The organism is Nonomuraea muscovyensis (assembly GCF_014207745.1).
Classification (GTDB): Bacteria; Actinomycetota; Actinomycetes; order Streptosporangiales; family Streptosporangiaceae; genus Nonomuraea; species Nonomuraea muscovyensis.
The window spans coordinates 906,345-949,299 of the sequence record NZ_JACHJB010000004.1; the positions used below are offsets into that span (position 1 = coordinate 906,345).

Genomic DNA, 42,955 nt, shown 5'->3' on the forward strand with positions numbered 1-42,955 from the left:
GCGAGGGCTTCGCGTTCGTCTGGCAGGACAGGGTGCTGCGGCCGATCATGGTGACCACGATGGGCACCAACCTCTGCCTCAGCGCCGTGATCAGCTTATCGGTGCTGTTCCTGGCCGACGTGGTGCGGCTGCCGCCCGGGCTGATCGGGGTGCTGCTCATGTCGGGTGCGGTCGGCGGGCTGCTCGGCGGCCTGACCGGCGCGTGGCTGTTCCGCAGGTACGGCACCGCCCGGGTCACCTGGTTGTCCCTCGCCGTGACGTCGCCGTTCGGCCTGCTGCTGCCGATGACGCAGGCCGACTGGCGGGTGTCGTTCTTCGCTCTCACCTCGATCGCGCTGTCGTGGGGCGCGATCCTCTACAACGTGGGGCAGGTCACCTACCGGCAGTCGGTCGCGCCGGACGGCATGCTGGGCCGGGTCAACGCCACGGTCAGGTTCGTGGTGTGGAGCACGATGCCGCTCGGCGCGCTGCTCGGCGGGATCGTGGCGCAGCAGATCGGGGTGCGGGAGGCGCTGTGGGTGTTCCTGGGCGGCCGGGTGCTGTCGTTCGTGCCGCTGCTGTTCTCGCCGCTGGTGCGGCTGCGCGACTTCTCGCAGGCACGGACCCGCCCCTGACCCGCCGGGCGGCTCAGTCCAGCTCGTAGACGGCGCCGCTGCGGGCCAGCTCGATCGGCCCGCCGTAGCCGCCGCGGGAGGCGTCGTCCAGGATGCGCGACTGGTCGTGCCAGGGCACGAGGTGGGTGAGCACCAGCCTGCCGACGCGGGCCTTGGCGGCGTGCTCGGCGGCCTGCCGGCCCGACAGGTGCAGGTCGGCGGGCAGGTCGGGCCGGTCGACGAACGACGCCTCGCACAGCAGCAGGTCGGCGTCCTCGGCCAGCCGTACGAGCTCCGCCGACTCGCCGGTGTCGCCGGAGTAGGCGACGCTGCGCCCGCCGTAGGAGACGCGGAAGCCGTAGGCCTCGACGGGGTGGTTGACCAGCCCGGCCGTCACCGTGAACGGCCCCACCTCGAATGTCCCGGGCCGCAGCGGCGTGAAGTCGAAGGCGGTCTCCATGCCGGGCTCGTCGGGCATGCCGTAGGCGGCGGCCAGCCGGTGCGGCGCGTCGCCGGGCGCGTGGACGGGCACCCGCGGGTAGGGCGCGTCGGGCCCGTACGTGCGCGCCACGTGGTAGGCGCACATGTCGAGGCAGTGGTCGGCGTGCAGGTGGGACAGGCAGATGGCGTCGACGTCGTAGAGGCCGATGTGTCTCTGCAGCGCCCCCAGCGCGCCCGCGCCGAAGTCGAGCAGCAGCCGGAAGTTCGCCGCTTCGAGCAGGTAGCAGGACGCGGGGCTGTCGGGGCCCGGGAAGCTACCCGAGCAGCCGATGATGGTCACCTTCATGTGGGCCTCCGTTAGAGGTAGTACCCCCCACTGGTGTGACGTCGACCGCGTCGATCTCCGGACCCAGGAAGCGCCGCCCGAGCTGGGCGAACAACGTGGAGTCGCCGGTGGCGCGGAAGCGGTGCCGGGGGGTGGCGTCGCTGCCGGCCGCCAGGTCACGGTCGTGCAGGATCCGATAGACGTCCTTGGCCGTCTCTTCGGCGCTGGAGACCAGCGTGACCCCGTCCCCGGCGACGTAGGAGATGGCGCCGGTGAGCAGCGGGTAGTGGGTGCAGCCGAGGATGAGCGTGTCGCACCCGGCCTCCCTGATGGGTCTCAGGTAGTCGCGTACGACGCCGATGAGCTCGTCGCTCATCGTCTCTCCGCGTTCGACGTACTCGACCAGCAGTGGGGCGGGCACGCTGGTGAGCTGCACGTCGGGTGCGGCGGTGAAGGCGTCGTGGTAGGCCATCGACTGGATCGTGGCCCGGGTGGCGATCACACCGACCCTGCCGGTGCGGGTGGCGCGCACCGCGCGCCGGGTGGCCGGCTGGATCACCTCGACGACGGGCACGTCGTACCGTTCGCGGGCGTCGCGCAGCACGGCGGCACTGGCGCTGTTGCACGCGATCACGAGCATCTTGACGTCCTGCTCGACGAGGTGGTCCATCACCCGCAGCGCGTACGCGCGCAGCTCGGCGATGCGCTTGGGCCCGTACGGCTGGTTGGCCGTGTCGGCCACGTAGGTGATGGACTCGTGGGGCAACTGGTCGATGATCGCCCGGGCGACCGTCAGGCCACCCACCCCGCTGTCGAAGATCCCGATGCTCGCTTCCGGCACCCTTCAGAGGGTAGGCGACCTGCGGGATTCGCACTGCGTAAGAATCCTCACAGTGCGCAGGCGCGTCTTTCGGGCTATCCGCGTCCCACCCGTGCCAGCTGGCGCGACTGGGCGACGAGCCGGCCGCGTGAGTCGCGCACCTCGACCTCCTCGTCGAACCAGCCGTCGTGGACCAGCCGCCCGCTGCCGATCAGCGTGAGCAGGCCGGGAGCGGGCAGCGCGCGCAGGTGCCAGGTCAGGTCCACGGTCGGTGCCCAGCCCCGCGCCCCGGCGGAGAACACGACCGGCGGCAGGGCGTCCACCGCGAGCGCCAGCACGTACGGGTCGGGGTCCTGGGGCTCGGTCATCCGGAAGTAGGCGCGTGACTCGGGCCGGCCCGTGGGCTCCCCCGTCAGCCAGCCGATCGTGGGTGGGTCGAACAGGAGCTCCATCTGGGCGTTGAGCGTCATGCCGGACTCGGGCCTCGGGTCGGGCAGCTTCACACACCGTTCGGGCGGCGGCAGCACGGCGGACTGCTGGTCGGTGTAGGCGGGCGGCCCGTCGGTGAGGGTGGCCGTGGTGACCAGGCACTCCATCTGGGTGCCGCCGTTCTGCACCAGCCTGGCGCGCAGGAACGCCACGGTCCTGCCGACCTTGACCTGCTCGACCTCCACCCGCGCGGGGCCGGCGACGGGGACCCTGAGAAACTGCGCGGTCGTGCTGACCGGGTGCTCGAACGGCGAGGCGTCGACGACCGCCCGCAGGACCACGGCCATCAGGTAGCCGCCGTTGAGCGGGCCGCCGATCGCGTATCCGGGGTCGAGGCACACGTCGTAGGTGGTCTCGTCGACCCGGATCGCCTGTGTGGCCTCGTCGAATTTGGTCATCCGCGCCGCCCTCGAGTCCCGAATGTTGTTCTAGTACGGCCCCACCCTACGACATGGCGGTTACCGGCATGCATCCAGACTTCAGTGCATTGCAAGCGCCCGTCTAGCAACATCAGCTACCTTCTCTGTGGTCATAAGTCCACATTGTGAGTTGAGTGATGTCTGCGAATAATCCCCCTCATGGCCAGGATCCTGACCGGACCACGGCGTATCGCTGGGGCCAGGAGCAGGAGCCCGGTCATCCGGCACCGCCGTCCCACGGCCAGCCGTACCCGCCGCAGCAGCCGTACCAGGGCCAGGGCTACAGCCAGCCCGGGTACGAGCAGCAGCAGCACTCCGGCTACGGCCAGCAGGGCTACGAACAGCAGCAGGCGTTCGGCCAGCAAGGTTACGGCCAGCAGGGCTACGAACAGCAGGGCTATGGCCAGCAGGGCTACGGCCAGCAGCAGGCGTTCGGCCAGCAGGGCCACGGCGAGCAGGCCGGCTACGGCCAGCAGCAGCCCGGCTACGGTCAGCAGGGCCAGGGCTACGGCCAGGCCGCCTACGGCCAGCAGGGCTACGGCCAGGCCGGTGCCACCCAGCAGCCCGGCTACGGCCAGCAGGACCAGTACGGCCAGGGCGGGGGGTGGCAGCAGGGTCCCGACATGCTCGGCGGACCCGGCGGGCCTCCCCAGAAGGGCCGCAAGGGCTGGATCATCGCGCTGGCCTCGGCGCTGGCGGTGGTGCTGCTCGGCGGCGGGGCCGTGTGGGCGGTGGGCGCGATCGGCGGCGGCGGCACCCAGCCGCACGACGTGCTGCCCGGCAACTCGATCGCCTACTTCCGGCTCGACCTGGACCCGGCCGCCAACCAGAAGGTGGCGCTGTTCCAGCTCGCCCGAAAGTTCACCGCGACCAAGGACTCCTTCAGCGGCGAGGACCCGCGCGAGGCGCTGTTCAAGGCCATGAAGAAGGACGGCGGCGACGACCTGGCCAAGGTGGACTTCGCCAAGGACGTCGACCCGTGGCTCGGCAGCCGCATCGGTGTCGCCGTCCTGCCGCCCGAGGGCGGCAAGGAGCCCGGCTTCGCGGTGGCCGTGCAGGTCACGGACGAGGAGCAGGCCAAGGCCGGCATCGCCAAGATGATGGGCGACGACAAGTACGGCATCGCCTTCCGCGACGACTACGCGCTGCTCACCGAGGAGCAGGCGCAGGCCGACAAGTACGCCGCCGGCGAGGCCACCCTGGCCGACAGCGGTGACTTCAGCGACGACCTGGGCGCCGTGGGCGAGCAGGGCGTGCTGTCCTACTGGGCGCACCTCGGCGAGATCGCGAAGGTCGCCGGCGACGCCATCCCGGCCGAGCAGGCCGCCGCCGTGGAGCAGATCAAGAACGCCCGCTTCGCCGGCGCGCTGCGCTTCGACAGCGAGTACGTCGAGCTGGCCGGCGTCGTGCGCGGGGCCGAGAACCCGATCGAGGGCGACGCGGAGGCGGCCGACCTGACCAAGCTCCCCGCCACCACCGCGGGCGCGCTGTCCTTCTCCGGCCTCGACCAGACCATCACCAAGAAGTGGGCCGAGATCGAGAAGTCGCTCGGCTCCAACGCCGCCGCCGCCGACTTCAAGCGGGCCATCGACCAGGCCAAGCAGCAGTACGGGCTGGAGCTGCCCGGCGACCTGGCCACGATGCTCGGCAAGAACCTGACGGTCGCGGTCGACAGCGAGGGCCTCGCCACCCAGCAGATCAAGGGTGGCGTGCGCATCGTGACCGACCCGGCCAAGGCGCAGGCCGTGTTCGACAAGGTGCAGCGGGCGATGACCGCCGGCGGCGGGGCCGCCCCGCAGATCGCCAAGGTCGCGGGTGACGGCACGTTCACGCTCGCCACCACCCAGGAGTACGCGCAGAAGCTGTCGGAGGAGGGCGCGCTGGGCGACAGCGAGACCTTCCAGAAGGCCGTCGCCGACGGAGCGGACGCGAACTTCGCCCTGTTCGTCGACCTGGACAAGGTGGAGAAGCTCTACCTGGCCAACCTGCAGGGCGAGGAGAAGGCCAACCTGCAGGTGCTGCGCGCCGTGGGCCTCAGCGGCAAGCAGAGCGCCGACGAGGCGACCTTCTCGCTGCGGGTGCTGTTCAACTGACCCCGGACACGAAACGGGCGGCCGGCTTCTCGCCGGCCGCCCGTTCGCGTCTGCGCGCCTCACCGGGGACGATCAGATGGGACCCCAGGTCGGGCGCTAGGCCCAGAGCTGACCCTCCAGGCGCTCCTCGGCCTCGTCGAGGGTGCCCTCGTAGGCGCCGGTCGACAGGTATTTCCAGCCGCCGTCGGCCACCACGAACACGACGTCGGCCCGCTCCCCCGCCTTGACGGCCTTGCCGGCCACGCCCAGCGCGGCGTGCAGGGCGGCGCCGGTGGACACGCCCGCGAAGATGCCCTCGGCGGCCAGCAGCTCGCGGGTGCGGCGCAGCGCGTCGGCGGAGCCGACCGAGAAGCGCGTGGTCAGCACCGACTCGTCGTACAGCTCGGGGATGAAGCCCTCGTCCACGTTGCGCAGGCCGTAGACCAGTTCCCCGTAACGCGGCTCGGCCGCCACGATCTGCACGCCCGGCACCCGCTCCCGCAGGAACCTGCCGACCCCCATCAGCGTGCCCGTCGTGCCGAGACCGGCGACGAAGTGGGTGACGGTGGGCAGGTCGTCGAGGATCTCCGGCCCGGTCGACTCGTAGTGGGAGCGCCAGTTGGCCGGGTTGCCGTACTGGTAGAGCATCACCCACGACGGGTTGCGCTCGGCCAGTTCCTTGGCCCTGCGGACCGCCTCGTTGGAGCCGCCGGCCGCCGGGGAGGAGATGATCTCCGCGCCCCACATGCGCAGAAGCTGGCGGCGCTCCTCGGAGGTGTTCTCGGGCATCACGCAGATCAGCTTGTAGCCCTTGAGCTTGGCCGACATGGCCAGCGAGATGCCGGTGTTGCCGCTGGTGGGCTCCAGGATCGTGCACCCCGGCGTGAGGAGGCCGTCCTTCTCCGCCTGCTGGATCATCCACAGCGCCGGCCGGTCCTTGATCGACCCGGTCGGGTTGCGGTCCTCCAGCTTGGCCCAGACGCGCACGTCGGGGGACGGCGACAGCCGGGGCAGGCCGACGAGCGGGGTGCGGCCGACCGAGTCGATCAGCGAGTCGAAACGCATGTCACCCGCCGGCGACAGCCGGGAGGACGGTCACCGTGTCGCCGTCGGACACGGGAGTCCCGAGGCCGCCGAGGAAGCGCACGTCCTCGTCGTTGAGGTAGACGTTGACGAAGCGGCGCAGGCTGCCCTGGTCGACGAGGCGCTCCTTGATGCCGGGGTGAGCCGACTCAAGGTTGCTGATCAGCTCGTCGAGGGTGGCGCCCTCGGCGGTGACGGCCTTGGCGCCGCCGGTGTAGTTACGCAGGATGGTCGGAATGCGAACCTCGATGGCCATCGCGGTAGGTCTCCTCAGATCTGGTCGTCGTCCCATCGGCGGCAACACCGATGGCTGGCTGCGGAATTCCAGCTCAGCGACAGTCGTAGACGACGACGGCCGGGGTGTGCGCGAAGAGAAAGCTCTGCACAGGCCGGACCATCATGGGACAAACCTTACCTCTTCCTCGGTGATAACCCCGTCGAGGATCCGGTAGGAGCGGAACTCCACCTCGGTCTCGTCGCGGGTGGACACGAGGACGTAGTGGGCGTTCGGCTCGGAGGCGTAGGAGACGTCGGTGCGCGACGGGTAGGCCTCGGTGGCCGTGTGCGAGTGGTAGATCACGACGGGCTCCTCGTCGCGGTCGTCCATCTCGCGCCAGACGCGGAACTGCTCCATCGAGTCGAACCGGTAGAAGGTGGGCGAACGCTCGGCGTTGGCCATCGGGACGAACCGCTCGGGCACGCCGTCACGTCCCGCGACCACACCGCACGCCTCGTCGGGATGATCGGCCCGGGCGTGGGCGACTATCTTGTCCACGAGTTCCTGGGAGATCTGCAGCATGGCCCGGAAGCTACCAGAGTGCCCGGACCAGGGTGTCCTGGAGGTAGGTCAGCCAGTCGTAGGTCACGTAGGCCGGGTAGCGCGGGTCGTCCTCCGCCATGGTGGCGATCTCCTCGTGGATCTCCTCGGTCACCTCCAGCTTGGTGCCGAGCGCCAGCCGCACGTCGTTGAGCGCGCGCATCCACGCCTGCGCCTGCTCCGTCGTCAGCTCGGTGCGCCCCGGCCGGGCCGTGTCGAGCATGGTGCGCGCGTCGGCGCGCTTGCCCTCGCGCAGGGTCGCCTCGGTGTAGCGGCGGAACTCGGCCGCGTCCTGCGCGTCCTCGTACGCCGAGGGGAACAGCCGCGCCAGCACCGGATCCGACGGCACCTGGCTGTTGCCGATGCCCAGAGCGCGCTCCAGCGGGTCGTCGCCGGTCTCACCGGGCTCCACCAGGCCGAGCAGCTGCGAGACGAGCGAGCGGAGGATCGCCACCTCCGCCGCCTCGAACCGCGCCACGACGACGCCGTCACCCTTCGACGAGAACCCCGAGCTCACCAGCGCCGCCTCACTTGACCGAGTCGGGCTGGAGCGTCGCCCACAGGCCGTAGGAGTGGAGAATCTGCACGTCGCGCTCCATCTCTTCGCGGGTGCCGCTGGACACGACCGCCTTGCCCTTGTGGTGGACGTCCATCATCAGCTTCTCCGCCTTCTCGCGGGTGTAGCCGAAGACGGTCTGGAACACGTACGTCACGTATGACATGAGGTTGACCGGGTCGTTCCAGACGATCGTCACCCAAGGCAGATCGGGCCGAACGTCCGTGGACGGACGCTCGACGGCGATTGGCGCGGTGCTACCCACATCCCCCATCCTGCCCTACCTCCGCCGTAGTCTTCGAGTCGTGACAATGCCCATGAGCACTGCGTTGCTTACAGATCACTATGAGCTGACGATGTTGCAGGCGGCCCTGCAGAGTGGCGCCGCCCGCAGACGCGCCGTTTTCGAGGTGTTCGCCCGCCATCTGCCCGGAGGCAGGCGTTACGGGGTCGTCGCCGGGACGGGGCGTGTCCTTGACGAGCTCGAACACTTCCGTTTCGGTGACGAGGAGCTCACCTACCTGCGCGAGCACCAGGTGGTGGACGAGTCCACCCTCACCTTTCTCGCAGACTACCGATTTTCCGGAAATATCTGTGGTTATGCGGAAGGCGACGTCTACTTCCCGGCGTCCCCGATCATGGTCGTGGAGGGCACGTTCGCCGAGGCGGTGCTGCTGGAGACACTCATCCTGTCGATTCTGAACCACGACTGCGCCATCGCCTCGGCCGCCTCCCGCATGCGCAACGCCGCGGGCGGCCGGCCCCTCATCGAGATGGGCTCGCGCCGCACCCACGAACGGTCCGCCGTGGCCGCCGCCCGGGCCGCCTACATCGCGGGTTTCGCGTCCACCTCCAACCTGATGGCCGGGCACACCTACGGCGTGCCCACGGCGGGCACCGCCGCCCACGCCTTCACGCTGCTGCACGACTCCGAACGGGCCGCGTTCGAGGCCCAGATCGCCTCGCTCGGCCCCGAGACGACGCTCCTCGTCGACACCTACGACGTGCCGGAGGCGGTCCGCACCGCGGTCGAGCTGGCCGGCGACAAGCTCGGCGCCGTCCGCATCGACTCGGGCGACCTGGCGGCGGCCGCCCAGGAGGTGCGCGAGCAGCTCGACGCCCTCGCCGCCTTCGACACCCGCATCCTGGTCACCTCCGACCTCGACGAGTACGCCATCGCCGCGCTCGCCGCCGCCCCGGTCGACGGCTACGGCGTCGGCACCTCCCTGGTCACCGGGTCGGGCGTGCCGACGGCCGCGCTGGTCTACAAGCTAGTCGCCCGCGAGACCGCCTCGGGCGACCTGGAGCCCGTCGCCAAGCGCTCGGTCGGCAAGCCGTCGCGCGGCGGGCGCAAGCACGCCTACCGCGTGTTCGACGAGCGCGGACACGCCGAGACCGAGCTGATCACCACCTCGGGCACGGCGCCCGAGGGCGGCACCCCGCTGCTGCGCGAGCTGGTGCGCGACGGCGAGGTCGTCGGCCGCGAACCGCTCACCGAGGCCCGCGACCGGCACGCCCGCGCCGTCTCCCTCCTCCCCCAGGAGGCGCTCCACCTGGGAAGGGGGTACGCGGCCATCCCGACGGAGTTCGCCTGACGTATCGTGATCCCCATGGGGAGTGCACTGATCATCGTCGATGTGCAGAACGACTTCTGCGAGGGCGGCAGCCTGGCCGTCGCCGGCGGCTCGGAGGTCGCGGCGGCGATCACCCGCCACGTGGCCGGCCACCCCTACAACCACGTCGTGGCCACCCGCGACTACCACGTCGACCCGGGCGACCACTTCTCCGACCGGCCCGACTACGCGCGGAGCTGGCCGGCCCACTGCGTCGCGGGCACACCGGGCGCCGACTTCCACCCGGCGCTCGACGTCGGCGCGGTCGAGGAGATCTTCAGCAAGGGCGCCCACGAGGCGGCCTACAGCGGGTTCGAGGGGGCCTCCAGCGAGGGCGTCTCCCTGGCCCAGTGGCTGCACGAGCGACGGGTGCACGAGGTCGACGTGGTGGGCATCGCCACCGACTACTGCGTCCGCGCCACCGCGCTCGACGCCGTCAAGAACGGGCTGGCCGTACGGGTGCTGCTCGACCTGACGGCGGGGGTGGCCCGCCACACGACCAACGCGACGGTGGCCGAACTCGACGCCGCCGGCGCCACCCTGCGCGGCGCCCCGGTGGTCGGCTGACGCTCCCGCCGCCCTGCCCCGCCGCCCGGCCCGTCAGTCGCCGTCTGCGGGCAGCACCGTGAAGGCGTCGCCCCAGAGCGGCTTCATCGTGCGGAAGTGGCGGTGGTCGAGCGTGAGCACCCGCGTGGTGCAGTGCCGCGCCGCGACCAGCGCCACCGACGCGTCGGTAAGCCCGATCTTCATGGCAGGGTAACGAGCGACGATGTCCGCGGCCCACCGCACGTCGTGTGACGACATGCTGACCAGCTCGTAGCCGCCGTCACCGATGTCACGCAGGAACTCGAGCTCCCGGTGGATCCCGGCCCGGGTCAGGATCATGTAGTCCGCCTCGGCCAGCACGAAAGGGGACAGCAGGAGCGGTCCCCTCTCCGACTCCAGCACGCGACGCGCCTCCTTGTGTTGCGGCTGGTCGGGCGCGATGGCCGCGAGCAGGCCGCTCGTGTCGAGGACGAGCATCAGGCGAGCCCGTCCTTTCCATAGCCCTCCGCCAGGATCTCGTCGATGCGCTCGGCCGTGAGCGGCTCGCCGCCCAGGTCGAAGAGGGGGAGTGTCGGGCGCGGGCGGTCGCCGATGAGCTCCTCACTCACCGCGCGGGTGATCGCCTCGCGCATGTAGTCGTCCTCGGTCATCCCGTGCCACCGGGCCGCCTCGGCGACCCGGTGCTTGATGTCCTCAGGAAGGTACAGGCTCACTTCAGGCACCTCTCCACGGTAACGCGGCGCCCCTCGGGCACCGCGCATCACTGTAAGTGAAGGCCATGCAACACTCTGTCCATGTGATCGTCAACGGGACCCCCAGCGCTCCGGGACAGAAGTAACACGGAGAGTCACTTCTCTCCACCCGTATGCGAGGTCTTCTCATGCTCACCGTCTGCCTCGGCCTGGCCTGGATGGTTCTCGGGCCGCTCACGCTCTGGCTCCTCGTACGCGGCCCCGTTCTGGCGCGTACGGGCGTGGTCGTGACGCTGGCGCTGCTGGAGGCCGCGACGGTGGCCCTGTCCCCCGAGCCGGCGCCGGTGGACGTCGTGGCGCACGAGACGGCGCGGGAGACCGCGCAGGAGGCGGCGGCACCGGACAGGGCGCGCGAGCCGGTGGCGGAGGCGGGGTGTGCGGCGCGGGAGCCGTCGCCCGAACGGGCCGTATTGAGCGAGCGCGGAGCCGCCCTGACCCTGTCCTGGCACGCCGTGCCCGGCGAGTGCGCGACGGCCGAGGTGACGGTGCGCCACGACGGCAGGAGGCTGCGGGTCTGGCTGCACGAGGGCCCGCCGAGCGCCGAGCGGGCGGGGACGCGGGTCCTGCCCGTGCGCGTGGACGGGGCCGAGGCGTCGCTCCGGCTCCCCCTCGGCTCGCGGCCCGGTCGTGGCGGCCATGTCGCGGTGGACGGGCGCACCGGTCACCGCATCCCCGGGCGGCCCGCCCCGCACGCCTGAGGACCGAGACGTCGCGCACCCGCCGGGAAGGCGGGCAGGCGACCGCGACGCGGGCCGTCAGGCGGTCATGGCGTAGCGGACCGCGTCGTCGAAGTCGTCGTACACGTCGAACGCGTTGCGCAGGCCCGTGATCGACAGCACCCGGGAGACGACCCCCTGCACGCCGCCCAGCAGCAGCCGGGTGCCCCGCTGCTCGCACCGCTGGAGCACGCTGACCAGCTCGCTCATGCCCACCGAGTCGCAGAACGCGACCTCGCTCAGATCAATGATCATGAACGGGGTCGCGGGCAGCTCCCACGCCCGGCGCAGGTGCTCACGCAGGAGCGGGACCGCATCGACGTCGAGCTCGCCCTCCAGCCGCAGGACCAGGCAATGGTGGAAGACACCGGAGGTCACGACGAGCGCCGACTTGCCGGTGGCCCCGTAGGACATGGGTGCAGCCCCTCCGCGAAGCGAGATCCAGCCAAGGAGATTGTTGCCGGTCTGGCCGCCCGGCTAACGAAAGGTCACAGCCTTGTGACCAAATGCGCCCCGACCGGGACAGTCACCGCCGCTGGGTGGCCCAGTGGCGGATCTTGTCGATGCGTTCCTGGATCTGCTCGGCGGTGGCCTGCGCGATCGGCGGGCCGCCGCACGCGCGCCGCAGCTCCGAGTGGATGACGCCGTGCGGCTGCCCGGTGCGGTGGTTCCAGGCGCCGACGAGGCCGTTGAGCTCGCGCCGCAACTCGGCGATCTGCTCGTGCGGGGCCAGCCGCTCGGCGACGGGCTCCTCGACCTTCTTGCGCCTGGCCGCCTGCTGATCGGACTGCCGCTTGCGCAGCAGGGTGGCCACCTGGTCGGGCTCCAGCAGGCCGGGCAGGCCGAGGAAGTCTTCTTCCTCGGCCGACCCCACCTCGGCGCCGGTGCCGAACTCGCCGCCGTCGAACAGCACCCGGTCGAAGGTGGCCGTCGTCTCCATGGTCTCGAACGGCAGCTCGTCGCCGAGGACGTCGGGGTTGTCCTGCTTGCGGTTGGCCTGCTCCAGGAGGCTGTCGTCGAGGCCGTCCTCGGGCGGCCTGCGGTTGAGCACGTGGTCGCGCTCGACCTCCATCTCGTTGGCCAGGCCCATCAGGGTCGGCACCGAGGGCAGGAAGACCGAGGCGGTCTCGCCGCGCTTGCGCGCCCGCACGAACCGGCCGACGGCCTGGGCGAAGAACAGCGGCGTGGAGGTCGAGGTGGCGTAGACGCCGACGCACAGGCGTGGGATGTCGACGCCCTCCGACACCATGCGGACCGCGACCAGCCAACGGTCCTCGGAGGCGGCGAACGCCTTGATCTTCTTGGACGCGCCCGGGTCGTCGGACAGCACGACCGTGGCGCCCTCGCCGGTGATGTTGCGCAGGTGGCGGGCGTAGGCGCGGGCCGCCTCGTGGTCGGTCGCGATGACCAGGCCGCCGGCGTCGGGCACGCCGCGCCGCACCTCGGTGAGGCGGCGGTCGGCGGCCTGCATGACCTGGCGGATCCAGTCGCCCTTGGGGTCGAGCGCGGCGCGCCATGCCTGGGAGAGCTGGTCCTTGGTGAGCGGGGTGCCGAGGGTGGCGGCGATCTCGTCGCCGGCGCGGGTGCGCCACTTCATCTCGCCGGAGTAGGCGAGGAAGATCACTGGCCGGACCACGCCGTCGTCGAGCGCAGGTCCGTAGCCGTAGGAGTAGTCGGCGACGCTGCGCTTGAAGCCCTCGGCGTCCTCCTGGTAGCCGACGAACGGGATCGGGTTGTCGTCGGACCGGAACGGCGTGCCGGTGAGCTGGAGCCTGCGGCTGGCCGGCTCGAACGCCTCACGGATGCCGTCGCCCCACGACTTGGCGTCGCCCGCGTGGTGGACCTCGTCGAAGATGACCAGCGTCTTGCGGGCCTCGGTGCGCGCCCGGTGCAGGGCCGGGTGCATGGCGACCTGGGCGTAGGTCACCGCGACGCCGGTGTAGTCGCGGGAGGTGGCGCCCTGGCTGTTCTTGAACTCGGGGTCGATGCCGATGCCGACCCGGCCGGCTGCGTCGGCCCACTGGCGCTTGAGGTGCTCGGTCGGGGTGACGATGGTGATCGCCCGGATCACCCCGCGGGCGAGCAGGTCGCTGGCGATGCGCAGGGCGTAGGTCGTCTTGCCCGCGCCCGGGGTCGCCACGGTGAGGAAGTCACGGGGCTCGTGCCTGGAATAGAGGTCGAACGCCTCCTGCTGCCACGCCCGCAACTTGGGGGCGGTGCCCCACGCGGCGCGGTCGGGATAGGAGGGCGACAGGTGGGATGCGGCGAACGTGCTCACCGCATCACCTCTGGGGTTCGTGTGCTTCGCTCTCTCACAGTGACCCTAGGGTAATCGGGGGCACCGACAAGACGTGCCGTGCAGCGGGGATCCTGGCCAAGGTCGTCCTTGCGTGCTATGGGCGGCTGGTGGCTTATCGCACGCTCGACATCAGGGCGTCGAGCGCCTGTCTGCGTGCGGGTTCGTCGGGTTGGAGCAGGCCGACGACGAGTACGGCGCCGCCGCCGCGGGTGAGCAGGATCACTCGAAGATAGGCGGGCCGGTTGACCACGTCCTGATATTCGGCGCGCAGGACGCGGGTGTGCCCGCCGGGCACCTGCCGGTCCTCCACGACGGTGACGCGGTCGCCCTTGAGCAGCAGCCGGGAGTACAGTTCGGCCGCCTCCACCACGGCCTCGCGGGTCGCGCCGTCGAACGGCCTGGCCATGACGAGCCCTCCGGCGCCGTCCACGGCGGCCGTGGTGAAGCCCGTGACCGGCGGCACCACCTCGGCCCGCCACCCGGCCGGCAGCGGGATCGTCACCCGGGCCCGTGGGTCGTGCAGCCGCCCGGCCTCCGCGGGCGTGGCGGTGAACCGCTGCACGGCCACGACGATGCTCGCCACCGCGGCCACGGCCAGGAGCACGGCCAGCACGGCCCCGGCGGCGCGCCGCGGCCCGCGTCCCCGCGCCTTCCTGGTCAGGCCGGGGTCGGCGGGCGCCCCGTACAGGCGGGCGGAGGGGGGCAGCGACTGCCACGGCGCCCTCGGGCCCTCGTCCCGGTCGAGCCCACGACCGAGGCCACTGTGGAAGCCCTCGTCGGCGTCGCGGCCGAAGCCGCGCTCAGGCCCGCCATCGGCGTCACGACCGAAGCCGCGATCGGGGCCGCCGCCGATGTCCTGGCCGAAGCCGCGATCGGGGCCGCTGCCGAGACCGCCGTCGGTGTCGCCGTCGACGCCGCGACCGAAGACCCGGTGGAGGGCGCGGACGAAGCCGCGGTCGGTGTCGCGTGGCGCGGTGCGGCGGACGCGCGGGTTCCACGGCTCCTCCTCCGCGTCGTCGTCGTCCCACACGCCCTCGGGGTCCTCGTCCCGCCACGTGCTGGGCCACCGGGCGTCGAGCTCGTCCTCCCCGCCCGAAGCGGGCCAGGCCGCGCCGAACCGACCGGCACCGGCGGCGCCGCCGGGCCCTTCGCCGCCGCCGAGGCTCGTGTCGGCACCACCGGCCCCCGCGGCCTCGGAGGAACGATCACGGCCAGGGCGACCGTCGCCGTCGAGGGGGTTGTCGCCGTCGGGATGACCGCCGTCCCGGCCGGTCCCCCCGGAGTCGGGACGGCCGCCGGGGGCGGGCCCGCCGGTCCGGGTGTCGTCGGGGCGGGCGGGACCGTACGGCCGGCCGCGGCGCGCGCCCGGCTCGCGGCCCGTGCCGTAGGGAGGAGTACGGCGGTGCCTGGGGCCAGGGTGCGGGGGCCAGACACGGTGATCGTCCTCCATGGCACCTCCTTGCCCGTTGTCCTATCACTCCTCGCGGCGCTCAACCGGAGATCCGTGACGGCTGTGACGGGAGATGCGCAATCGCTCTCGCGGCCCTCCCGAGCGGGCCCGAAGTGCTAGCGGACGCGCTGGGCGAGCAGCGCGGTGGCGAGCGCCACGGCGGCCATGAGGCAGCAGATGACGACGAAGCCGGTGGCGATCTGCGCGGGGCTGTGGCCGACGAGGTTGATCAGCGCCCCGCCGACGCCGACCGCGAGCCCGGAGCCGAGCATGTCCGTCACGGCCAGGGCCGCGCTGTTGGCGCCCTGCTCGTTGGCCGGCGACTGCTTGAGCGCGGTGACGCTGACCGTGGTCATGCCCAGGCCCATGCCGAACCCGGCCACGATCCACCCCGGCACCGCGACCCAGCCGGTGACGCCGGGCAGCGCGGACAGCAGCGCCACCAGGATGCCGATCGTGAGGCAGGCGGCGCCCAGCCTCATCCGCCGGTACGGCTCCGCGGTGCGCCTGCTCTGCAGGTAGGAGCCCGTCGACCAGCCGAGCGCGCCGGTGGTGAGCGCGATGCCGGCGGCCGTGGGGTCGAAGCCCTTGACGGACTGCAACGCGAGCGGGACGAACATGTTCACGCCGAAGAACGCGGCCGAGAACAGCCCCCGCATCATGATGGTCGTGGGCAGGCCCCGGCGGAACCGCAGGGCGCCGGGCGGGAGCAGCCGGACCAGCCCGTACAGCAGGAGGCAGCCCCCGGCGACCACGGCGACCGCGCTCGGCGCCGGAACCACGTGCAGCTTGTCCACCGCGTACAGCAGGGCGCCGCCGCCCCCCGCGGCGGCGGCCGCGGCGACCGTCATCGCGACCGGGCGCGAGCGCGGCCCGCTCGACGGCGTCGCCTCCTCGGCCCCGGGACGGCGCTTCAGCGCGGGGATGAGCATGACGAGGGCGGGGACCACCAGCGGGATGATGCCGTAGAACACCCACTGCCAGCCCCACCTGGCGGTGACGAACCCGGCCACGGCCGGGCCGACCATGGCGGGCACCACCCAGGCCGCCGACAGCGCCGCGAACACCTTGGGCCGCACGGCCGCCGGGTAGACCCGGGCGATCATCACGTAGATGGCCACGATCGCGAAGCCGGCCCCGAGCCCCTGGACGGCCCGCGCCACCAGGAACAACTCCTTGCCCGTCGCCGCTCCGGCCAGCCACATGCCGGCCGTGAAGAGCACCACGCCGAGCAGGAACGGGATCGGGTAGCCACGCCGGTCGGCCCAGACTCCGGACACCACGTTGGCGAACAGGCTGGCGATGAGGAAGGCCGAGAAGCTCAGGCCGTACAGGTCCAGGGCGTTGAGCTGCTCGGAGACCACCGGCATGACGACGCTGACGGACATGCCCTCGAAGGCGATCAAGGTGATGACGAGCAGGATGCCGACGGTCGCCGCGCGGTAGGGGGCGCCGAGGATGCCAGGGGACTCGTATGGAGTCTCGAGTGCCTTCGGTGCTGTCACCCCGACATCCTAGAGTGCGCCCCCACGTCAGCTCGAAGCCGCGGGGTCCGGCTCGTGGCCGAGGCGTCAGCTCGAAGCCGCGGCGTCCGGCTCGCGGTCGCGGTAGACGACCCACATCTCGCGCATGCGTTCGCCCTGGCCGCGGGTGAACTCCGACATGCAGCGGTCATGGGCGTAGTCCATGAAGTTGTGCACCGGGTCGCGACCCGACTGCGGGCAGGTGTCCTTGGCGCCGCCGGGACAGCCCTTGGCGGGGCGGGCGGCCGGCGAGGTGTCGGCGATGCCGTCGCCGGGGCTCTGGCAGCCGTTCTCGAAGGTGTGGAACAGGCCGAGCCAGTGGCCGATCTCGTGGACGCCGGTGTAGCCGCGGTTGTAGTTGGCGAGCGTGCCACCCGGCAGGGTGCGCCAGTCGATGACGACGCCGTCGAGCCGGGGGCTGTCGCGGTACCAGTAGGGGTAGGTGGAGAAGCCGAGCACCTGACCGTCGAGCTGGGCGAGGTAGAGGTTGAGCGTCTCGGGGCCACCCTTGCGCAGCGTGGTCTTCATGGCCTCCTCGTGGGCCATCGGGTCGGTGAACCAGCCGGCGTGGCGGACGATCTGGGCGCCGTCGAGGCGGAAGCCGACCCCGGTGGCGGCGCCGCCGAGGCGCCCGCCGTAGGCGGCCCGCAGGGTGTCGAGCTGGGCGTTCACGCTCGCCGTCGAGGCGCCGCTGACGCCGTCGGTGAGGATGTGCACCCAGATGGGCACGGTGACGCGGGCGGGCGGCTCGCGGCCCTGCAGGCGCTTGTCCAGCTCGGCCAGGACCCGGCCCACGTCGGCCGGGTAGGGCGTGCGCGGCTCCGGCCCGAGCCGGAGGGCGTCGTGGTGGGCGTGCCCCCCGGCCTCGGGCGTGGCCGGGCCGGGGCGCGCGGGCCGGGACGGTGACGCGCAGCCGGTGGCCGCCGCGGCGGCGTCGGGCGGGAGCGGCGGTATGAGCCCGGCCGCGAGCAGGCATGCCAACGAGACGGCGGTGACGCGCCGGGCCATGCGGATCCCCCGTGACGGTCTGAGCGATTCTGACTACAGACCGTAACGCTCCTGGCGGGGATCACCCGGGAGCAACACTCACGGCTTGGGCTTGTCCCCGTCGCCGCCGCCCTTCGGCAGCCCCGCGTAGATTTCCTTGCAGTCGGGGCAGACCGGATACTTCTTCGGATCGCGGCTGGGCACCCAGACCTTGCCGCACAGGGCACGGATCGGCGTGCCGGTCACCATACTCTCGGTGATCTTGTGCTTGTCGGCGTAGTGCGAGAACCGCTCGTGGTCGCCGTCGCCGTGCGATGTCCGAGGCGTGGTCTCCTGCTCGGGGAGGATCTTCGTACTCACCCCACCGAGTCTATTGCCCGCACCGAGTCGTGGCTCGACCAGAGGCTTCTCATCGGACACGGCCGGCGGCGAGCCCACTCGGGTCAGGCCTCGTCCCCCCAGGAAACATTGATTAGCTGATCGATCCGGTTCAGGGTGCCGTCGGCCTCGGCGGCCCGGCCGACGGTGTCGTCCCCCTCGGTCTCGTGGTCCTGTTCGCGGCTGAAGAAGCCGTCGAGCTCGTCGCCGACGAAGACGGCCAGCATCTCGCCGTCGGGCCAGGCGTACCGCAGGATGCGCAGGCCGTCCTCGTCGTGGATCGGGTGGAAGCCCGACTCCTCCAACTGCTCCCGCAGGGATTGATCCCAGCGCCCGTACGGGTACCTCCGGGAGCCTCGCTGTTCTCCGGGCAGCCGCACGTCGCCCATGGGGAACGCGTACATGTCGTCCGTTCGCGAGCCGGCCAGCAGCGCCGGCCCGCCCTCGGCGGTGGCGTCCACGTCCACGATCCGGACGCTGTAGTGGAAGAGCTGGATCTCCCTCTTCAGGTAGAGGACGGGGTCGCCGACGCCGGTGCGCTTGACCAGCCGCGAGACGCCTCTCCAGTACGGGCTGGCGCCGAGCCGGCCGCCTCCGCCGGGCAGGCGCGGCACGGCGGCCGTGGTCGTGCCGGGCAGGAGCCCGGAGATGCCCGCGTCCGAAGACAGGACCGACGAGAACATGACCTTGATGTCCTGCGGGTCCACGCGCGGCATGTAGGTGTTGTCGCCGTAGAAGCCGTGCGCGGCGATCAGCTCACCGGCCCGGCCGGGGAAGCGCAGCTCCGCCCTGGATGCCTTGTGCACGACCACGTAGTCGGGGCTGTAGTCCAGCAGGTCGCCGAACGGGGAGCGCGCGGGAAACAGCGGCATCTCGCGCCGCACCTCGTACTCCTGCCCGCCGATGGTGACGCGGTCGAAGCCCGGCAGCTCGTCGTCCAGGAACCTGATCAGACGCAGCGGCATCGCGAGCTGGGCATGCGTCACACCCTCCACCTGCACGAGGTGGTCGTCGTGCCGGAGCACCCCGGGGACGTCGCTCCGCCAGCCCTGCGTGAGCTGGTACGGGAGCTGCCCTTCCAACGTGCGCACGTCGCCGAGCCGGCCAGTCGACGCGGCATCCAGCGCGGCGTGGATCGTGGCGGGGTCGGCGTGCACGACCAGGTTGCGGACGTGGGAATCCGCCGGATGGATCGTCCACTCCAGCCAGGTGTCGGCCATCCGCACCCCTTCGGCGGAGCCGCCGAGCAGGCGCGCGACCCTCGGGGTGGCCGTCCGGTACAGGATCTCGGCCTGCCCGTCGACCGCGATCGCCAGGGTGGTGGCGTCGGCACCGGCTCTGATGCGCAGGCCCGCGCCGTCGTCGTGGACCTCCCGGAGGTCTTCCGGCCGGGCGGTGGCGTCGGTGACCTGCCGGTACAGGACGACGCCGGAGTCCGGCCGCTGAAGGACCACGAACGGCCCGCCCCGCCAGAAGGGGGTGGCTCCCAGCTGCCCGAACCCGGGCAGGTGAGCGGGCGAGGCGGTCACCTGGCGGACCGACTGCGCGATCTCCGCGGCTTCGTCGGACACCGCGTGACCGGACTCGCCGGACGAGGCCGGCGGCAGGTCGAGGTAGACGCTGCCGCTGGACGACGACCACTGGGAGTTGATCAGACGGTTCTCGAACGGCGCGCCGGGTCTGCTGCTGTCGGCCTGCACCTTGAGGTCGAAGGCGAGTCCGTTGACGTCCAGCCCGAGCGCGTTCTCGGCGTCCGACCGGATCGTCGCCGCGTCGAAGAGTCGCTGCTGCGACGGGGTGAAGGAGACGCTGGAGTACAGCCCGGTCAGACGCCGGCCGTCGAGTACGGCGAGGACCGTCGTGGTGCCGTGCGTGAACCGCATGATCCGCAGCCGGCCGTCGTCGATCAGTAGCTCGAAACCGAGTGCGCGCAGCTTTCGCTCGCTGGGACGGACGAGCCTCATGTCCCGCTCGGACCAGACGATCTCCGCCGTGCCCCGCGTGCCGACGGACCACCGCTTCCGCGTCGCCGGCCTGGTGTGATACTCCACGACGATGTCGGCCTCGTCGGCGGACCGGCGGTCGACGCCGATGCCGGCGATCTCGTCACGCAGGCCCAGCCGGGTGAACAGGCGCATCCCGTCATCGCCGAACTCGACCACCACGTTGTCGCTTCCCGCGAACCTGCCGCCCAGGGGCCGCAGTCCCGCGGGCAGGACCGCGATCGGCTCAGGCAGGACGGGGAGCTCCGGCGCGCGGGTGCCGGGCGGCGTGTGCGTCGCGGCGACGACGACCTCGCCGGAGGGACGCTCGAGGTCCTTGTCGGCGTAGCTGGTGAGCTGGCCCAGATGGCCGTCCGGCAGGGGGTCGTCCAGGTGCGCGAACACGCGGATGATCTGTTCGGGCGAGACGCGGGCCGGGGACCTCCTTCCCCCGTAGAAGCCGTGCGACCCTGCCGTCTCGGCGATCACCGTGTCGAAGGTCAGCTTTTCCCCGGTCGTCACGTTGACCACCTCGATGGAGGCGTCCGGCGTGACAGGGCCGAAGGGGTTGCCGGCCGGGCCGGAGCGGCGCACCGCCCGCAGGTCGTACTCATGGCCGCCGAACCGGATCCGGGCCTGGTCGACGTACCGCAGCACGTAGGCGGCGAGGCGGAGAGGCTGAGCCAGGTCATGGTGCGTCAGCCCCGCTCCCAGCACCAGTGTGTTGTCCCTGACCAGCACGTCGCGCACGTCCTCGGTACGGCCGAGCAGACCGGCCTCGCGCAGCCGCTGCTCGATCCCGGCCCTCCCCATGTCGCCGAACCGGTCGAGCCCCGCGATGGTCCCGTTGTCGTTGACCCCCCCGACCGTGAACCCGGTCGGCTCGCTGACGACCTCCGTCCGCTGCAGCCCGACGAGCTCCGGAGTGAAGTCCACGGGCCGGACTTCGGCGTCCACGACGGACCCGTCCTCCAGCACCGTGAACTCCATCCAGCCGTTGACGACCCTGATGCCCTTGAGCCCGGTCGCCGGGTGGGTGAGCGTGCCCAGGGCGGTGGCGGGCGTCAGCAGCGTCCTCAGCTGCTCATCGCCCACCCCGACGTGGAGGCTGATGAGGTGTCCCGCGGAGAGGGTGGCGATGACGTCGGCGCCGCCATGGCGCAGGCTGCGCCGGCCCGGCTCCGCGTACACCGTCGCGTAGAAGCCGTCCAGGCTCCCGGCGTATCCGTACGTCCCGGACCGCGGTTGCGCCCTGGCGGCCATCTCCGCGGTGAGGTCCGCCTGCTCGACCTTACGCAGCCGCGGGCCGTCGGCCTGCTCGACCCGAGACCACCCATCGCTCCGGAGCACGTGCAGGACGCCGTCGGCGACGTGCATGTCGAAGATGGCGCCGGTCAGCCGGCGGTAGAGGCGGAGCCTCTCCCCTTCTCGTTCCGTCGAGGCCACCCAGCCGTCGGCTTCCTTCCACATGTCCTCCCTTGTCCACGAATCCGAGGCACGGGGGAAGGAGAGGAGGACGGGCCGGTCGTCGCCTGACGCCTCGCCCCGCACCGCCGGACGTGTGTCCGGCTGCTGTGGCGCCGTCCACGGTGCAGTCGGTGGCGCGGCCGGGGGGTTGGTCGGGGGCGTGGCGGGGCCGTCGGACAGGACGACCCGCCGCTCCGCCGCGACGTAGGTGACGCGAAGCCTGGTCCCCGGCGCGGCCAGCACCTGGCGGAGGCCCGCCTGCCGCGTGATGGGCCCAAGCTCCCGCGCGCCCGCCACGTCGAAGTCGAACCGGACGCGCACCTTGCCCTCGGGCACGCTCGTCGCGGGGGGCTCCGTCTCGGCGGTCACGAGCGTGAACTCGGACAGCACCGCCTCCGGCTCCGCGATCCGCTCGGCGAGCTCCCGCGGCGTCAGGTCCAGCCAGTAGGAGACCGGGCCGGCGAGGTGCGGCAGCTCCCGCCACGCGGCCCACATCTCCGCCACCGAGCCCGCGATCGGGTCCCGGCCGGGGCGGAGCCCCTGGCTGACAGCCGCGTTGATCTCCGCGTCGTGTCCGGCGGTGAAGGCACGCAGCATGACGACGCCCTCGGGCCGGGTGCCGAAGCCGGGTGCGTGGCGCCGGATCAGCTCCGGGTCCGCGGCCTGAAGGTCCTGCAGCTCCCGCACGAGCTGGTCGTACTCGGTGATGGGCAGCCACTCGCGCACGTCCTGCCGGGTCGCCGGGCCGGTGCTCGCGAACCGCTCGTCCACCCGCGTGTGGCCGGCCTCGGAGGTGACCGGCTCGCTCACCGCGGCGGCGCTCTCCTCGCCTTCGGCGGTCTGCGTGCCTTCCGTGTTCTGAATGCCCCCGGTGTCCTCGGCGCGTTCGGTGCTCTCGGTGTTCTGGACGTCGCCGGTGTTTCCGGCGGCCTCGGCGAGGAGACGCAGGCCCAGTTCGAGCTGCGCCCGGGACGGGCGGAGCGGGATGAGCCCTTGTTCATTCCCTCGGGCGATCGCGTCGAGCACCTGACGCGGGACGTTCGGAGGATAGCTCAGGCCCGCCTCGTCGGCGAGGTCGAACAGGCGCCGGGACAGGTCCTCCATGGCCTGGATGTCGGCGCCGTACGCCCGCTGCACCCACGCCAGCGCGATGGCCTCGTCCGGGTCGAGACCGGGAAGGTTCAGCCCGAGGGCGAGGGCCTCGCCCAGCCAGCGGTCCGGCTCCTGCGAAATGACACCCTTCAGCAGGTCACGCGCGACTTCCTTGGTGAATGTTCCGGGCCGGCCCGGCTCGGGTTCCCAGACGAGCTGTCCCCGCTCGTGCGCCTCCCAGAGCAACGGCTCGATGAGCTCGTGGGCAAGCGACAGCTCGCGGACCAGCCAGCCCGTGACGCGGTAGCCCCCGGTCAGCAGCCGTTCGATGTCGTATGCGGTCGCACTCCGGGTGCCGGTCCGCGCCGGGCCGGTCTGGAGTGACGGCCCGTCCTGCGGCACCCGCTCGCCGGGCGTCTCCTCCGGGCCGGCGGTGCCGGGTGCCTCCTGGCGCCTCGTGGCCTGTTCCAGGGCGGCGGCGAGCTGGTCGGGGGTGGCCGCGTCGAGGACGGGCCGGAAGCCGTCCCGCACCGCGGCGAGGTACAGGTGGATGAGCTGCAGGCGTCCCTCGGCGGCGGCCAGGGTGGACAGCGGCGTCGCCTTGGTGGGGGCGAGCCGCCCGCCGAGCAGTTCCGCCCCGGCGACCTCGGCCAGCCGGCCGAGGTACGCCGCGCTGTCCTCCGGGAAGGAGTCGGCGCGGCTCACCTCACGGCCGAGCCACAGGCGGCGAGCGTCCCCGGTGCGATCCATGTACTCCCTGAGGCGCAGCCCCGCCTCGTCGATCCGATCGACCGAGGTGTACCAGCCCTTGCGCTCCAGGTCCAGGTAGGCCTCAAGCGTCGCCCTGAGACCCCGGTCCCGGACCAGCTCGTCCATGGCGCGTTCGGCGGCGCCCTCTTGACCGAACCCGACCCACATGTCCAATCGGCCGATGGCCCGCAGTTCCTGCTCGGTCAAGCCGTGGATCCCCGCGCGGGCGGCCAGACGCCGCCCGGTGTTCAGGTGCAGCCCGATCTCTTCGGCGTACTCCACCAGCGCGTCGGCCAGCGCCTCGGGATCCCTTCCGTCCAGCGACTCCCGCACCCAGCTGTCGTCCTGGCGCAACGCGCGCAGCGCGGTGTTGTAGAACCCCCGCTCACCGCCGAGCTTGAACGTGGCCCGCTGCCAGGCTCTCCTCGCGCCATGGCCCTCCGCACTCACGGCCGTGCCGGTCGTGTGGAAGATCTCCGCCATCTCGCCCAGCCAACGCGCCTCGTCGTCCGGCAGCGCCGGCCAGTTCAACCGGGCGGCGATCTTCCGGCCTCGGGCCATGGTCGCGTCCTCCCGGCCCACAGGCATCTGGACGTCCTGCTCGGCCGCCTTCCCCGTACCGCGCGATGACGCCTGCTCCAGGGCGGCGGCGAGCTGGTCCGGGGTGGCCGCGTCGAGGACGGGCCGGAAGCCGTCCCGCACCGCGGCGAGGTACAGGTCGGCCAGCCGCTTGAGCTCTCTGGTGGTGGCCAGAGCGGACAGCGGGGTGGTCCCTTCGGGAGTGAGCCGGCCGCCGAACAGCTCCGGCCCGCCGATCTCCGCCAGCCGGCCCAGGTCGAGCCAGGTCCCCCTCGGGTAGAGGGCGAGGCGGCTCACGGCCTCGCCCACCCACCGATGGCGATCGTCTCCGGTCAGGTCCATGTACTGCCTGAGCCGGTCCGCGGAGTCGTACACCAGGTTCATGGCGGCGTACGCGCCCTTGCGTTCCAGATCGAGGAACGCTTCGAGCGTCGGCCGCAGCTTCCGCTCGTGCACCAGCCCGCGCATCTCCGGGTCGGCCACCCCGTCCGCTCGCATTCCGAACGACAGACCCAGCAGGCCGATCGCCTGCAGTTCCCGCACGGACAGGCCCCTCATCCCCGCTTCGCGGGCCAGCCTCTGCCCCTCGATGAGGTGCACATCCATCAACTCGGCATAATGCACCAGCGCGTCGGTGAGCCGATCATGGTCTCGCTCGGAGAGAGCTTCCCTGACTCCCGTGTTCCAGCCGTTCAGCGCCCGCAGCGCGGTCTCGTACAGGCCGCGCCGGCCGCCCAGCCGGGACTCGGCGGCCTGTCTCGCCCGGAAGCTTTCGCGGGAGTCTCCGTACAGGGCTTCGACCTCGCCGAGCTGCCGCAGCCGCTGGTCCGGCAGCCCGCTCCAGCCCATCTCGGCGGCGATCTGCCGGCCCCGCTGCAACGCCGCGTCGCCCGACTCCCACCCGCGCGGGTTGGGCGCGTCGGGAGGGCTGTGGAACATCACCGCACCGTCCGACGGCCCGGCGCGTCCGGTGCGCCGCGCGTCGCCGCGCCCAGGCGTCCCGGTGAGCGGGTCGATCGGGGTCTCGGAGGCGTGGGCGGTGGCGCCCGGGTCGAGGCCGGGCCGGCCGGCGGCGCGGGTCTGCACGGAGTCGGCACTGGTGGGGTTCGCAGCCCGGAGCGCGTCCTCCACCAGTCCGGCCAAGTCCCCGCCGGTGATCTCCTGCCCGGGTGCCCTCGACGAGAGCACCTCACCGATCGTGGCCGCGACCACCGCGAAGTGTTCGCCCACAGGCCCGAGAGCCACCTGCTCGGAGTTCGTCGCGGCGCTCGCGAACAGTTGCGCGACCTTGACCACCGCCTTGGCGCCCTCGACGTCCCCGAACACCTCGCTCGCCGCGCGGCGCAGAGCCTGCGCCCCCTGCTCGCCGGGGAAGCGCCGGCCGCCCGTGGCCTGGTACCACTCGACGAACCGTGCGAGCCCGTCCAGGTCCCACACGGTGAGCCGGTGACCGCCGCCCATGGCCCGCGCCACCTGCCGGATGATGTCGTACGTGCGGGGCGCCGAACCTTCCCGGCTGACGACGAACTCGACCAGGCCACGTATCCGTCGTAGGTCGGACCCCCGGAACGGAAACTCCGGCGTCGTGGCGTACATGACGGTCGCCATGGAGATCAGCGCGTCGGTGTAGTCCAGGTGGTACCGGGCCAGGTCGGAGAGGTCGGCCTCCCTGTACGCCGCCCCCATGCGGTCCAGGCGCAGCACGTGGTCGAAGAACACCCGCCCATGAGCGGGGAACCTTTCCAGGAGGACGCGCACGTGGTCGGGCAGGCGCGTATTGGCCGCCGTGGGCGAGCTCCAGTAAGCGTCGGCGAACGGCACGCCAGGTACTGCCGCGCCCGTGACGACCGGCAGGCGGCGACGTTGCCACGTCGTCCGCACCATGAGGCCGCGCTCGCCGGGGCGCCGGCGGACGGTGACCTCCTCATTCTCGGCCATGTCGGACAGCATCATGAGGTGACGGCGGCGCGGGCCGACAGGTGCGGGGAACGGGTTCCCCTTGAGGTCGAGGACGGTGCCGCGGATCCACACGAGCCTTTCCGTGCCCATGAGGGACGGATCCCGGGTCACCTCCTGGTCGGCGAGCGTCCGGTGCCCCCACTTCGCCGCTTCCACGTACTCGTCGTCGTAGCCCAGGTGGTGACCCAGCTCGTGCGCGTAGAGGGCGATGCCCCATCCCGCGTAGAGGCTCTCCGAGTTGGGACGGCCGGGCATGTCGGGGTAGAAGGTGACCGCGGGCTCGTCACCGACGGCTTCCACGAACTCCAGCCGGACGTGCAGCTGGGAACCGTCGCGGAGCCTGTGCTGGTGGTTGTAGTAGAGGTCCACCGCGTCCAGCGCGTCGGACTGCTGCTGCAGCAGCCCCTCCCTGCTGAGCCCGGGGTGGGCGGCGAACCGGACCAGCAGGGTGAACTCGGTGATGGGGTGTGTCACCCCGGCCTCGTCCCTCACGTGCAGCGACCGTACCTCGAGGCGCGACCTGTACCTGTACCACGAGCTCCGCTCCTTGACCGTCACTCCGTTGACCCGCGTGCGCAGTTCGGCCCACTGCGACGCCCGGAGCGCGTCCCGAGGGTCGATGGCGTAGGCGAATTCGTTCTTCAGCGCCGCCAGCGCCCTGGCGTCATGGCCGGGAGGCAGCGGCGGGCGGGTGTCGGGGTTCAGATCGGTGCTGCGCGGCCGCTGCGGCTCGACCGGGGAGGGGGCTGGGACGGCCGGCCGTGCCTGGGGTTCCTCGCTCAGGGCGCGCAGCCGCTCCAGCCTCTGTCCGCCGGCCTGGTGGGACACGCCTTCGGCGAAGCTGGCCAGGATGTCGTCGAGCTTGGCCCGCAGGGCGGCTCGTTCCTCCTCGGTCTTCGCCGAGCGGAACTTGCGCGACAGGTGGCGGTAGTCGTTCTGGCGGGCGTTGTGGGAGGCGTCGCGGCCGTCCGGGTGACCCGTCAGCGCGGCCAGGGCGGTGCGGGGCGCCGTCTGGGCCTGGAAGGCGCTGGAGACCAGGCGCAGCACTGTCCTGGCCGCCTGCTCGGTGCCGCGCTGGGGGGCCAGCCGGATCCGGTGGGGGTTATCGAGGGTGCCGGAGCGCAGCAGCGTGCGGCTGTGTGGCTGGTCGCCTGCGGGTTCGGCCTCGACGATGAAGTGCTGGCCGCCGATGCGGAGGGTGGAGTCACCGACCCAGCTCCACGCCAGGGCGGTGGGGCCGAAGTCCGTCGGCGACACCTCGGTGTCGAAGGCCGCGCGCACCTCCGCCACCGTGAGAGCGGCCTGATCTCCGGCGGCGGGCTCCTCCCCGAACGGCCGGTCGATGATCTCCCGACCACGATGCGGAGGCAGGGGATGGCCCTGCTCTCGGAGCTCGGCCAGCAGCAGGTCGATCTCGTGCCTGATCTCGGCGCGCCGCGCGGGGTCGGTGGCCGCGGCGAGCTGACGGGTGAGGAGGTTGTACTCGCTGTGGCGGGACTGCGCGCAGTAGTCGTGACCGCCTTGGCGGTGGACGGGCAGGCGGCGTTGGGTGTGGACGCCGTTCCCGCGCGCCTCCTGGATCTGCAGGGCGTCGGAGATTTCGTGGACGACGACGCGGGCGAGCTGGTCGGTGGCCACGTTCTTGTTGGGGCGCAGGAGGTGGGGCCGTTCGACGGTGCCGGCGCGGACCTTGGTGCGCGCCAGCGGCCGGAACAGGCGCGGGCCGTGGCGGCGCAGCATGAGGCGCCCGGGGCGCTGGACACGGAAGTGGACGTCGCCGAGGACGGTGTGGTGGACGACGAGGGCGGCGTCGTCGGCGTTCCACGTCCATCCGATTACGCCGGCGATGTCGGAGGGGTCCGCGTTGGTGAGGAACTGGGCGCGTACCTCGCCCACGGTCATCCTCGGCGTGCCGGCGGGCCGCCGCTTCACCACGAATCTCGACCGCCCCTCCCGCGACCGGCGCACCGGCCTGGCAGTCGCCAGGACGTAGTCGGAACGCCGTCCGGATCCGGCCCTGATCCGGGTGCCGGCCGGGTCGGTCGCGGTGAGACCGACGGAAGTGGCCTGCGCGGGCGGGCCGGTGAGCGTCGTGGAGTCCGCGGCCGCCGTGACGGTGGCGGCCGCCGCACGGGCGTCCTGCGCGGCCTGGGCGTTCTGCACGGCTGCGGGGGTGGTGACGGTGTCCGCCCCTGGGGCGGTCTGGCCCTGGACCTGCATGTTCTGCGGCTGGGCGGACTGCGATGGCGTCTGCGGCTGGGCGGTCTGCGGCCGGGCGGTCTGCGCCTGGCTCTGAGGTTGGGCCTGGGTGTGCGGCTGCGTGGCGTGCGCTTGTGCTGGGGGCGGTGCCTGGCGCTGGTCCTGCGCGTTCGCGGGTCCGTGAGCCTGCGCCTGATCCGGGTTCCGCTGATCGGTGGCCCGTTGGTCCGGAGCGCTCGACTGCTGCGCGGAGGGGATGGCGGGGGCCGGCGACGCGTGCGATGCCGGCGCCGGGCCGTTCCGCTCCGCCTGCGCCGCGACGGACGGCTGGCCAGGCGCGGCCTGCCGGTGCGGCCCCTGCTGGTCGGCGGCGGGTGTGCGCTGCTGGTCACCGGTGGGGGGCCGCTGCTGGTTCGGGTCGGCGCCGCCGCGGGTGTTCGTCACGGCCGGGTCCGAAAGGTCGGAAGTCGCCCGCTGGTGCGGGACGACCGGCTGCGGCGCGGGCTGCTGCGCGGACGCGGAGTCCGGGCCGGTCGGCCGGGGCCCGTCCGGCGAGGGCCGGTCGCCGGACGTGGCCGGGCCGAACCCGTCGGGGCCGCCCGCGGTGGTGGCCGTGGTTGTCCCGGCGCCCGCGAGATGCGTCCCCACGCTGGCGGCGTAGCTGGACAGGGTGTTGATCGGGCGCACCGCCCCGCCCATCGCCTGCATGCTGAACGGGCTGAGCGTGTTCGTCCTGGCGGCGCCCGCGGCGAATCCGCCTACCATCGACTGCAGGGTGAAATCCCCCCACTCGCCGTACACCACCTTGTTGGCCACGACGCTGGCGAGAGGGGAGGCGAACATGTTGGGCAGGCCGGTGGCCAGCATCCGCCCCGGATAACGCTGGAACGCGGCCAGCACCCCGGTGCGGTCGCCCGCCATCCGGTTCAGCGCGCGGATGCCCGGCAGGTCGTCGATGAATCTGCTCATGTGGCGGCCGAGCCAGACGCCGCCCGCGGTGCCGATGACGGTGCCGACGAGGATGGCCTTGGTCCGCTGCCAGTCCCACTTGTCCCTCAGGCCCGCTTTGATCTGGTCGTACTGGGCCTTCTCACTGGCCAGCTCTTCCAGGATCTCTTCGGGCAGTTCCGTCGCGATCTCCCAGTGGAGGTACCGGCTGCCCGCGTTGGCCGCCAGCACGGTCCCCCTGCCGCCGGCCGCGACCGGTCCCATGCGACTGGCGGCGAGCAGCAGTCGGCGCATCAGCATGTTGGCCCGGACGCTGCCCATCTGCGCGGCGAGGCGCACGACCAGCGACGCGAAGGGACTGCTGACCGCCACGAGCCCGAGCGCGGCCGCGGTGACCGACACCCAGAAGGCGATGTTGATCGATCGTTTGGTGAGGTCGGTCTCCAGCGCGAAGTAGCCGAAGCGCTCGGCGAACTGCGCGGCCTGGTTCGCCTTGGCGACAACGCCGGTCTCGTCGTCGAACTGCTGGCGAATGCGCGTGAACGCGGGTGGTTTGGCAGGAGAGGTGTAGCCGGCGTCGATGGTGCCGACGGCGGAGCCCGTCTTCTCCACCGCCCCGCCCATGTTGGCCACCACGGAATCGAACAGCAGGGCCGTCCGGCCCAGCTCCACCGTCTTGGTGTCGAAGGGCCACGGCTCGCCCGCCGTGAACAGCGGGATGAACGTGTAGTTCACCCAGTCGGGAAACGCCGAAGTCTCCCAGGCAGGCCGGACCTCGGTGGTGGGAACCCGCCTGGTCGACGTGCCCTTGCCGGGAACGTAGTTGGGATTTACCGGCTTTCCGGCCGCCATCTGCCGCCGTTCCCGTCAGGCGGGGCCGAGTGCGCGGGCAAGGTACTCCGCCACCGCGTCGTCGGTGCTCAGTGAGTTGCCGACGGCTCTGCGTAACTTGGTCGGCGTCTTGTTGATGTCGCGCACGAGTGCGTCGGTGTCGTCGAGCCACCGCTCCGGGCCGCCTAACGCCTGCAGGGCCTGGAAGAACGCGGTGCCGGCCGGCCCGGTGCCCCATACCCTCGACGCCAGCAGCCCGCGTAGCTCCGCCTCGTCCGATCGATAGGCGGTGTCCAGGTCGCCGGCCATGAGGTGGAACTGCGCGATGCCGGTCGAGACCAGTTCGGCGATCTGGACGCCTTCCTCGTCTCTCACCGGTGACCGTCCCCCTCGACCATCTGGCCGGCCAGTTGCTTCATCACGGTCTCGACGTCGCCTTCGAGGTGAGCGCGCATCTGGTCGGCCGGCACGACCGATTCGAAGATCTCCACCACCTTGTCCAAGGCCTTCGCCGTGGCCCGGTGGATGGTGTCCGTGATCGTGTCCGCCAGCCCCTGAGCGTCGGGATCGCGGAACACGCGAGGGTCGAGGTCGAGCCTGATCAGATCGCCGCGGGCGCCAACGGTGGCGCAGACGAGACCGTTGGCCGACTTCTCCGTGACCTCGACGGCCCGGGCCCGTCCGTGCAGGGACAGCGCTTCACTCTGCAGCCGCATGAACCTGGCCTGGAGCTCGTCGGCGTAGGCTTGCAGCCCGGCCGCGTCGACATCCATGCGAACGCCTCCCCCAAGATCGTCTTCGACGAATGTACCAAAAGCAGCACAATGCACGAAGGGCGCCAAATTTAACGTGTGTATAACCTGTAAGCAACGTCCACAGCCACCTCCTGCAGCTCACAGACCTCAGCTCGGCGCACCCAGAGCCGGTGGACGCCACGGTCGATCCGGTCCAGGTCCAGCTCCCTGGCCACGGTGACCTGCGCGCCGATGTACTCGACCAGCAGCTCGTCCTCCCGCTCCGCGTACACCCAGAACGGCGCGCCCCGCCACATGCAGACGGTGATGACGTGGCGCACCCACGCGCACTCCGTGGCGGGGACGGCGCGGACGTACAGGTCGTCCTCCAGCCGCTCGAACCCGTCGGCGGGCGACGTGCGGCGCAGCCGCATCCACACCCTGCCCTCCCGCAGCTGCGGAGCCGCCTCGTATTCGGCTCCCGCCCAGGACGCCCGGTACGTCATGATTCCTCGTCCACCAGCCACTTCCCGCGATCGGCGTCGAACTGCGCGCGCAGCCGCTCCCTGCCGTCCGTGCCCAGCTCCACGATCTCCGCCCCGTACGGCAGCAGAATGCCGTCGATCTTGTACTCCCTGATCGTCTCGTTCACGTTGGGCACGAGGCCCATCCCGACGAACGGCGGCTCCTCGATGACCCATCCGGCCACGGCCTTCATGCTCTCTTCGTCCGTGCCGCCGTAGGGCGTGCGATACAGGGACAGCCCCACGGCCGGCCAGCGCAGGATGTTCACGGTGCCGTCACGGGTCAGCGCCTCGTCCCTGACCAGCGCCTCCACCAGCTCGGCCGGCGTCGTGAGGTGCGCCACGTCCAGCGCGTGGTGGCAGTAGCCGGACACCCGCGGCTCAGCCGTGCTCAGCAGCTCCAGGATGTCGTACGGGCGGAGCAGCTTCTGCATGATCGGGATCCCGGAGTCCGGCTCCAACACCACGTCCTCCAGCAGTGTCGGCACGGCGAGCCGCGCCACCGTCCCCGGCTCCAGGTAGAAGCAGACCGGCCGGCCCGGATTGACGGCCAGCCCCCAGCGGGGGTCCGGCCAGCCGGCCGCCAGCTCCGGCAGGGTCACGGCCCGGAAGTGTCGGGCCACCTCGCCCATCGCCTCCGGTGAGGTGAAGGCGACCAGCCACGTGCGCTCGGCGTCGCTGAACGTGGGCCAGGCCACCGGCGTCTCACCCGCCGCGGCCTCGTCGCTGATCGGGCAGGCGAGGGCGGCGGTGCGCAGCAGGGCCAAGCAGGTGGCCAGGTCGCCGCGGGCGTGTGCCGAGCCGAGTTCCTGCTCGAACGAGGTCGCGACGTGCATGGCGTCACCCTAGTAGTTTTGGTCCCTATGACTTTGCCAGTGGCGCGTACCCGGGACGAGGCCCTGCTGTACCTGGATCTCACCCCGTGCGCGTGCGGCTCGGTGGAGACTCCCTGGGAGAGTGGCGTCGTCGGGGTCGCGGAGCAGCTCGCCGTCGCCTACGCGGGCACCTGCGCCGACTGCGGCGCCGGGCGGGAGTATGTGTTCGGCCTGCCTGAGCGCGAGACGGCCCCGAAGGGCTGGCCCACGTTCGGCGGGCCGGAGCCGTCCCAGCTCATCGACGCCGGCGAGTGGCTGTGGGTCGCCGATCAGTGGGCGAGCAGCGTGCCGCCCGACCCGGAGGAGGGCGCGCGGGCGCTGGCGATGGCGCGCGCCGCGGTCGAGGAGGTGCTCAAGTTCGTGCCCGACGGCGCGGACAGGGTTCCCGACCAGGCGTTCTGGGCCGACCGCGGCCTGCGGGTGTACACCGCCGAGCCGGGCAGGTTCCGAGTCGAGCGGCTCCTCGTGGTGAAGGACGCCTACCGCGATGCGTAGGCCCGCCGGTCGGCGTGGCGGGCCGACCGGCGCCGCACGCTGGAAATGCGGCCTGGACAGCCGTGCGGCCCTCGCCCACAGGGGACGAGGGCCGCACGGCGGGAACGCAGGTCAGCCGGCGTGGACGGGAGCGCCCTCCGTCTTGCGGCCGGCCTTGACGAACAGCGTCAGCGCGGCGGTGAGCAGCGCGATGCCGGTGCTCACCAGGAACGCCAGGTGCATGCCGTCCATGAACGCGCTGTTCACGGCCGGGCCGACCATCGCCTTGAGCTGCTGGGGCGTGTCGGCGGGCAGCCCGCCGAACGCGGCGGCCTTCTCCAGCAGCGACATCTGCGCGGCCGGGATGCCCTCGGCCGCAGGGCCGAGGTAGCCGGGCAGCTTGCTGGAGATCTCGGCGGCCATGATGGCGCCGAGGATCGCGGTGCCGAGCGCGCCGCCGACCTGCATCGCCGACTGCTGCAGGCCACCGGCGACGCCGCTGAGCTCGATGGGCGCGTTGCCCACGATGATCTCCGTGGCGCCGACGAACACCGGCGAGAGGCCGAAGGCGAGCAGCACGAACGGGATGGCGCTCTCCAGGAACGAGGCGTCGATGCTGAGCTGCGACATGAGGAACATCGCGGCCGCCGTGATCACCAGGCCGATCGCCATCGTGATCTTGGGGCCGAGTTTGCCGATCAGCATGCCGGCCAACGGCGAGGCCACGATCATGCCGGCGCTCATCGGCAGCATGCGCAGACCGGCCTCGAGCGGGCTCAGTCCGTGGACGCCCTGGAAGAAGAAGCCGAGGAAGAACATCGCGCCGAACATCGCGAACGCGACCATCATCATCAGCACGGTGCCGATGGAGATCGACACGTTCCTGAACAGCGACAGCGGCACCAGCGGCTGCCTGGCCTTGGACTGCCAGAAGATGAACCCGGCGATCAGCACGGCGAAGCCGGCCAGGAAGCCGACCGTCTTGGTGTCGCCCCAGCCCCACTCGGGGGCCTTGATGATCGACCAGACCAGGGCGAACATCGCACCCGACAGGAGCACCACACCGGGCCAGTCGATCTTGGCCAGCGTCTTCGCGCGGTTCTCCTTGATGAGGAACACACCCATCAGCAGGGCCACGATGCCGACCGGGGCGTTGATGAAGAAGACGGACTGCCAGTTCACCTTCTCGACGAGCACGCCGCCCACGATCGGGCCCGCGGCGCTGGACAGGCCGATGATGGCACCCCACGCGCCCATCGCCTGGTTGAGCTTCTCACCGGGGAACGCGCCACGCAGCAGCGCCAGGGCGGCCGGCTGGAGCAGCGCGCCGAACAGGCCCTGCAGCACGCGCAGCCCGATCAGGGCGCCCACCGGCGACACGCCCGGGATCACGTCGGCCAGTTGCTGGCTGAGCCCGATGCCCACCGACGACACCGCGAAGCCCCCGACGCCGATCAGGAACACCCGCTTGTGCCCGAACAGGTCGCCCAGCTTGCCGGCGGTGATGAGGAACACCGCCAACGCCAGCAGGTAGCCGCTGGTCACCCACTGCAGGTCGGCCAGCGACGCCCCCAGGTCCTTCTGGATCACCGGGTTGGCGATGCCGACCACGGTGCCGTCGAGCATCACCATGATGACGCCGAGGCTGACCGCCAGCAGCACCAGCCACGGATTGCCCCCGGACGCCGGTTGGCCTGGTCCCTGCGGCGACGGCGCGTCGGCCGTCTTCACGTTAGCCACGTAGTCCCCCTCAAAACACCTCGCCCCACACCGGGGCATAGCTCACGTAAGTCGCCGGTAATCTATGGCAGTCAGTGACAGAATGACAAACGCTTATAAAAGTCAGACTGTGACTTCTGACATACTGTGACAGGCAGGTTTCGAGGGAGTGACGTCTGTGGGGCTTCGGGAACGCAAGAAGGAGAAGACGCGGCTGGCGATCCTCGACGCCGCGCTCGACCTGTTCCTCGAACAAGGGTACGACTCGACCACCGTGGAGCAGATCGCGGGGTCGGTCGAGATCTCCCCGCGCACCTTCTTCCGTTACTTCGCCGGCAAGGACCATCTCGCGCTGTGGTTCCACGACCAGGGCGAGGAGATCATGCTCGACACCCTGCGGGCCCGGCCGGCCGACGAGCCCGCGTTCACCTCGCTGATGCACGCGTTGCGGGCGGTGCTCAGCGACATGCAGGACTCAACCCCGGAGGACACCGCCAGATTCCTCAAACTGCGCCGCCTTCTCGACGGGCACCCGCACCTGGTGGGCCTGTCGGTGGCGCGGGGCGCCGACACCGAGCGCCGCCTGGCCGCCGAGATAGCCGCCCGCAGGGGCGTCGACGTGGACACCGACCGGTTCAGCCACCTTGTCGTCGCGTTCGCGATGTCCACGATGCGGATCGGCTTCGAGTGCCCGAAGCCGGCGGTGGAGGACGTCCGGGAGATCGCGGGCCGCCTGGAGGAGACGATCCTCCTGGCGCAGAGCCTGCTCCGCCCCGACCTGCACGACTAGGTCCTGTTCGGAGGTCAGGCCAGGGCGGCGCGGTCGACCCTGGCAGGGCGCGGGGAGCGTTGCCGCGCATCCTCGCAGGCGGTGGCCAGGCTCCGGCACGCGCTTCCCGGGTGGGTGGTGTCGCCGTCCCTCCAGGTGTACGAGCACCGTCCGCACGGCAGGCCTGGCGGGGTCGCGCGGGCTCAGTTCATGGTCGGGTCGTCGGGGCAGTTGGCCACGAACGCCAGCTCACCCCGCTGGCGCCGCAGCACGTGGCGCCAGAGCGCGCCCGGGTCGGCGTGGAAGGTGTCGCCGGCCTCCGAGTCGACGACGTACCACGCGCCCTCGGCGATCTCGCTCTCCAGTTGCCCGGCCGTCCAGCCCGCGTAGCCGGCGAAGATCCGCATCTGCGAGATCTCGCCCTGGAGGATCTCGGGCGGCGCGTCGAGGTCGACGGTGCCGAGCCGGGACACGGCCGGCGTGCCCGCGTGCAGTCTGCGCCAGCCCAGCGGCTCCTCGCCGCTCGGCACGGCCGCGAGGGCCAGCGCGCTGTCGGTCTGCACGGGCCCGCCCTGGAACAGCACCGAGGGGCCGGTCACCAGCGGGTCCCACACCGGCAGCACCTGCGTCACCGAGATCTCGCTCGGCCGGTTGAGCACCACGCCCAGGGTGCCGCCCTCGCTGTCGTGCTCGAGGACCAGCACGACGCTACGCCGGAAGTTGGGGTCGTCGAGCAGCGGCGTGGCCACCAGCAAACCGCCGACGTAGATCGCTTCCGCCATACCTCCATGATGAAGGGTCAACCGCCCATCCCGCTCCCCAGCCCGACGATGTCACGGTACGCGCCCGCCCGCACGCCATCCGCTCACCGTCCGTCCACCTCAGCCCCCATCTCGGCTCGGTGTCGAGGTACCGCCTGGTGCGGATTGGTGTGCGGAGGCACCGCTGTCACCGGGCCGGCATCCTCGCCTCTTCATCCGCCTCGGCCGCGACCGCCGTATCGGCTTCCCAGAAGTCGTGCGCGTTCACCTGGTTCAACATCGACGACCGTGACGTGCTCACCGCGGTCTCCGAGGCGAAGACGTTGCCGAAGGGCGAGAAGTGGGTCCCGTCCATGCAGGTGTCGCGGTCGGGCGTCGCGCAGGTGACCGGGGTGACGCTTGACAGTCCGCCGCGGCGATCACGTCGATCCGCCGGCCGTTGACGCCGATCGGCGAGACGTTCCCGTCCGAGGGCAGTCACGATGCCAGGTCTTTCGACGGCGCGGGGCGGTACGTCATCTACCAGATGGCGTACCCCCTGGTGGACGCCGACTTCGTCGTGGCGTGCGATGGGAAGCGGCTCGGCGCGGGACACGCCACCTCCTGGCAGGACGGGGACTCCGGTGGGACGGCCCAGTGCGGCGTCAGGACAGGGGACAAGACCCGCGTTGCCGACATGGCGCTCCAGCTGGCCTGCTAGCACTCTGCCAGCACTGCGGGCGGCTGCGCAGCCGGTCTCCCTCGGCCCCGCCCGCCCCGGATCCGCCTACTACCGCTGATCCGCCTGCCCCGCCCCGTCCGCTGCGGCGCCCTCCGGCCCAGAGCCGGATGGGAGGGCGCCGGTGACGAAGGCTCCGGCTCGGGCGGCGGCCAGCGTGCGCAGCGCGGCCCGCTCGGCGACGGCCGCGTCCACCGGCTCGCGCGTGACCAGCAGCCGGTAGTAGAGCGGCGCCGAGACCGCTCTGATCACCTCCTCGCCGTCGGTGCCCGCGGGCAGCTCCCCCCGTTTCACCGCCAGGTCGACGGCCTTCGCCCACTCCCTGACGCGCCGGCCGTAGAAGGCGTGCAGCGCGCCCGCGGCGTCGTCGTCGCAGGTGGCCGCCGCGATGACGGCCTGGAACGTCGCCCCGAGGCGCGGGTCGGTCACGGCGGCCAGCACGCCGACGGCGTTGGCCCGCAGGTCGCCCTCGACCGAGCCCGTGTCGGCGTGCGGGGACGACTGCTCGGCCAGCTCGGTCATGAGGTCGGCGACCAGGCCGGCGGGGCTGCCCCAGCGCCGGTAGACGGTCGTCTTGCCCACGCCCGCCCGGGCCGCCACCTGGTCCATCGACAGGCCGTGGAACCCGCGCTCCACCAGTTCGTCCTGGGTCGCCTCCAGCACGGCCGCGCGCACCCTCGCCGTCCGGCCTCCCGGGCGCACCGTTCCAGCCAAACGGGACTCCTGTTCCATTAACAACCCTTTCCGTGTTACCGTCACTCCGAATCTTAACGGAACCAATGAACCATTAAGGGAGATGACGTGACCACGATCGCAGACCGCGTTCCCGCGCGGATGACCGGACGGCAACGGCTGGTCCTCGTGCTGCTGCTGGGCTCGCAGTTCATGCTCGCCGTCGACTTCTCGATCCTGAACGTCGCCCTGCCCGTCATCGGGACCGGCCTCGGGTTCGCGCTGGCCGACCTGCAGTGGGTGGCGACCGCGTTCGCGCTGGCCGCCGCCGGGTTCACCCTGCTGGCGGGCAGGGTCGCCGACCTGTTCGGGCGGCGCAGGCTGTTCCTCGCCGGGATGGCGCTGCTCGGACTGTCCTCGCTGGCGGGCGGGCTGGCGGACTCACCGTCGCTGCTGCTGGCCGCCCGCGTCGCGCAGGGGCTGGCCACCGCCGTCGTGACGCCCGCCGGGCTGTCGCTGCTGACCACGTCGTTCGAGGAGGGGCCGCTGCGGGCTCGGGCGCTCGGGCTGAACGGCGCGCTGATGTCGGCCGGGTTCACCTCCGGCGCGATCCTCGGCGGACTGCTGACCGACCTGCTGAGCTGGCGCTGGGCCTTCTTCATCAACGTGCCGGTGGCGCTGGCGGTGCTGGTCGCCACGCCCGCGGTGCTCGCCGAGAGCCGCCCGGCGGACCGTCCGAGGATGGACGTGCCGGGCGCGGTGGCCGTGACCGGAGGGCTGCTGGCGCTGGTGTTCGGGCTCAGCCGGGCCGGGGAGCACGGTTTCGCCGACCCGGTCGGGCTCGGGGCGCTGGCCGCGTCGGTGGTGCTGTTCGTGGTGTTCCGGGCGGTGGAACGGCGGGCCGTCTCGCCGCTGGTGCCGCTGCGGGTCCTGGCCCGGCCCACCGTGAAGTGGGGCAATCTGGCCGGGCTGGTGGCGTTCGCGACGGAGACGTCGCTGGTCTTCCTCCTGACCCTCTACCTGCAGAAGGTGCTCGGCTACACGGCCCTGGCGACCGGCCTGGCGTTGGGGGTGCTCGGGCTCGGCACGGTCCTCGGCGGCGTCGTCGCACCCCGGGTGCTGACCCGGATGGGCCTAGGACGGGCGTTGACGGCCGGCTTCGCCCTCCAGGCCGTGTCCACGGCGTCGCTGGCGCTCCTCGGCGCCGAACCGGGCTGGATCTGGCTCCTGCTGGCGGCCACGTTCGCGGGCGGCGTGGGGAACATGGTGGCGATCGTGGCCTTCATGGTGACGGCCACCTCCGGGCTGCCGGACTCCGAGCAGGGGCTCGCCACCGGGCTCGCCACGATGACGCAGCAGGTGGGCATCACGATGGGCATCCCGGTCATGAGCGCCGTCGTCACCGCCGCCATGGGAGCGGCCGGCGCGGGGGCGGGCCTGGCGGCGGGCATGGGCGCGGACATGGTGCTGCGGGGGGTGATCGTGGCGGTCGTGGTCAACGCGGCGCTGACGCTCGCCGCCACCTTCATCCGCCCCCACCGCTGACGCCGCGCGCGGGCTCACGGCCACACCGGGCCTGCCGTACCGTGCGCTCGCACGGTACGGCAGGCCGTCGTCATCAGGGCTCACCGGGGACGCCGCGCAGCCCACGGTCAGCGGGCCTCTTCCTGGAGGCCCTCAGCCCCACGCGGCGGGTGGCGGCCGGCCCGGCCGTGCCGTGCCGTGACAGCAGAATCTATGCCTCGGTGAAGCCGCGGGCGCGGCCTCCGGCGGACTCGCGGACGGCGGCGGCGACGGCGGTGGCCACATCAGGGTGGAAGACGCTCGGGATGATGTAGTTGGGGCCGAGCTCCTCCGGCGTGACCACGGCGGCCAGGGCGCCCGCGGCGGCCAGCAGCATCTCCTGCGAGACCTCCGTCGCCTGGGCGTCCAGCAGGCCGCGGAAGACACCCGGGAAGGCCAGCACGTTGTTGATCTGGTTGGGGTAGTCGGAGCGGCCGGTGGCCACGACCGCCGCGTGCTCGCGGGCGTCGTCGGGCGAGACCTCGGGCTCGGGGTTGGCCAGCGCGAACACCACCGCGTCGGGCGCCATCGTGGCGATGTCGTCGCCCGACAGGATGCCCGGCGCCGAGACCCCCACGAACACGTCGGCGCCCTTGACCGCGCCCCGCAGGTCGCCCGAGTAGCCCTCGGCGTTGGTGTGTTCGGCGATCCAGAGCAGCGACTCGTCGAGGTCGCCGCGGCCCTTGTGCACGGCGCCGAGGTAGTCGCAGACCACGACGTTGCGCGCGCCCGCCGCGAGCAGCAGGCGCAGCACCGCGTTGCCGGCCGCGCCCGCGCCGGCCATGGTGATCTTCACGTTCTCGATGGGCTTGCCGACGACGCGCAGCGCGTTGGTGAGGGCGGCCAGCACGCAGATGGCGGTGCCGTGCTGGTCGTCGTGGAAGACCGGGATGTCGAGCAGCTCGCGCAGCCGGCGCTCCACCTCGAAGCAGCGCGGCGCGGAGATGTCCTCCAGGTTGATGCCGCCGAAGCCGGGGGCGATGAGCTGGACGGTGCGGACGATCTCGTCGACGTCCTGCGTGTCGAGGCAGATGGGCCAGGCGTCGATGCCCGCGAAGCGTTTGAACAGCGCCGCCTTGCCCTCCATCACCGGCAGCGCGGCCTCCGGCCCGATGTTGCCGAGGCCCAGCACGGCCGAGCCGTCGGTGACCACGGCGACCGTGTTGCGCTTGATGGTCAGCCGGCGCGCGTCCTCCTTGTTGCGGGCGATCGCCATCGACACGCGGGCCACGCCCGGCGTGTAGGCCATGGACAGCTCGTCACGGTTGCGCAGCGGCACCTTCGACACCATCTCGATCTTGCCGCCGAGGTGCATGAGGAAGGTGCGGTCGGAGACCTTGTGGATGACGACGCCCTCGACCGCCTCCAGCTGGTCGACGATCGCCTGCGCGTGGTCGGTGTCCCTGGCCGCGCAGGTGACGTCGATGCGCAGCTTCTCGTGGCCCGCGTTGGTGACGTCGAGGGCGGTGACCACGCCCCCCGCCGACTCTACGGCGTGGGTGAGCTGGCTGACGGCCTTGCCGCCGGCCGGCACCTCGAGCCGCACGGTTATGGAGTACGACACACTCGGGACGGTCGCCACGTCAATCGCTCCTTCGGGGGCTGACCAGGAAGTCCTCTTATGGTAGGGGGCGCCGGGTCAGTCCAGTGACTCAGAGGCGGAGACGATCAGGTCCACGCAGGTCGGCACGGGAATGGTCGTGCTGTCGATCACCAGGTGGTAGAGCCCCGGGTCGGCAGGGTCGAGGCGGTAGAAGTGGCGCACGTAGGCGGCGCGGGCGCGGTCGGAACCCTCGACGATCTTGCGGGCCTCGCGCTCGCCGATGCCGCCGAGCGTGGCGGTCTGCAGCACCCGCCGCCGCAGCGGCGCGTCGAGCCGGACGTGCAGGGCGCCGGGGTGGTCGGCCAGCACGACGGCTCCGGCCCGGCCCAGGAAGACGCCGCCCTGCACGCGGGCCGTCTCCAGCAGGATGCGCTCGGTGCGGCGGACGAACTCCTCCGGCGCCAGCGGCATCGCGCCGGGAACGTACAGGTCCACGCCGCCGAAGGTGACCGTGGGCAGGCGCATCGCGCCGGCCAGCAGCCTGCCGAGGCCGTGCTCGGCCCGGTCGTCGTGGGCCAGCGCCTCCTCCAGGGTGCAGCCGAGCTCCTGGGAGACGGCGCTGGGGATCGCCCGGTCGACGAACGGCACGCCGAGCTGCGCGGCCACGGCCGGGCCGATGTGGCTGCCGGCCGTGCCGTATGTCGCCGAGATCGTGACGACCCGCACACCTCCAGGTTAGAACAGCGCGCTCGCCAGCGCCCTACGCGCCTTGGCCAGGGAGGGGTCGTCGGAGGGCAGCGTGTCGAACAGGCCGAGCAGGTGACGCCTGGCCTTGTCGCGCTCGTCGCCCGAGGTGCGCTTGACCACGCCGACGACCCGCTCGAACGCCTCGTCGACGGCGCCCGACAGCATCTGCAGGTCGGCCGCGAGCAACTGGGCGTCGATGTCGGCCGGATCGGCCAGGCGGCGCTGCACCTCTGCCGGATCGACGCTTTCGGTGCGCTTGATGAGGTTGACGCCGGCCAGGCCCATCTTGGCGTCCTCGTCGCCCGGCGAGCGGGCGAGCAGCCGCTCGTAGGCGGCCGCCGCGGCGTCGAGGTCGCCCTTGTCGATGGCCTGCTCGGCCGCAACCAGGTCGGGATCGGCCGGCGGGCCGGCGGGCGCCGCCTGCTCCTCGGCCTCCTGGGGCCTCGCCGCGGGGTTGGCCTCGTAGAACTGCTCGACCGCGCCCATCAGCTCGTCGAGCCAGCGGCGCACCTCCTGCTCGGGCAGCACCTGCTGGAAGCCGGTGACGGCCTGCCCCTGGAAGATCGCCAGCACGGTCGGCACCGCCTGCACGCGCAGCGCCTGGGCGATCTGCGGGCTGGCGTCCACGTTGACCCGGGCCAGCAGGGCCCGGCCGCCCAGGTCGCCGACGACTTTCTCCAGAACGGGGCTGAGCTGGGCGCTGCCGGGCGCCCGCGGCGACCACAGGTCGAGCACGACCGGCACGGTCATCGAACGCTCGACGACGTCGCTCGTGAACGTCTCCTCGGTCACCTCGACCACCGAGGCCGCCGCCTGCGGCCCTGCGGCCTCGCGCCGGGCCTGCGCTTCCAGAGCCTGCTTACGCGCGCCCAGATCGATCGCTCCGTAGAGCGACCCGGGCCGTGAGAAGTCCGCCATGTTCTTCATCTTGCCGCATGCCGGGAGACGGGTATGCCACCGAGGTCGCGGCCCGGCCCCGTGCCGCTAAGCCCTCAGTGAAGCCGGGGGTCCGCTGCGGCGTTTCGGCCGCCGGACGCGCTGCCGTCGCCGGGCGCGGGAACGTCCCGCTCGCCGGAGAAGTCACCCGCCGCCACCCTGAGCGTGCGGAGCTGGCCGAACATCTGCCGCAGGTCGTCCTCGCCGTACATGCCGAGCCCGAAGTCGGCCGCCATCAGGTCGGCCGTGGCCCGCCGCACGACGTCGCGGCCCGCGTCGGTGATCTCCGCGAGCACGCCCCGCCCGTCGTGCGGGTTGCGCATCCTGCTGACCAGCCCGGACCTCTCCAGCCGGTCGACGGTGTTCGTGACACTGGTCGGGTGCACCATGAGGCGCTCGCCGATCTTCCACAGCGGCAGCGAGCCCGTCCTGCTGAAGGTCAACAGCACCAGCGCCTCGTATCTGGCGAAGGTCAAGTCGTAGGGCTTCAGGAGCGAGTCAAGTTGCGACAGGAGGATCTGGTGCGCTCTCATGATCGAGGTGACGGCGGCCATGGCGGAAGAGGGTCCGAAGTGAACACGCCAGGTCTGCGCGGCGCGTTCGATGGGATCGAACGGCAGATTGAGCGGCTTCGGCTGAGACACAGCGCTACGGTAGCGCGCCGCTCGTCCGGTTTCGCCTGGTTACTCTGAGCGATCAGATTCACTGCTTGGCCAAGAATGCGGACGTCAATCATCACGCTCCGTTATGGTTCTCGCATCGAATGGTGACGCGGACCCCAAGTCCACCGGCGGTGGGGACCTGCCCGGACTCTTCTGTTCCGCGTCGCCTAGGGGGCACGGGGGTGCTTGATGCATGTCAACGGGAAGTCACGTGCGTGAGCACGCGGGCGTTTCACGTGAAGAGCTGAAGCAGAGCGCGGCCGTGACGGTCGCCGTCCTGCTGGCGCTCGGGCTGGTCGCGGCGTGGAGCGTCCTGATACCAGGTGTGGACGCCTGGGAGAACATCGTGGCCGCGGTCATCGGCTCGCTCCGGCTGACGGGGCCCGTGGCCGCCGCCTTCGCCGCGTGGGTGGCCCTGCGCAAGCGCAGGGCGCTGCGCGGCCGGCAGTTGAGCGCCTGGCGGGCGCTCAAGGCGCCGCTGGCCATCGTGGTGGTGGTGCTGGGCTCGTTCGGCGCGACGGTGCTGGTGCTGGCCGTCAAGACCGTGCTCACCGAGCAGTCGGGGCGGCTGA

At 71.8% G+C, this 42,955-nt stretch carries 38 protein-coding genes and 1 pseudogene (1 of these 39 running past the window's edge); 10 read left to right on the forward strand and 29 right to left on the reverse strand.

Annotation, left to right across the window (positions count from 1 at the left end):
• A protein-coding gene (locus FHU36_RS41975) for an MFS transporter (RefSeq protein ID WP_185089633.1) crosses the window boundary here: on the forward strand, positions 1 to 614 show its end. It extends 628 nt beyond the left edge of the window; only the last 614 of its 1,242 coding nucleotides appear in the window; the start codon falls outside the window, past its left edge; it ends in the stop codon at positions 612 to 614.
• 13 nt (positions 615 to 627) lie between these two features.
• Here FHU36_RS41975 and FHU36_RS41980 read toward each other — a convergent pair whose 3' ends face one another.
• The 3 genes from FHU36_RS41980 to FHU36_RS41990 form a co-directional block, all read right to left on the reverse strand.
• Positions 628 to 1,380: an MBL fold metallo-hydrolase gene (locus tag FHU36_RS41980; RefSeq protein ID WP_185089634.1), complete on the reverse strand. Its 753-nt coding sequence runs from the start codon at positions 1,378 to 1,380 to the stop codon at positions 628 to 630.
• On the reverse strand, positions 1,349 to 2,200 hold the full coding sequence (gene murI, locus FHU36_RS41985; protein ID WP_185089635.1) for a glutamate racemase: 852 nt from the start codon (positions 2,198 to 2,200) through the stop codon (positions 1,349 to 1,351). The genes FHU36_RS41980 and murI overlap by 32 nt, the downstream gene beginning before the upstream one ends.
• 74 nt (positions 2,201 to 2,274) lie before the next feature.
• A complete protein-coding gene (locus FHU36_RS41990; RefSeq protein ID WP_185089636.1) occupies positions 2,275 to 3,066 on the reverse strand; it encodes a thioesterase family protein in 792 nt (263 codons plus the stop codon).
• Positions 3,067 to 3,224: 158 nt separating this feature from the next.
• Between FHU36_RS41990 and FHU36_RS41995 the strand changes: the two genes are divergently transcribed.
• A complete protein-coding gene (locus FHU36_RS41995) occupies positions 3,225 to 5,180 on the forward strand; it encodes a DUF3352 domain-containing protein (protein WP_185089637.1) in 1,956 nt (651 codons plus the stop codon).
• 96 nt (positions 5,181 to 5,276) lie between these two features.
• On the opposite strand, the gene FHU36_RS42000 is transcribed toward FHU36_RS41995, so the two are convergent.
• The 5 genes from FHU36_RS42000 to clpS form a co-directional block, all read right to left on the reverse strand.
• On the reverse strand, positions 5,277 to 6,224 hold the full coding sequence (locus tag FHU36_RS42000) for a PLP-dependent cysteine synthase family protein (protein WP_185089638.1): 948 nt from the start codon (positions 6,222 to 6,224) through the stop codon (positions 5,277 to 5,279).
• A 1-nt stretch (position 6,225) separates the two neighbouring features.
• A complete protein-coding gene (locus tag FHU36_RS42005; protein ID WP_185089639.1) occupies positions 6,226 to 6,498 on the reverse strand; it encodes a MoaD/ThiS family protein in 273 nt (90 codons plus the stop codon).
• 141 nt (positions 6,499 to 6,639) lie between these two features.
• Positions 6,640 to 7,041, reverse strand: coding sequence for a M67 family metallopeptidase (locus tag FHU36_RS42010; RefSeq protein ID WP_185089640.1), 402 nt, complete (start codon positions 7,039 to 7,041; stop codon positions 6,640 to 6,642).
• Between the two features lie 10 nt (positions 7,042 to 7,051).
• The gene (locus tag FHU36_RS42015; RefSeq protein ID WP_185089641.1) at positions 7,052 to 7,576 is read right to left on the reverse strand and encodes a DUF2017 domain-containing protein; all 525 of its coding nucleotides are present in this window, start codon (positions 7,574 to 7,576) and stop codon (positions 7,052 to 7,054) included.
• A gap of 10 nt (positions 7,577 to 7,586) precedes the next feature.
• Entirely contained in the window at positions 7,587 to 7,889 is a 303-nt protein-coding gene (clpS, locus tag FHU36_RS42020) for an ATP-dependent Clp protease adapter ClpS (protein ID WP_185089642.1), read from the reverse strand.
• A 37-nt stretch (positions 7,890 to 7,926) separates the two neighbouring features.
• On the opposite strand from clpS, the gene FHU36_RS42025 reads away from it, so the two are divergent.
• Positions 7,927 to 9,210, forward strand: a complete 1,284-nt coding sequence (locus tag FHU36_RS42025; RefSeq protein ID WP_221497436.1) for a nicotinate phosphoribosyltransferase — start codon at positions 7,927 to 7,929, stop codon at positions 9,208 to 9,210.
• A gap of 15 nt (positions 9,211 to 9,225) precedes the next feature.
• Positions 9,226 to 9,795, forward strand: coding sequence for an isochorismatase family protein (locus FHU36_RS42030; protein WP_185089644.1), 570 nt, complete (start codon positions 9,226 to 9,228; stop codon positions 9,793 to 9,795).
• Positions 9,796 to 9,828: 33 nt separating this feature from the next.
• Here the strand turns inward: FHU36_RS42030 and FHU36_RS42035 are convergent, their stop codons facing one another.
• Both FHU36_RS42035 and FHU36_RS42040 read right to left on the reverse strand, forming a co-directional pair.
• Positions 9,829 to 10,251: a PIN domain-containing protein gene (locus FHU36_RS42035; protein ID WP_185089645.1), complete on the reverse strand. Its 423-nt coding sequence runs from the start codon at positions 10,249 to 10,251 to the stop codon at positions 9,829 to 9,831.
• Complete coding sequence (locus FHU36_RS42040) at positions 10,251 to 10,496, reverse strand: ribbon-helix-helix domain-containing protein (RefSeq protein ID WP_185089646.1); 246 nt, start codon at positions 10,494 to 10,496, stop codon at positions 10,251 to 10,253. Before FHU36_RS42040 ends, FHU36_RS42035 begins: the two co-directional genes overlap by 1 nt.
• A gap of 143 nt (positions 10,497 to 10,639) precedes the next feature.
• On the opposite strand from FHU36_RS42040, the gene FHU36_RS42045 reads away from it, so the two are divergent.
• Positions 10,640 to 11,224: a hypothetical protein gene (locus FHU36_RS42045; protein ID WP_185089647.1), complete on the forward strand. Its 585-nt coding sequence runs from the start codon at positions 10,640 to 10,642 to the stop codon at positions 11,222 to 11,224.
• A gap of 57 nt (positions 11,225 to 11,281) precedes the next feature.
• Here FHU36_RS42045 and FHU36_RS42050 read toward each other — a convergent pair whose 3' ends face one another.
• From FHU36_RS42050 to FHU36_RS42100, 11 genes are all read right to left on the reverse strand, one after another.
• Positions 11,282 to 11,656, reverse strand: coding sequence for an STAS domain-containing protein (locus FHU36_RS42050; protein ID WP_185089648.1), 375 nt, complete (start codon positions 11,654 to 11,656; stop codon positions 11,282 to 11,284).
• Positions 11,657 to 11,768: 112 nt separating this feature from the next.
• Entirely contained in the window at positions 11,769 to 13,520 is a 1,752-nt protein-coding gene (locus tag FHU36_RS42055; RefSeq protein ID WP_185089649.1) for a DEAD/DEAH box helicase, read from the reverse strand.
• Between the two features lie 133 nt (positions 13,521 to 13,653).
• Entirely contained in the window at positions 13,654 to 14,991 is a 1,338-nt protein-coding gene (locus FHU36_RS42060; protein WP_185089650.1) for a hypothetical protein, read from the reverse strand.
• A 116-nt stretch (positions 14,992 to 15,107) separates the two neighbouring features.
• Positions 15,108 to 16,496 (reverse strand): MFS transporter, encoded by a 1,389-nt coding sequence (locus FHU36_RS42065; RefSeq protein ID WP_185089651.1) that lies wholly within the window; start codon positions 16,494 to 16,496, stop codon positions 15,108 to 15,110.
• Between the two features lie 66 nt (positions 16,497 to 16,562).
• The gene (locus FHU36_RS42070; protein ID WP_185089652.1) at positions 16,563 to 17,522 is read right to left on the reverse strand and encodes a zinc metalloprotease; all 960 of its coding nucleotides are present in this window, start codon (positions 17,520 to 17,522) and stop codon (positions 16,563 to 16,565) included.
• Positions 17,523 to 17,600: 78 nt separating this feature from the next.
• Complete coding sequence (locus tag FHU36_RS42075; protein WP_185089653.1) at positions 17,601 to 17,861, reverse strand: DUF3039 domain-containing protein; 261 nt, start codon at positions 17,859 to 17,861, stop codon at positions 17,601 to 17,603.
• A gap of 83 nt (positions 17,862 to 17,944) precedes the next feature.
• A complete protein-coding gene (locus FHU36_RS42080; protein ID WP_185089654.1) occupies positions 17,945 to 29,590 on the reverse strand; it encodes a hypothetical protein in 11,646 nt (3,881 codons plus the stop codon).
• A gap of 132 nt (positions 29,591 to 29,722) precedes the next feature.
• On the reverse strand, positions 29,723 to 30,061 hold the full coding sequence (locus FHU36_RS42085) for a hypothetical protein (RefSeq protein WP_185089655.1): 339 nt from the start codon (positions 30,059 to 30,061) through the stop codon (positions 29,723 to 29,725).
• On the reverse strand, positions 30,058 to 30,459 hold the full coding sequence (locus FHU36_RS42090) for a YbaB/EbfC family nucleoid-associated protein (protein WP_185089656.1): 402 nt from the start codon (positions 30,457 to 30,459) through the stop codon (positions 30,058 to 30,060). Before FHU36_RS42090 ends, FHU36_RS42085 begins: the two co-directional genes overlap by 4 nt.
• A gap of 71 nt (positions 30,460 to 30,530) precedes the next feature.
• Complete coding sequence (locus FHU36_RS42095) at positions 30,531 to 30,926, reverse strand: UCP033725 family protein (protein WP_185089657.1); 396 nt, start codon at positions 30,924 to 30,926, stop codon at positions 30,531 to 30,533.
• On the reverse strand, positions 30,923 to 31,780 hold the full coding sequence (locus FHU36_RS42100; RefSeq protein ID WP_185089658.1) for an SseB family protein: 858 nt from the start codon (positions 31,778 to 31,780) through the stop codon (positions 30,923 to 30,925). Before FHU36_RS42100 ends, FHU36_RS42095 begins: the two co-directional genes overlap by 4 nt.
• Positions 31,781 to 31,807: 27 nt before the next feature.
• Here FHU36_RS42100 and FHU36_RS42105 point away from each other — a divergent pair, with 27 nt between their 5' ends.
• The gene (locus tag FHU36_RS42105; protein WP_185089659.1) at positions 31,808 to 32,314 is read left to right on the forward strand and encodes a hypothetical protein; all 507 of its coding nucleotides are present in this window, start codon (positions 31,808 to 31,810) and stop codon (positions 32,312 to 32,314) included.
• Positions 32,315 to 32,425: 111 nt separating this feature from the next.
• On the opposite strand, the gene FHU36_RS42110 is transcribed toward FHU36_RS42105, so the two are convergent.
• Positions 32,426 to 34,033 (reverse strand): MFS transporter, encoded by a 1,608-nt coding sequence (locus tag FHU36_RS42110; protein WP_312892214.1) that lies wholly within the window; start codon positions 34,031 to 34,033, stop codon positions 32,426 to 32,428.
• 157 nt (positions 34,034 to 34,190) lie between these two features.
• On the opposite strand from FHU36_RS42110, the gene FHU36_RS42115 reads away from it, so the two are divergent.
• Positions 34,191 to 34,802 (forward strand): TetR family transcriptional regulator, encoded by a 612-nt coding sequence (locus FHU36_RS42115; protein ID WP_185089661.1) that lies wholly within the window; start codon positions 34,191 to 34,193, stop codon positions 34,800 to 34,802.
• Between the two features lie 182 nt (positions 34,803 to 34,984).
• On the opposite strand, the gene FHU36_RS42120 is transcribed toward FHU36_RS42115, so the two are convergent.
• Both FHU36_RS42120 and FHU36_RS42125 read right to left on the reverse strand, forming a co-directional pair.
• Entirely contained in the window at positions 34,985 to 35,563 is a 579-nt protein-coding gene (locus tag FHU36_RS42120) for a YqgE/AlgH family protein (RefSeq protein WP_185089662.1), read from the reverse strand.
• Positions 35,564 to 35,729: 166 nt separating this feature from the next.
• Entirely contained in the window at positions 35,730 to 36,023 is a 294-nt protein-coding gene (locus tag FHU36_RS42125; RefSeq protein WP_185089663.1) for a hypothetical protein, read from the reverse strand.
• Positions 36,024 to 36,068: 45 nt separating this feature from the next.
• On the opposite strand from FHU36_RS42125, the gene FHU36_RS42130 reads away from it, so the two are divergent.
• Positions 36,069 to 36,242: a hypothetical protein gene (locus FHU36_RS42130; RefSeq protein WP_185089664.1), complete on the forward strand. Its 174-nt coding sequence runs from the start codon at positions 36,069 to 36,071 to the stop codon at positions 36,240 to 36,242.
• A gap of 69 nt (positions 36,243 to 36,311) precedes the next feature.
• Here FHU36_RS42130 and FHU36_RS42135 read toward each other — a convergent pair whose 3' ends face one another.
• A complete protein-coding gene (locus FHU36_RS42135; protein WP_185089665.1) occupies positions 36,312 to 36,992 on the reverse strand; it encodes a TetR/AcrR family transcriptional regulator in 681 nt (226 codons plus the stop codon).
• Positions 36,993 to 37,061: 69 nt separating this feature from the next.
• Here FHU36_RS42135 and FHU36_RS42140 point away from each other — a divergent pair, with 69 nt between their 5' ends.
• On the forward strand, positions 37,062 to 38,477 hold the full coding sequence (locus FHU36_RS42140; protein WP_312892215.1) for an MFS transporter: 1,416 nt from the start codon (positions 37,062 to 37,064) through the stop codon (positions 38,475 to 38,477).
• A 190-nt stretch (positions 38,478 to 38,667) separates the two neighbouring features.
• Here FHU36_RS42140 and FHU36_RS42145 read toward each other — a convergent pair whose 3' ends face one another.
• The 4 genes from FHU36_RS42145 to FHU36_RS42160 form a co-directional block, all read right to left on the reverse strand.
• A complete protein-coding gene (locus tag FHU36_RS42145; RefSeq protein WP_185089666.1) occupies positions 38,668 to 40,077 on the reverse strand; it encodes an NAD-dependent malic enzyme in 1,410 nt (469 codons plus the stop codon).
• Positions 40,078 to 40,134: 57 nt separating this feature from the next.
• Positions 40,135 to 40,764, reverse strand: a complete 630-nt coding sequence (locus FHU36_RS42150; protein ID WP_185089667.1) for a cytidylate kinase-like family protein — start codon at positions 40,762 to 40,764, stop codon at positions 40,135 to 40,137.
• A gap of 9 nt (positions 40,765 to 40,773) precedes the next feature.
• The gene (locus FHU36_RS42155) at positions 40,774 to 41,703 is read right to left on the reverse strand and encodes a tetratricopeptide repeat protein (protein ID WP_185089668.1); all 930 of its coding nucleotides are present in this window, start codon (positions 41,701 to 41,703) and stop codon (positions 40,774 to 40,776) included.
• Between the two features lie 74 nt (positions 41,704 to 41,777).
• Entirely contained in the window at positions 41,778 to 42,365 is a 588-nt protein-coding gene (locus tag FHU36_RS42160) for a MarR family winged helix-turn-helix transcriptional regulator (RefSeq protein ID WP_185089669.1), read from the reverse strand.
• A 229-nt stretch (positions 42,366 to 42,594) separates the two neighbouring features.
• Here FHU36_RS42160 and FHU36_RS42165 point away from each other — a divergent pair.
• A pseudogene (locus FHU36_RS42165) lies at positions 42,595 to 42,955 on the forward strand (hypothetical protein); the annotation flags it as partial.

Coding starts and splice junctions, on each gene's coding strand:
- FHU36_RS42095 (WP_185089657.1), bottom strand. CDS start 30,926: ATGACGTACCGGGCGTCCTGGGCGGGAGCCGAATACGAGGCGGCTCCG.
- FHU36_RS42025 (WP_221497436.1), top strand. CDS start 7,927: ATGCCCATGAGCACTGCGTTGCTTACAGATCACTATGAGCTGACGATG.
- FHU36_RS42090 (WP_185089656.1), bottom strand. CDS start 30,459: ATGGATGTCGACGCGGCCGGGCTGCAAGCCTACGCCGACGAGCTCCAG.
- FHU36_RS42060 (WP_185089650.1), bottom strand. CDS start 14,991: ATGGAGGACGATCACCGTGTCTGGCCCCCGCACCCTGGCCCCAGGCAC.
- FHU36_RS42050 (WP_185089648.1), bottom strand. CDS start 11,656: ATGTCCTACGGGGCCACCGGCAAGTCGGCGCTCGTCGTGACCTCCGGT.
- FHU36_RS41995 (WP_185089637.1), top strand. CDS start 3,225: ATGTCTGCGAATAATCCCCCTCATGGCCAGGATCCTGACCGGACCACG.
- FHU36_RS42010 (WP_185089640.1), bottom strand. CDS start 7,041: ATGCTGCAGATCTCCCAGGAACTCGTGGACAAGATAGTCGCCCACGCC.
- FHU36_RS41990 (WP_185089636.1), bottom strand. CDS start 3,066: ATGACCAAATTCGACGAGGCCACACAGGCGATCCGGGTCGACGAGACC.
- FHU36_RS42000 (WP_185089638.1), bottom strand. CDS start 6,224: ATGCGTTTCGACTCGCTGATCGACTCGGTCGGCCGCACCCCGCTCGTC.
- FHU36_RS42155 (WP_185089668.1), bottom strand. CDS start 41,703: ATGGCGGACTTCTCACGGCCCGGGTCGCTCTACGGAGCGATCGATCTG.
- FHU36_RS42100 (WP_185089658.1), bottom strand. CDS start 31,780: ATGCACGTCGCGACCTCGTTCGAGCAGGAACTCGGCTCGGCACACGCC.
- FHU36_RS42035 (WP_185089645.1), bottom strand. CDS start 10,251: ATGCTCGTCCTCGACACGAGCGGCCTGCTCGCGGCCATCGCGCCCGAC.
- FHU36_RS42120 (WP_185089662.1), bottom strand. CDS start 35,563: ATGGCGGAAGCGATCTACGTCGGCGGTTTGCTGGTGGCCACGCCGCTG.
- FHU36_RS41980 (WP_185089634.1), bottom strand. CDS start 1,380: ATGAAGGTGACCATCATCGGCTGCTCGGGTAGCTTCCCGGGCCCCGAC.
- FHU36_RS42045 (WP_185089647.1), top strand. CDS start 10,640: ATGCGAGGTCTTCTCATGCTCACCGTCTGCCTCGGCCTGGCCTGGATG.
- FHU36_RS42105 (WP_185089659.1), top strand. CDS start 31,808: ATGACTTTGCCAGTGGCGCGTACCCGGGACGAGGCCCTGCTGTACCTG.
- FHU36_RS42005 (WP_185089639.1), bottom strand. CDS start 6,498: ATGGCCATCGAGGTTCGCATTCCGACCATCCTGCGTAACTACACCGGC.
- FHU36_RS42070 (WP_185089652.1), bottom strand. CDS start 17,522: ATGGCCCGGCGCGTCACCGCCGTCTCGTTGGCATGCCTGCTCGCGGCC.
- FHU36_RS42135 (WP_185089665.1), bottom strand. CDS start 36,992: ATGGAACAGGAGTCCCGTTTGGCTGGAACGGTGCGCCCGGGAGGCCGG.
- FHU36_RS42130 (WP_185089664.1), top strand. CDS start 36,069: ATGGCGTACCCCCTGGTGGACGCCGACTTCGTCGTGGCGTGCGATGGG.
- clpS (WP_185089642.1), bottom strand. CDS start 7,889: ATGGGGGATGTGGGTAGCACCGCGCCAATCGCCGTCGAGCGTCCGTCC.
- FHU36_RS42030 (WP_185089644.1), top strand. CDS start 9,226: ATGGGGAGTGCACTGATCATCGTCGATGTGCAGAACGACTTCTGCGAG.